This window comes from Tateyamaria sp. syn59 (assembly GCF_007995245.1).
Taxonomy (GTDB): Bacteria; Pseudomonadota; Alphaproteobacteria; order Rhodobacterales; family Rhodobacteraceae; genus Tateyamaria.
Window position 1 is genome coordinate 154,927 of sequence record NZ_VCBA01000003.1, and the last position, 56,563, is coordinate 211,489.

The window sequence follows — 56,563 nt, forward strand, 5'->3', positions numbered from 1 at the left end:
GCCGACCTTGCCGATCTGGAAACGGGGGATGCGCAGAACCTGGTCGGGGTCTTCGATCCGTTCGAGGTCGTAGTCGCTGACCGGGCCGACATAGCCCAGCACGTGCGCGTAGTCCGACCCAAGTGGGTAGACGCGGCTTAGCCCCACCTCTGGCGTCACGCCGGGCAATGCGGGGGCGTTTACCGACACCCGGCTCAGGTCGTCCCAGCTGACCTCGTCCGCGACAGTGATCGGCAGGAACGGGGCGGAGCGGCGCATCTCGGCCATCGCGCGCGTGACCTCGTCCGGATCAAGGGTCACAAGCTGGCTGAGCGCTTCAACCGCGGCCTCGACATCGCCTGCATCTTCCCTAACGATCACGATGCGGTAGCTGGGCACGTTGCGGGCAAGCGCCACGCCGTTGCGGTCGAAAATCTCGCCCCGCGCGGGCGGGATCAGGCGGATATTGATCCTGTTTTCCTCGGCCAGCAGGCGGAACTGGTCGGCCTGATCGACCTGCAGGAACTGCATGCGTGCCCCAAGCGCGCCGACAAAAGCCAGTTGAACTCCGCCCAGGATCGCGGCGCGGCGGGTGAGCAGGCGGTGGTTCGCCTCAATGTCGATGCGGGGCCGTTTCATGAGCGCACTCCCTTACCGTCGATATCGCCCGGTGTCGATTTGCGCACGCCCATCAGCGCGTGGGTGATGGCTACGACGAGTGGATAGGTGATCGCAGTGACAAGGATCTGGATTAGGGCAGGCCCAAACGGCGGCACGTCAATCAACAGCACGGCAAGGATGATGCGATAGGCGAGGCCGATCCCCACGATCCACAGCGCCGCCGACATCATCTCGGCAGCGAGGCTGGCGTCACGCAGGGACCGCGACCGCCCCTTCATCTGCTCGCAGGCGATCAGCGCCAGCAGGGCCCAAAGGCCGGGGGGGCGTTGCAGCAGCAGATCCGCCATCAGAAACAGTCCGGCCAGAAGGGCGGCAGGCACGTAATCGGGGCGGCGCACGGACCAGGCGAGCGCGAACAGCAGCAGGAAATCGGGCCAGATCAGCCCGCCGGTCGCCGTTTGCAGCGGCAGCAGGTGCACAAACAGGATCATCAGGACCAGCGCAGAAAAGGCGATGCGCATGGTCCAGAGGCGTGTGGCGGGGGCGACGTCGCTCATTCCGAGGCCTCCGTCCCTAGCAGAAGGGCCGCACCGCCGGGCGCAAGGATGGTGCTGTCGTCGGTCACGGGTTCGGTGCCGTAGTGACGCAGCACGCGCAGGAATTCGAGCCGTTCGTAGTCCGCCGCCAACCGCACCCTGAGCCGTCCGCCGGGGTCGGCAGCGACCTGGCCAATAAGCAGCCCCGCGGGGAACACGCCGCCATCGCCGGAACTGATCACCCGGTCACCAGGGCGCACGAGGTCGGGGTTTTCCAGAAAGTCGATGGGCGGGGCCGCCGAGTTGTCGCCCGCCACGATCGCGCGCTGGCCCGACGGCTGGATGATCGCAGGCACGCGGCTGGAGGCGTCGGTGACCATGATCACCCGCGCCGTGTTCTGGGCCACGCCCGAAATACGGCCCACGAGGCCGATGCCGTCCATGGTGGCCCACCCTTCGACAATGCCGTCGCGCGCGCCGACATTCAGGAGGACCGACTGGCGGAAGGGCGAGCCGCTGTCGGCCAGCACCACGCCGGTGATGTAGGTCAGGCGCGGGTCGAGCCGGACGTTGTTGAGATCGAGGAGCCGCGCGTTTTCCTGTTCAAGCTGAAGCGCCGCTTCTTTCCACGCCTGCATCTGGCGCAGCTCACGCCGCAGCTCGGTGTTCTGTTCGGCGATGCGGCGGTAGCTCTGGAAATCGCGGAAAAGGTTGATGGTGCCCGTGACGGGCGCCATGGCCCAGTCCATGTTGGGCACGATGCGGTCGGTCACCTGCGCCCTGAATCGTTCGACGCGGGGGCTGTCGATGCGCCAGAGCAGGAAGGTGCCCGCCAGCGCCAGCAGCAGCACAGCCAGAACGAGCCGCCGCAGCGGGCCACCGTAATCTACCTGTCCGCGGTCCCTTGCCAAGGCGATGTCACCTCAAGTTTTGGTCCGTTTAATGGATGGTCCGACATTTGCCAAAGGCTGGCAAGCGGCCAATTTTTTGTCCCCGCGGGGACACATCACTTTTGCTCAATCTTATCAGAGACTTAAGTTTGAGCAAAAGTTAACATGCGTTAACTGTCGTAATCGATGGCGTGACGCAGTTGTTTTTCGTATTCCAGCGCCTTGCCGGTGCCAAGGGCCACACAGTTCAAGCTTTCGTCAGCGATGGACACGGCAAGGCCCGTCTGTTCGCGCAGCGCCAGATCCAGATCACCCAGCAGAGCGCCGCCGCCCGTGAGCATCACGCCACGGTCCACGATGTCTGCCGCCAGATCGGGCGGTGTGGTCTCAAGCGCGGTCATCACCGCTTCGCAGATTTGCTGGACGGGTTCGGCCAGCGCTTCGGCGATTTGCGCTTGCGTCACCTCAATCTCTTTCGGCACGCCGTTCAGCAGGTCGCGGCCGCGGATCTGCATCGACGTCCCGCGCCCATCGTCGGGCATCCGCGCTGTGCCGATGGATGTCTTGATCCGTTCGGCGGTGGTTTCGCCGACGAGCAGGTTTTGCTGGCGGCGCAGATAGCTGATGATCGCCTCGTCCATGCGGTCGCCCCCGACGCGGACAGATCGGGCGTAGACGATGTCGCCCAGTGACAGAACCGCCACTTCGGTCGTCCCGCCGCCGATGTCCACGACCATGTTGCCGGTTGGGTCGGTGATGGGCATGCCGGCGCCAATGGCGGCGGCAATGGGTTCGGCAATCAGGCCTGCGCGGCGTGCGCCTGCGGACAGCACCGACTGGCGGATCGCGCGTTTTTCAACGGGGGTCGCGCCGTGAGGGACGCAGACGATGATCTTGGGCTTGGAAAAGGTCGAGCGTTTGTGGACCTTGCGGATGAAGTGTTTGATCATCTCTTCGGCGGTGTCGAAGTCGGCAATGACGCCCTCGCGCATGGGGCGGATGGCCTCAATTGAGCCGGGGGTGCGGCCGAGCATCAGCTTGGCATCCTCGCCCACGGCCAGCACCTTCTTGACCCCGTCCTTAACGTGGTAGGCCACGACCGACGGTTCCGACAGGATCACGCCGCGCCCTTTGACGTACACAAGCGTATTGGCGGTGCCGAGGTCGATCGCCATGTCTGACGAAAACAGCCCACCCAGATTTCCGAACACTGACATCCGCTGCCCACCCCGAACACGTATTGGCACCCCGACTCGGGGGTGCATGGAATCCGTGGTCTTATAGGGATCGGACGTGCCGGGTTAAAGGCCGGATTCATTCAGGATCAGGCGCCATTGCGCCGATCAGGCGGCGTGGACGTGGGGTGACGACACGTGCTTTGCCTGACGCTATTTCGCGTCCTTGCGCCCGCGTGTCGTCAAGTTGGCGAGGAAATAGGTGTTGAACATGTTCAGCGTGTTGATGAACACTTCGACCGAATAGCCAAAAACGAAGCTGAGCAGGTAAATCAGCGGTCGGTTCAACTCCACGCCTGCCGTCAGGATGTTGGAGGGGACCAGAAGCATGGACAGCGTCATGGCGGCCAGACCGGCAAAGATCGTGCGCATGAACGAATAGAAAAACCCAAGCGCCGCGACGCTCGGGTTCAGCACGCGCCACATGCAATAAACGACTGAACCAAGCATACCGTAGAAGATCGGCAGGGCCCAAAGGTGGATGGTGTTGAGCCCGTCGCGCAGATCCTTGATCCGCACGTTCACCGCATCAAGCGTGTCCTGATAGAAGCTGACCGCGCTGCGGTTGGCGGTTCTCATCGTGTCGAACTGGGCCGATTTGACCATCATGAAGCGTTGATCAAATACGCTTGCCGCCTTTTCGGCGTCCACAAGGACATCGTCGTCACCTTCGCCGCCTGACAGGGCGGGCTGAGGTGAAAGTTGTGCCTCAACCGCGTTTTCGGTAACTGCGGGGCAGACAAACACCGCGCTGACCACCGTCCGCATAAAGGCCCGGTCAGCGGTTTTCTCGCAGACCCAGCGGTTTACGTATTCGCCCGGCGCACGGTAGGCGCGTGCCTCTTCCCACAGCACATGCATCCGCGACACCAGTTCCGCCTCGCGAGAGTAGTGCTGTTGCAGGGTTGAGATGCCTTCGAGATACATCAACTGTGGTTCGAGGTTGTTGCTGTCATTGTCGGCGACGACGGTGTCGAAATAGATCTTCATCTCGATCAGGCGCGCGATTTCAGAAGCGTGGTCGAAGGCCAGAAACTCCTGCGCTTCGGCCACCGCGACGGTGGCCCGGTTCGCCCAGTACGTGAAGTTGAACACCGCGGCGACCAGCAACAGCCCGGCAAAGCACAAAAGCAGGCTGCTCATGATCGGGGTGCCACGTTCTACGGGGGATTGTCCGACCAGCACCTCGCCAATGGTGTAGGTGTCGATGCGCAGGCACAGCTCGTCATAGGCCTGCTCAAAGGCGTTGCGTAGGGCCAGAACGTCTTTGTCGCTGATGGTGGCGTATTCGTCTGTGCGGTCAAACGGCCGCAGCGCCTGTGCCAGTGGCGCACTGTTGGCGCCCTGCACGTGCATCAGGTAGTCGCGCAGGTTTGACGCCTTGAACACAAGTGTCGAAAGTCTTTGGTCCTGGTCCATAATGTGGCCCTTTCCATGACAAATTGCGGGCCCGACCCGCGCGTGAAGCCCGCTATTGAATGAAGCCTGTCAGTGTTCCGGTTTGGGTGCGGCACTCGCACCGCGCCCCTGAGGGCGCCGGAGTCAGGGGCCAGCACCAGCCTCCGGGTACCACGCACGATCCCGTCGGGGCATTTTGGGCTTCGGACAGGGTGGCGATGCTCGCAAATGTGCAAGCGGTGAGAACAACAGCGGTTACGGTACGGATGCGCATAATGGGCATTACGAAACCTCAATAAATTTGGCTATAATCCCTCAACCTTGGGTTACGAACCCGGTTGAGTCAATAAAATTTGAATCAAATTGCAATGGGTTAGGCCAATGCGCACGGCGTTTTTCCACAGGCGCTACGCTGCAGCGAGACGCTGTTGCGACTTTGGTTCGATTGGTGTGCCTTTGTATATTTCGCGTGGTGTGTCGGGTGGGCGAAGGGGCCCACCCTGTCGGGTCAGCTGACGTCTTTGTAGCTGACCTCGCGCCTGTCGGTACCCGCCTTTTCGCGTCGCACAAGCAGGCGATTGAGGGCGTGGACATATGCCTTGGCGCTGGCGACGACAGTGTCCGTATCGGCGGATTGGCCGGTGACGATGCGGCCTGCTTCCTCCATACGTACCGATACGGTGGCTTGTGCATCCGTGCCTTCGGTCACGGCGTGGACCTGGTAAAGTTGCAGGCGGGCCTCGTGCGGGAAAAGCGCCTTGACTGCGTTGAAGGTGGCATCGACTGGGCCGTCACCCGTTTGGGTGGTCATATGCCGTTCGCCGTCGATTTCCATCACCAGATCAGCCACTTGCGGGCCTTCCGTGCCGCAGCGGACGGCGAGCTTTTCGATTTTCAGCCGTTCGTCTTCGGGGTCGGACGAGGTGCGCATGAGCGCGATCAGGTCGTCGTCGAAGATCTCTTTTTTGCGGTCGGCCAGTGCCTTGAACCGGACAAAGACGTCCTTGAGTTGGTTGTCGCCCACTTCGAACCCCAACTGTTCGAGCTTGTCGCGCAGGGCGGCGCGGCCCGAATGCTTGCCCATGACGAGGTTTGTTTCCGACAGGCCCACGTCTTCGGGGCGCATGATCTCGAACGTTTCGGCGTTTTTCAGCATGCCGTCCTGATGGATGCCGGATTCGTGGGCGAAGGCGTTTTTGCCGACGATGGCCTTGTTGAATTGGACAGGGAAGCCGGAGACAGCGGCCACGCGGCGCGAGATGTTCATGATCTTGGTCGAATCGATGCCGGTCTGGAATGGCATGATGTCGTTGCGGACCTTCAGCGCCATCACGACCTCTTCCAGTGCCGTGTTGCCCGCGCGTTCGCCGAGGCCGTTGATCGTGCATTCAATCTGGCGCGCGCCTGCTTCGACGGCCGCGAGGGAGTTGGCCGTCGCCATGCCAAGGTCGTTATGGCAGTGGGTGGCGAAGGTGATGTCCCCTGCGCCGGGCACGTTTTCGATCAGTTTGCGGATCAGGTCGGCGCTTTCGCGCGGCGCGGTGTAGCCGACCGTGTCGGGGATGTTGATCGTCGTGGCGCCCGCTTTGATGGCGATTTCAACCACGCGGTAGAGGTAATCGAGTTCCGTGCGCGTGGCGTCCATGGGCGACCATTGCACGTTGTCGCAAAGGTTGCGGGCGTGGCTGACCGTCTGTTCGATCCGCTCGGCCATTTCGTCCTGGGTCAGGTTCGGGATTGCGCGGTGCAGGGGCGAGGTGCCGATGAAGGTGTGGATGCGGGGGCGTTTGGCGTGTTTGACCGCCTCCCAGCAGCGGTCGATGTCGGGGATTTGCGCGCGGGCGAGGCCGCAGATCACCGCGTTTTGGGTCTGTTTCGCGATTTCGGAGACGGCGTTGAAGTCGCCCTCGGACGCGATGGGAAAGCCCGCCTCGATGATGTCGACGCCCATGTCGTCGAGCAGGTTCGCGATCTCCAGCTTTTCGGCGTGGGTCATGGTGGCGCCGGGGGATTGTTCGCCGTCGCGGAGGGTCGTGTCGAAGATGACAACTTTGTCTTGGGTCATTTGGTGTCTCTTTTTCTGTCCTAAAGCCTTGGCGCGAAAGGCATCCTCTGAGCGGTCGCGCCGTTGGGCACGCTCAGAGGCGAATTAGGAGCAGGAGGCCACGCAGGGGCGCGCCGGTGCGGCGTGCAGTCGGGATATGCGTGGCGTGTGTCATAGGCATAGTTATACGCGCTGCGTTTGAAATGGGAAGTGGGGAATTCCTGAGGCGGATCGGCCCTCCGGGGGCGGTTTATTTGGCGAAATGAAGTTGATGGATCGGGTTTGACTGCTAGCTCCTGCGTCCATGGAGAAGGTTTTGATACTTGGTGCGTCTGGCGGGATTGGATCCGCGTTGGTTGCTTTCTTTGAAGCGCGGGGGGCTGAGGTTGATCGGCTGTCGCGGTCTGTCGATGGGTTTGATGTGACGGATGTTGCATCGGTTGAGAGGCATTTGGCGGGGCGTGGGCCTTATGACCGGGTCGTTGTGGCGACGGGGGCGTTGGAGATTGATGGGGCGGCGCCGGAGAAGACTTTGAAGGGGTTGGACCCGGGCGCGATGCTGGATCAATTTGCGTTGAATGCTGTCGGGCCTGCTTTGGTTTTGTCCCACGCGCATCGGTTGCTGGATCGGGAGGCGCCGGGGGTGTTTGCCGTGCTCTCGGCGCGTGTTGGGTCGATTGGGGACAACCGGATTGGCGGGTGGGTGTCCTACCGCGCTGCGAAGGCTGCGGTGAACCAGGTGGTGCGGACAGCGTCGATTGAATTGGCGCGGACGCATAAGCGGGCTGCTGTGGTGGCGTTGCATCCGGGGACTGTGGCGACGGCGTTTACCCAGAAGTATCTGGGGCGGCATCCGTCGGTGCCACCGGCGCAGGCGGCGGCGGAGTTGATTGCTGTGATGGACGGGTTGGGGCCGGACGAGACCGGCAAGTTCTTTGACTATTCAGGGGCGGAGGTGCCGTGGTGAGCCGGTTGATTTTGGTTTTAGGGGATCAATTGTCGGACAGCGTGGCGGCTTTGCGGGAGGCTGACAAGTCGCGCGATGTCGTTGTGATGGCCGAGGTGGCCGAAGAGGGGTCTTATGTGCCCCACCACCCCAAGAAGATTGCGCTGATCTTGGCGGCTATGCGCAGGTTTGCGGCGCGGCTGCGCGATGAGGGGTGGACCGTCGATTATTCCGAGTTGGATGATACGGAGAATAGTCAGTCGATTGTTGCTGAGTTGCTGCGCCGGGCGGAGCAGCGGGGAGCGTCGGAGGTGATCGCGACGCGGCCCGGGGAGTATCGGTTGATTGCGGCCCTTGAGGACTGCCCGCTGACGGTCACGCTGTTGGAGGATGACCGGTTCATCGCGTCTCACAAGGAGTTCGAGGACTGGGCCGAGGGGCGCAAGGCGTTGCGGATGGAGTATTTCTATCGCGATATGCGCCGCAAGACGGGCCTTATGATGGAGGGCGATCAGCCTGCGGGCGACAAGTGGAACTATGACCACGACAACCGCAAGCCTGCGCCGGATGATGTGGATTTCGGCGGGCCGATGCAGTTCACGCCGGATGAGACGGTCGAGGCGGTGCTCGATCTGGTGGAGCGGCGGTTTGGCAATCACTTTGGCGAGTTGCGCCCGTTCTGGTTTGCCACCGATCAGGAACAGGCGCGGCGGGCGCTCAGCCATTTCGTAAAGCACGCACTGCCGAAGTTCGGCGACTTTCAGGATGCGATGCTGGCGGAAAACCGGTTTCTCTATCACGCGGTGGTTGGCCTCTATATCAACATCGGCCTCTTGAACCCGCTGGAGGTCTGTCAGGCGGTGGAGCAGGCGTGGAAGGATGGCGACGCCCCCATCAACGCGGCCGAGGGGTTCATCCGCCAGATCATCGGTTGGCGGGAATATGTGCGGGGCATCTATTTCCTGCATGGGCCCGACTATCCGCGCCGCAATGCGTTGAACCACCAGCGGAAACTGCCGGAGTTCTACTGGGGTGGTGAGACGCGGATGCGCTGTATCTCGAAAGCCGTCGAGCAGACGGAGGCCGAAGCCTATGCCCACCACATCCAGCGGCTGATGGTGACGGGGAATTTTGCGCTGCTCGCGGGCCTGGACCCGGCAGAGGTATCGGAATGGTATCTGGCTGTCTATGCCGATGCGTTTGAATGGGTGGAGGCCCCGAATGTCGTAGGCATGTCGCTGTTCGCCGATGGGGGCGTGATTGCGTCCAAGCCCTATGTGTCGTCCGGCGCTTACATCAATCGCATGTCGGATTACTGCAAAGGGTGCCACTACAAGGTGAGCGTCAAGACGGGCGAGGGGGCGTGCCCGTTCAACCTGCTCTACTGGCACTTCCTGGACCGGCATCGAGACCGGTTTTCGAACAACGCGCGGATGGGCAACATGTACCGGACTTGGGACCGGATGGATGAGGATCGGCGCGAGACTGTGCTGAAAGAGGCCGAGGCTTTCTTGGAGCGGATGTCGGCTGGTGAGCTGGTGTAAGCTCTATGCCGGTTTCTGCCATACGGAGATATGGCTGCGGCTGGTTCGGGTGAACGGTGATCTGGACCAATCGGACCACCGATGTTCAAGCGTGAGCCCGGCAATCCGTGCCATCAGGTCCATTTCGGCAGGCCACGCATAGCGGAACTGGACCGTTAGCGTGTCGGTGCCCGTCTTTGTCATCCAGACGTGGCGCGAGCTGTATGTTTGCTGCGCAACGTCGAACACATCCATGCCGAAGTGGTCGTCATCGGCCGCAAAGGCGCGTTTGCATTCGCCGAACGGAAGGTCCTGCAGCGGTGGGATCAGGGTTTCGACCACGAAGCGCCCGCCGGGTTGCAGATGGGCGGCTGCGTTTTCAAAGCAGGCCACCTGCGCGTCCTGTGTTGTCAGATTGTCGATGGTGTTGAAGACCAGTGCCACGAGGGCAAAGGGGCCGGGGACCTGCGCGTTCGTCATGTCGCCGATGACCACGGGGATGTTCGCGCCGCCGAGTTTGGCACGCATGTGGTCTACCATGGCTGCCGACAGTTCGATCCCTGAGACCGGGATGCCGCGCGCTGCCAATGGCAGGGCGATCCTGCCGGTGCCGATTGCGAATTCCAGGATCGCTCCGCCTTCTGCGAGGGCGGCCAATGTGTCCACTGTGGCGTTCAGGGCGTCTGGTGACGTCGCGCCGTGTCGTTCATCGTAGGTGCTGGCGACATGTGTGTCGAAGGCGCCGTCTTTGTCCGCCATAGGGCTGTCCGTTCAGTCTGTGTCTTTGGCGATGCAGGCGTCGAAGCTGTCGATATCGCGGTCGGTGCTGATCTTGTCTGAGCACGCGGTGACCTTTTGCACGCAAGCCACATCGAGTTTGGGAAACTGGCAGGTTGTCATCGCGGCCAACAGCGCTTGGGCGGCGGCGTCTTCCCATTCCTGGCCTGCCGCGGCCCCTTCGATAGTGATGCCAAGCGCGTGGGCGATGGGCGTGCCTGCGCCGTCCATCGACCACGTCGTGCTGTGGGTAGAGCCGTCGGAGAGGGTAAAGGTGGCCGTGAGCGCGGGTGCCTCGATCAGGTCGTGCAACGTGCCAAAGGCGGGGGCGGTGCCCTCCCCATGCCAGAGCCGGTCGCGCAGGGTGCGCCCCTGGGTCGCGCCATATTCGACGATGCGGCCCGGTTCGGAGCGGGCTTCTATGGATTTGGCGTCGAACCCTTGGGGGGTGAGGGTGGCTACGGGGCCTTCGTCTGCGAAGTCGGGGCCGTCTTCCGGTAGCGTGAACAGGGCATAGACCCGGCCCACGGGGTTTCTGTAGAGGTGCAGTTGCGTGCCGTCTTCGGCCTCGGTTACGGCGGCGCGGGTGTCAAAGCCGTTGAATGGGTCGGAGAAGCCGTCGACTGTGCGCCATTCGGCGTGGGCGGTGCTGCCTATGAGGCAGAGTGCTGCCCCGACAGCCTTAGCTGTCTTCATTTAGCGTCCCGCCGTCCCATTCGCCGGTGGCTTCTTCGCCCGTGGCGTAGCGCATTGTGCCGGTGCCCTGGCGTTTGCCGTTCTGGAACGTGCCTTCGTAGATGTCGCCGCTGGCATATGTGGCGATACCCTGGCCGTTGATCTCGCCGTTTTGCCATTCGCCGTCATAGGTGAAGCCGGAGGTCATCACGATCTTGCCGGTGCCGTGGCGCTGACCGTCGTTGAATTCGCCTGTGTAGACGGTGCCATCGGGATAGGTGGCCACGCCCTGGCCCTGCCGCTTGCCATCGACCCACTCGCCCTCGTAGCGATAGCCATCGGCATAAGTCATGATACCGGTGCCGTGGTTGCGTGCGTTGCGGAAGCTGCCCTCGTAGGTGATACCGTTGGGGTAGGTGATCTTGCCCTCGCCCTCGATCACGCCGGCGATCCACTCGCCTTCGTAGACAGAACCGTCGGTATAGGTGATCTTGCCCGTGCCTTGGGGCAGGTCGTCGACGAATTCGCCCTCGTAGACGGACCCGTCAGGGTAGGTGACGCGGCCCTGACCCTCAATCTGGCCCTCGGCCCATTGGCCGATGTAACGGTAGCCGTCATTCCCGATGAAAGTGCCCTGGCCGTGGCGGCGGTCGTCGGTGAACTGGCCGTCATAGACATCGCCGTTGGCGTAGGTCACGCGGCCTTTGCCCTCGCGCTTGCCCGAGACGAGATCGCCTTCGTAGACGTCGCCATTGGGTTGGGTCAGCGTGCCGGTGCCGTCGATCTGGCCACCTGCCCATAGGCCCACATAGACCAGCCCGTCGGGTGTGGTCAGCTTGCCCTCGCCTTGGCGTTTGCCGGCCTCGATTTGTCCGTCATAGACAGAGCCATCGGGATAGGTGATGACACCCATCCCCTGTTTGATGCCGTCGATCCAGTCGCCGCGGTATTCGTATCCGCCGGGTGATTGCATGGTGCCCTTGCCGTGATGCTTGGCGTTGCGAAACTGCCCTTCGTAGCGGACGCCGTTGGCGTAGATCGCGACGCCCTCGCCCACGATGGCGCCTGCCTGCCATTCGCCCTCATAAGTGCCGCCATCGGCGAAGGTGATCTTTCCAAAGCCCTCTGGTTTGCCCTTGGAAAAGGTGCCTTCATAGACCGAGCCGTTGGGAAAGCGCGCGGTGCCTTCGCCCTTTATCTCGCCATCCACCCATTCACCGGAATACTCGTAGCCATTGGGCAGCCGGTAGGTGCCTTGCCCGTGCTGCAGGCCACCACGGAACGTGCCCTCGTACACACCGCCATCGTCGTATTGCTTGGTCAGCACGGCCCCCGATTGGGCCAGCGCTGCACCCGGCAACAGGCATAGACAGAAGATCAGACCGCGCAGGGACATGGCTCACCTCTCAGATTCGTTGGCCCGCCCTTGTGCCTGGCAGGCGCCGAAAGGTTAAGTCAGGGGGCGGCGGGGGGCAATGGGGTTGGCGCGGACGTGATCCAAAGGCCGCTGTCGCGACGACATTGTCTGAGGGGCTCTGCCCCCGCCCGTGCCGGGCTCCCCCGTCGTATTTTCAGTCAGAATAAGGCCAGAAGAAGGGGTGGGTCGTCGCGTTGTCGCGGGTGGGTTTCCCCTGCCGTGCTTTCTGCTACATCACGCGGGACTTTGAAGGAGCCCGCGCATGGCTGACACATTCCGCATCACTCTGGGCCAGTTGAACCCTGTCGTGGGCGACATTCCCGGCAATGCCGCCAAGGCCAAAGCCACCTGGGAGGCCGGGCGCGACGCGGGCGCCGATCTGGTGGCGCTGCCGGAGATGTTCATCACCGGCTACAATGCGCAGGATCTAGTGATAAAGCCCGCCTTTCACACCGCTGCGATGAAGGCGGTGGAGGCACTGGCAGAAGAGTGTTCTGATGGTCCAACGCTGGCCATTGGCTGTCCGTGGACCGAAGGTACGGAGTTGTTCAACGCCTATCTTATCTGTCGGGGCGGCAAGATTGTGAGCCGGTTGCTGAAGCACAATCTGCCGAATGAGACCGTCTTTGACGAGGTGCGCATCTTTGATGCGGGGCCTTTGGGTGGCCCCTATTCCGTGGGCAACACGCGTGTTGGCAGCCCGATTTGCGAGGATGCCTGGCACCCGGAGGTGTCAGAGACCTTGCAGGAGACGGGGGCGGAGTTTCTGCTGGTGCCCAACGGTTCGCCTTACTATCGCGGCAAGTTCGAGACGCGGTTGAACCATATGGTTGCCCGTGTGGTCGAAACGGGCCTGCCGCTGATCTACCTGAACATGGTGGGCGGGCAGGACGATCAGGTCTTTGACGGGGGCAGCTTTGCCTTGAACCCCGGCGGGGCCTTGGCGCTGCAATTGCCTGTTTTTGATGAGATCGTGTCCCATGTTGATCTGGCGCGCGGGCCGGAGGGCTGGCGTGTGGTTGAGGGGGAGAAGGCGCATCACCCCGACGAATGGGAGCAGGATTACCGTGTGATGGTCACGTCCTTGCGCGACTATTGCGGCAAGACGGGGTTCAAGAAAGTGCTGCTTGGCATGTCCGGTGGCGTCGATTCCGCGCTGGTTGCCACCATTGCTGCTGATGCGCTGGGCCCAGACAATGTGCGCTGCGTGATGCTGCCGTCGGAATACACCTCTCCGCATTCGCTGGAGGATGCCGCGGCTTGTGCGACCGCGCTTGGCTGCCACTACGATTATGTGCCCATTGCCGAGACGCGGGCGGCGGTGACGTCGACCCTTGCCCCCTTGTTCGCGGGGACAAACGAGGGGCTGACCGAAGAGAACATCCAGAGCCGGATTCGGGGCCTTTTGCTGATGGCGCTGTCCAACAAGTTTGGCGAGATGCTGCTGACGACCGGCAACAAGTCCGAGGTCGCTGTGGGTTACGCTACGATCTATGGCGACATGGCGGGCGGCTACAACCCGATCAAGGATCTCTACAAGACGCGCGTGTTCGAGACCTGCCGCTGGCGCAACGCCAATCACCGCGACTGGATGATGGGCAATGCCGGTGAGGTGATCCCGGATCGGATCATCACCAAGCCGCCGAGTGCCGAGCTGCGCGAGGATCAGAAGGACAGCGACAGCCTACCGGATTATCCCGATCTGGATGCGCTGCTGGATATTCTGGTGGATCAGGACGGGTCAATTGCCGATTGCGTGGCTGCCGGTTTCGAGGCGGATGTGGCACGCAAAGTGGAACGGTTGATTTACCTGAGTGAATACAAGCGATTCCAGTCTGCGCCCGGGGCTCGCTTGTCCCCGCGCGCGTTCTGGCTGGACCGGCGTTATCCCATCGTGAACCGCTGGCGCGATCCAAGCTGACGGGGGCGGGGTGACCCCCGCCCGCTGTGTTACAGCATCAACTGATAGCTGTGCGCCTCGTACCGATAGCCGCCCTCGCCATTTCCGACGACATAACCGATGCCGGGCCACGGCATGTGATAGCCGATGAACGCGGTCCGATCCGTCGCCATCATGTCCAGAAGGCGCTTGCGCGTCGCGGCGGCGGCCTCTTTGTCCATGTCGAACCGCACTTCCCAGTCGGGGTGGGCGAGCGACCAGACATAGTGGTTGGCGAAGTCGGCCCCGATGATCAACTGCGTGCCACCATCCTCGACCATGTAGACCATGTGGCCGGGTGTATGGCCAAACGCTGCCATGGCCGTTATGCCGGAGGCGGGCGATCCGCCATCGTCGAGCATGGTGAACTGCTCGGCCAGCGGCGCAACCTTGGCGTCGAAGTTTTCGTTGCCGGTGCCTGACCAGGCGCCGAACTCGGCAGAGCCGGTGACATAGGAGGCGTTGGCGAAGGTCGGTGTGCCGTCATCGCCCGACAGCCCGCCGATATGGTCGCCGTGCATGTGGGTGATGATCACCTTGTCCACCTGATCGGCGGTGTAGCCTGCCGCCTCGATCGCGGCGACGGTGCCTGCGCCCGAGAGGCCAGTGTCGAACAGCACCAGTTCCGTGCCGTTGTTGACCAGCGTGGGGGTAAAGAAGAACTGCGCGGCGTCCGTGGACAGGCCGGCCTCTGCCGAGACGCTGTTGAACGTGTCGGCGTCGACGTTGAGGCCGAAGATTGTCTGTGGCGCTTCGACCGCGCGCGTGCCTGCGAGCAGTGTCGTGACCTCAAACGTGCCGACCTTGACCCGGCGGTAGGGGGCCTGGGACACGCCCAGCATGGGGGCGGCGGCCCGGGTCTGGGTCGCCGTTGCTGCGGCCAGCGGGAGGGCGGCTGCGCCCATGAGCGCTGTGCGCCGGTTGAGTTTGGGGGATGTGGACATGGCTGTTATCCTTCCTGTCAGTCACGCCTTACATAGCGCGCGTGCGACACAGTCACGTGAACTTGTGCAAACACAGGTGTTCATTTTTGCGAGAGCAGTGCGGGCGGGCTTGGGAAACTGGACAAGGCACGGCCCCTGTGACAAGGCAGGCGGAAGTTTTGGAGAGGCTCATGACCACCACCCGTTTTGCCCCATCGCCCACCGGTTACCTGCATATCGGCAACCTGCGCACGGCGCTGATGAACTACCTGATCGCGCGCAAGGCGGGCGGGACGTTCATCCTGCGCATCGACGACACCGACCCGGAGCGGTCGAAGGAAGAATATGTCGACGCCATCAAGCAGGACATGGAGTGGTTGGGCCTGCAGTGGGACCGGGTCGAGCGCCAGTCGGAGCGGCTGGATCGCTATGCGGCAGCCGCTGACAAGCTGCGCGAGATTGGCCGGTTCTACGAGGCGTTCGAGACACCGACCGAGCTGGATCTGAAGCGCAAGAAGCAGCTGAACATGGGCAAGCCGCCGGTATATGACCGGGCGGCGTTGAATTTGAGCGATGATGAGAAAGCGGCGCTGCGCGCCGAGCGCGGGCAGGGTGTGTGGCGGTTCAAGCTGGACCACGAACGCATTGAGTGGACCGACGGGATTATCGGCGATGTGAGCATCGACGCGGCCAGCGTGTCCGACCCGGTGCTGATCCGGGGTGATGGTCAGGTGCTTTACACGTTGGCATCCGTCGTGGACGACACCGAGATGGGTGTGACGGATGTGGTGCGCGGGTCGGATCACGTGACCAACACCGCAACCCAAATCCAGATCATCGAGGCGCTGGGCGGGTCCGTGCCGCGCTTTGCGCATCACTCGCTCTTGACCGGCCCGCAGGGTGAGGCGCTGTCGAAGCGTCTGGGCACGCTGGCCCTGCGCGATCTGCGTGCGGGTGGCGTGGAACCGATGGCGGTGCTGAGCCTCCTCGCCCGGTTGGGCTCCTCGGACCCTGTGGAGTTGCGGATGGATATGGAGGCGCTGATCGAGGGGTTCGATGTGGGCCGTTTTGGCACCACGCCGACCAAGTTCGATGTGGCGGATATTGATCCGCTGACCAGTCGGTACCTGCAAGCGCTGCCGGTCGAAGCGGTGGCCGCCGATCTGGACGCGGCTGGCGTGCCCGAGGGCCAGCGCGATGCGTTTTGGTCCGTGATCCGCGAGAACATCGACACCCGCGCCGACATTGCGACCTGGTGGGCGCTGTGTCGGGACGGGGCCGAGCCGGTGATCGAGGACGAGGACAAGGACTTCGTGACCGAGGCCATGGCGATGTTGCCGGAAGGGCCGTTTGATGCCGACACCTGGGGCGCCTGGACAGGGGCCGTGAAGGCCGCGACCGGTCGTAAGGGCCGTGGGCTCTTCATGCCCTTGCGTCTGGCGCTGACCGGGCAACGGCATGGGCCCGATATGGGGTCGCTCATGCCGCTTTTGCAGGTTGTGAAGGCGCGCGCATGATCCTGGCGGAGGGCGCTTTTGGACAGCGGCCCTCCCCTTACGGCGGCAAAGCCGCCTACCGGGCAATGGGACGGGATTTTTTGAATACAGGGAAGGGGTGGACCCGTGGCTGAGGGGCAAGCGAAGTTCCTCTCCGGGTCGCTTTTGCGTCATGTCACGGTGATGTCTTTGACCTCGACCGTCGGGTTGATGGCGGTGTTTCTGGTCGATTTCATCGACATGGTGTTCATCTCTATGTTGGGCAAGGCGGAGTTGGCGGCTGCCGTAGGCTATGCCGGGGCGATCCTGTTTTTCACGACGTCCTTTTCCATCGGGATGGCGATTGCCGTGGGCGCCTTGGTCGCGCGTGATCTGGGTGCGGGAGATACCGAGCGCGCGCGGTTGCGCAGTTCGCATGGGCTGGCCTACGGCGTTGGCTTTGGGGTGCTGTTTTCGGCCTTTGTCTGGTTGAACATCCCGACCTTCGTGCGCTGGATCGGGGCCGAGGGGGAGACGGCGGCGCTGGCCGAGGGGTATCTGGCCATCATCATCCCGTCGTTGCCCTTTCTGGTCGTTGGCATGATGGGCAGCGGTATTCTGCGCGCCCATGGCGATGCGCGCCGCGCCATGATGGCAACGATCTGGGGCGGAGGCGTGAATGCCGTTCTCGATCCCATCCTGATCTTTGGTCTGGGGCTTGATTTGACCGGTGCGGCGCTGGCTTCGGTCGCTGCGCGGGTGGCGATTGCGACAACGGCCATTCTGCCGATTCTGCGCCATCATGGCGGCCTGCCGCGTCCTGAGGTGGTTGGAATGCTGCGCGATTTTGGTCCGCTAGTGACCATCGGTTTTCCCGCCATCCTCACGCAGTTCGCAACGCCCGTGGGGCAGGCCATCGTCACACGGTCCATGGCGCAATACGGGTTGGAGGCTGTGGCGGGCATGGCCATCGTGGGCCGTTTGATGCCGGTGGCCTTTGCCGTGATTTTTGCCCTGTCCGGTGCGGTTGGGCCGATCCTGGGTCAGAACTTTGGCGCGGGGCGCCATGACCGGGTGCGGGCGGGGTTTGATGCGGCGCTGATCTTTGCGGGGTCGGTGATCTTTGTCATTGCGGGGGCGCTGTTTGTCTTGCGCGGGCCGATTGCGGATCTGTTCGATGCGAGCGGCGTGACCCGCGATCTGGTGTTCCTGTTCTGCGGGCCGCTGGCGCTTTTGTTCTTTTTCAACGGGGTGCTGTTTGTCGCCAATGCGGCGTTCAACAATCTGGGGCACCCGTTTTATTCGACGTGGATGAACTGGGGGCGGAACACCGTCGCCATGATCCCGCTGGTGTGGGTTGGCGGGCAGCTTTTTGGCGCGGAGGGCGTTTTGATCGGGCAGGCGCTGTCGGCTGTGGTCTTTGGCGCGTTCGCTTGGCTCTTGGCCCGGCGCGTCATCGCGGCTGAGGGTGGGGAGGTTGCCCGCGACAGCTTTGCCCGCGAAGGACGGCTGTTGTCCCTACTGAACCTCCGCAAGTAGGCGGTCGGTGAGTGCCTGTTCCTGGGCCGTCAGCGTCTGGGCGCGGGGGTAGAGCGGGGCGCCGCGGTCGTCATGGACTGTCGTGTCCCAGCCATCCGTCGTGGCAAAGAAGTGTTCGGCCCCGGCTTGGCCAAACTCACGCATGAACCCCTGCACCACAACGTCGAGATAGCTGAGCAGGATATGGTGATTGCCACCCGGACGCTGCGCATCTGGCGGCACCTGGTAGACGGCGATATCGATGGCATCGGCCCTGTGTGCCACGGCCTGTGTGGCATCGATCCGGTTGTACCCCGTCTCGCGCAGGTCAAGTGCGGCCCAGTCTGCGCGCGGCACCGTGGCGATCAGACCGTCGATGCGGTGGCCCGGCGCCTCGTGCACCGACAGGAACACCACGTCGCGCCGTTCGGTGCGCACCCAGACCCGGCGCCAGCCGTTCAGCGTGGCGCGCTGGGCGTTCGGGTAGTCATGCGTAGCCCGGTTGACGAGGCTGCCGTAGCCAAAGAACCAGGGCGTCATGTGTCCGACATCAGGTCCGCGAAATGCTTGGCCAGCGTGTCCCAGACCTCGGGCGATGCGGCGGACAGCAGGTAGCCCTCGGTTGTCGCGGCGGTGTAGTCTGACCCGTCCAGCATTGCGGCCTTGCCGCCGGCCTGCTGGCAGATCAGGACACCGGCAGCATGGTCCCAGCTGTTAAGCGTGGCGGATAGAACGAAATCTACCGCACCGGTCGCCAAAAGCCGATATTCGTGCGCTGAACAGCGCAGGCTGCCGATAAAGGCCAGCGCGCCCACCTTGGTCCACATCAGCGCTTGATCCGCCGGCGTCATCAGCCGGATATGCGCGTAGCCTGCAAGCTCGCCCAGCGGTTTCGTGCCCGCTGTATGGATGAGCCGAATACGCCCGGTTTGCGTCAGCCACTGCGCAGGAGACGTGTTGTCGGCCATGATCAGGTCGTTACCGACCGGGTCATAGATCAGCCCGAAGACCGGTACGCCAAACCGGCAGACCGAGACCATCGTGCCGAAGAGCGGCATGTTTTTGGCGAAGTTCCATGTGCCGTCGACCGGGTCGATGATGAAGGCAAGCTCGGCCTCGCCCACACCGTCGAGCAGTTTGGGGTTGGATGACACTGCCTCTTCCCCGATGACCAGTGCATGAGGGAAGGCCATTTGCAGACCGCGGGTGATCATGGCTTCGGCTGCCGTGTCCGCTTGGGTCACCAGATCCGTTTCGTCGCGCTTGGTGTCGATCTCGCCTGCGTCGAGGCGGCGAAAGCGGGGCATGATCTCGGCCCGGGCGGCGCGGCGGATCAGGTTGACGATCTGGGTCTTTTGCGCCGTGGTCAGTGGGGCGGTGACAGGCATGGGCAATTGGTCGGTCATAAAATAGTCCTTGATTCCATGGATCGCCGATGGTGTGCCATGGCTTGCCGCACTGCCGCAACGTACCTTATTCGCGTCCTCGCAGCACCTGCGCGGGCCGTGCCGCCAGCGGACCCCAGGCAAAGGCGAGGCCCGCCAGCAGCGTGGCCGTTACCCCACCAATGACGATGGCGAGGGCGGAGGGCCAGATGACGGTGAAGTCGGTGTCCATGATGTAGTAACTCACCGCCCAGCCGCCTGCGATCCCTGCGGCGAGCGCCACCGCACCTGCGCCGAGGCCAAGGAGGGCGGCGCGGGTGGCGAAGCTGATCAGGATGCGCTGGCGTGTGGCGCCGAGGGTTTTCAGCACGGCCGCTTCGTATGTGCGCGCTTGGGTGCCTGCGGCCGCCGCGCCGATCAGAACGAGGAAGCCCGTGAGCAATGTGGCGCCTGCGCCGTAGGATGTCGCGGCGGCGAGGCCGGACAGCACCTCGCTCACCCGGTCGATGGCGTCGCGGACTCGGATGGCCGTCACGTTGGGATAGGCGTTGGCGATGTCGCGCAGGATCTGGGTTTCCGCTCCGTCTTCGGCGTAGACGGTCGAGATGAATGTATGCGGCGCGCCTTGGAGGGCTGCGGGGTTCATCGACAGGATGAAACCGATGCCTGCGGTGGAGAAATCCACCTCGCGGAACGAGGTGATTGTGCCGATGATGTCGCGGCCCAGGATGTTGATGGTCATGCTGTCGCCCAGGGACAGGCCCATCTCTTCGGCCTCTTCGGCGGCAAAGCTGATTTGGGGGGCGCCCGTGTAGTCCTCTGGCCACCATTTACCGGCGGTGATGCGCGTGTTTTCGGTGGGCGTGTCGGAATAGGTGATACCCCTGTCGCCTTGCAGCACCCAATGGTCGCCCGCCACGTCCGCGGCGCGCTGCCCGTTGATCCGGGTGATGATGCCGCGCAGCATCGGTGCGCTGTCGATGCGGCTGACGGCGGGGTCACTCTCCAACCGCTCGGTATAGCCCGCCATCTGGTCGCGCTGGATGTCGACAAAGAAATAGCTGGGCGCAATCTCAGGCAGATTGCCGGTAATCGCGTTGCGCAGGTTGCCGTCGATTTGGCCCACGGCGGCAAGGACCGACAGGCCAAGGCCCAGCGACAGCACCACCGAAGCCGCCCCCTCGCGTGTGCCGGAAATGGCGCCAAGCGCCCACCGCAGCGCGGGCCGCCCCTTGGCCCGTGGGGCGGTGCGTTTCGACAGCCAGCGGATCAGGACGGCAGCGAGGGCCAGGAGGCCGAGGGCAAAGGCGATCCCGCCGGAGGTCCAGAGCGTCAGCCACCATGTGCCGGAGAACAGGCCTGCGAGGCCGATCAGCGCGGTCAATCCCACACCGATCCAGAACAGGTAGCCGATTCGCGGCAGCAGCCGCGCCTTGTCGAGCGCATCGCGAAACAGGGTCGCTGCCCGCACATCCTCGGCCCGCGCCAGCGGCCACAGGGTAAAGACAAAGGCCGTAAGCAGGCCATAGATCGCTGCCTCGATCAGCGGGGCGGGGAAGATCGTGAAGCTGGCAGGGATCGGCAAGCGTGCCTCGATCACAGGGGCAAGCACCAACGGCACAAAAGCCCCCAGCACCAGCCCGATCGCGATACCCAGCAGGGACAACACGCCGATCTGAATAAAGTAGGTCTGAAAGATCGTCCGCCGCTCAGCCCCAAGCGTGCGTAACGTGGCAATCACCGATGTCTTGCCGGACAGATACGCCCGCACCGCCGCCGACACGCCGACACCCCCTACGGCGAGGCCAGACAAGCCTACCAGAACCAAAAACGCGCCCAGCCGGTCCACGAATTCGGACACCCCCGGCGTACCGTTGCGCGCGTCAGTCCAGCGCATACCCGTCGCCTCGAACTGATCCCGCGCCTGATCCTCAAGCGCTGCAAGGTCGGTGCCATCCGGCAAATCCAGCCGGTACTGCGAATTGAACAACGTGCCGGGGGCGAGCAGCTGCGCGTTCTCCAGCGCCGTGCGCAGCACGATGGTGCGTGGCCCCAACCCAAAGCCACCGGCAGCACTATCCGGTTCGCGGGCAAGCGTCGCCATCAGCACAAAATCCTGCGTGCCCAGGCGGAACGTGTCGCCGGTGCTCAGCCCGAGCCGGTCGATCAATGCGCGTTCCATCACTGCACCGGGCAGATCATCCTGCCCCGCCAACGCCTCTGGCAGTGGCATCGCTGGATCCAATTCCACAGCGCCAATCAACGGATAGGCCCCATCAACAGCCTTGATCTGGGTCAGCCCGCGCTCGGTCTCTCCGCCCCGGTTGACCACGGCCATGGAGCGGAAATCAGCAATCTCCGACACCTCGGTCGCGATGCCCTCCATCCAGGCGCGCTCCTCCTCGGTGGCAAAGCGGTAGGTGAAATCCAGCTCCGCATCACCGCCCAGCAGGGCCGCGCCTTCGCGCTCCAGTCCCGCCTCGATGGCAGAGCGCACGGACCCGACAGCCGCAATCGCGGCCACACCCAGCGCCAGACAGGCGAGAAAAATACGGAAACCCTGCAGGCCCCCGCGCAATTCGCGCCGGGCAAAGCGGGCAGAAGTTGCAAGGCTCATTCGGCGGCGGCCCGCGCGGGCGCTTCGATCTGGCCATCCGCCAGACGGATCACCCGGTCGCAGCGCGCGGCCAGATCAGGCGCATGGGTGACCAGCACCAGCGTGGCCCCGTGCCGGTCGCGCAGGGCAAAGAGCAGGTCCATGATCGCCTGCCCGTTTGCGCCGTCGAGGTTACCCGTGGGCTCATCGGCCAGCAGGATTTCGGGCCGGGTGACCAGCGCACGGGCCAGTGCCACGCGCTGTTGTTCGCCCCCGGACATCTGGCTGGGGTAGTGCCCGCTGCGGTGGGCGAGGCCGACTGCGTCCAGTTCTGCCTCCGCCCGGTCAAACGCATCGCGCACGCCGGCCAGTTCCAGCGGTGTCGCGACATTTTCCAGCGCGGTCATTGTCGGGATCAGGTGAAAGCTCTGGAACACCACGCCCATATGCCCGCGCCGAAAGCGGGCAAGCGCGTCTTCGTTCATTGCTGTCAGGTCTTGGCCGAGTGCGGTTACGGTGCCGCCCGTGGCCCGCTCCAGCCCGCCCATGATCATAAGAAGGGATGACTTGCCGGACCCCGAAGGCCCCACCAGCCCGACCGTTTCGCCCTTGGCCACGTCCAGCGTGATCCCATGCAGGATATCGACCCGCCCGGCATTGCCATCGAGGCTGAGCGCTGCATTTTTGAGGGAGAGGACTGGATCGGACATCGCAAGCGGCCTTTATTGTCGTGTACGCCGTCATATGGAGATCGGATCAGCATGGGCAAGGTAACAGGTGCAATTGTCATAAGTCTGTGTGCTGGTGCCGCTGTGGCAGAGCCGGTGACGATTGCGGCATTGGGTGACAGTCTGACCCAGGGCTATGGGCTGCCCGTTGAGCAGGGGTTCGTGCCGCAGCTTGAGGCGTGGTTGGCGGAGGCCGGGCACGATGTCAGCGTCATCAACGCGGGTGTGTCGGGCGATACGACCCAAGGGGGGCTCAGCCGGGTCGCGTGGACCCTCACGCCCGAGGTCGACGCGATGATCGTGACGCTGGGCGGCAATGACCTGCTCCGCGGCATCGCGCCAGAGGTGAGTCGGGCCAATCTCGAAGGCATCGTGCAAGCCGCCACGGAGGCCGGGGTGGAGGTGCTGGTCGTCGGCATGCAGGCGCCGGGTAACTACGGCCCGGATTACAAGCAGGCGTTCGATGCGATGTACCCGGAGATAGCCGAGGAATACGGCACGCTCTTCCTCGACAGCTTCTTTGCGGGGCTGGGTGGGCCGGATACGGATCCTGCAGATGTGCGCAGTTTCATGCAGCCCGACGGCATTCACCCCAACGCGACCGGTGTTGCGCGGATCGTCGAGGGGGTTGGCCCGAGCGTCGAGGCGCTGATCGCACGGGTCGAGTAGAATGCCGGGGCGGTTCTTTTTCACCGACCCGGTGTCGGACCTGACGGCCGCCCTCGGTGTGCCCGCGGGCGCAGTCGACAATGAACCCGCCCGCCACAACATCTCTCCAAGCCAGGAGATCATCGTCTTTGATGGTGCCCTGACCCGGATGCGCTGGGGCATTGTCCCCGTGGGTCGCGTCAACGCCCGCGGTCGGCCCGTTATGCAGAACATCATCAACGCGCGGTCCGAGACGCTGTTCGAAAAGCAGGCGTTCCAGGGCGTTGGCCGGGCGGTCATCCCGGTCAATGGCTGGTACGAGTGGACCGGAGAAAAACGCAAGAAAACCGCATGGCGGATTGTGCCGAAGGACGGCGGCTTTCTTTATTTCGCGGCGGTCACCGATGTCTGGACGGCGCCGGGCGGATTGCAGGTGCCTCAAGTGGCGGCGGTCACCTGTGAGCCAAATGCGGACGTGGCGCCCATACATCACAGGATGGGCGTTTTGCTCGAACGCGCCGATCTGCAGACGTGGATGAGCGACGACATCGACGCGGTGAAAGCCTTGATGCAGCCCTGGCCTGTGGGCCTTTTGAAGATTGAAGAGGCCACCGGTGTAGACTGGACCGGGCCGTGATCCAAAGGCCGCGTGCCGCGACGACATTCTTTATTGGGGCGCTGCCCCAAACCCCGCCGTATTTGGAAAGAGAAGAAACCAGGGTGGTGCGACGCCTGTAGAGAGCCGCGGGTCCTTTCTTCCCTGTTTTAAAAAATCCCCGCCGGAGGCTCCGAAGGTTGTAAAAAAGAAAAGGCGGCGCACCGAAAAGCGCACCGCCCTGAAACTGGTGTTTCGCGAAAGGCTTACGCCAGTGCGATGTTCACCGCGCTTTCGCGTCCGTCACGGCCGGCTTCCAGGTCGAATGTGACCTTCTGGTTGTCGGCGAGGCCCGTGAGGCCCGAACGTTCGACGGCCGAGATGTGAACGAATACGTCCTTGCCGCCCGATTCCGGGGCGATGAAGCCGTAGCCTTTGGTGGTGTTGAACCATTTGACGGTGCCGTTGGCCATCGTCGTTTCTCCTTTGAATGTTGCCCGCAACATGCGGCAACCTTGGCGTTGTCATGAGATCGAGTGACTGAGCCGGAAGGAGCAGTGGGTCGATAGATGATGTAGCACGGCGAGATATGGCACCGTTTTCATGTTTTTCAAGGCCTTCCGGCCTCGCACGGCCGCACCGGCAAACTGCCGCTTCTTTGTGCAGGAGGGGGGAAACGACGGGGTCAGGTCTTTTTTACCAGTTGATAAAATTTTCGACCTGTGAGAGCGTTTCATACGATCAAATCTTGCAAATGGGGTAGCCATGAAGCCATCTCCTTTCTCACCGGGTCTTGCGGCGGGCCGCCTTGACGACGGTGCCTATGCCGACAATTTTTCGGACTTGCATCCGGCTATGGATGCGCATGAAGCGCTGGTAGCCGCGGATCGCTGTTATTTCTGTCATGACGCGCCCTGCATCACGGCGTGCCCGACAGACATCGACATCCCGCTTTTCATCCGACAGATCGCGACCGGCACGCCGGATGCGGCGGCCAAGACCATACTGAGCCAAAATATCATGGGCGGCATGTGCGCGCGGGTCTGTCCGACAGAGACGTTGTGTGAAGAGGCCTGTGTGCGCGAGTTGGCCGAGGGCAAGCCGGTCAAGATCGGGCAGCTTCAGCGCTATGCCACGGATCATTTGCAAGAACAGGGCATCCATCCTTTCAGGCGCGCTGAGGCCACGGGGAAGACGGTGGCCGTGGTGGGCGCGGGGCCTGCTGGTCTGTCCTGCGCGCACCGCTTGGCGATGCTGGGTCACGACGTGACCGTCTATGACGCTCTGCCCAAGCCGGGGGGGCTGAACGAATACGGGATCGCGGCCTACAAGACACCCGAAGGGTTTGCGCAGGCCGAAGTGGACTGGCTGCTCAAGATCGGTGGTATCACCCTCGAGCATGGCGAGGCGCTGGGGCGCGATGTAACGCTGGAGCAGTTGAAGGGTGACTTTGATGCCGTGTTCCTTGGCATGGGGCTGGGCGGTGTGAACGCGCTGGCTGTCGAGGGTGGCGACAAGGATGGTGTTCTCAACGCCGTCGACTTCATCGCTGATCTGCGGCAGGCGTCTGACATGGGTGCGTTGCCGGTCGGTCGCGATGTGGTTGTCATCGGTGGTGGTATGACGGCGGTGGATGCGGCCGTTCAGTCCAAGTTGTTGGGTGCTCTGAACGTAACCCTGGCCTATCGCCGAGGGCGGGACCGTATGAATGCGAGTGTGTTCGAACAGGATCTTGCCGCGTCCAAGGGCGTGCGGATCATGACCCATGTCGTGCCGCGCGCGGTGCATGGCAACGGGGCCGTGCGCGAGATAGAGTTTGAATACGTGAACGACGATATGACTGGCACGGGCGAGATGGTGCGTATCCCTGCAGATCAGGTACTGCGCGCCATTGGTCAGACGCTGGAAGGCGATGCGTTGCCTAATCTGGAGGGTGGCAAGATCGCGGTGAGCGGTGCCGGGCGCACGTCGATAAACGGTGTCTGGGCGGGGGGCGATTGTGCCGCTGGTGGTGACGACTTGACCGTGACGGCCGTGGCTGAGGGCCGCGATGCGGCGATGGATATTCACGCGAGCCTGACGGCCTGAGCGGAGGGAGAGAACGATGGCAAACCTGCAAAGTGATTTCGTCGGGATTAAATCCCCTAACCCCTTCTGGCTGGCCTCGGCCCCGCCCACGGACAAGGAATACAATGTCCGCCGCGCCTTTGAGGCGGGGTGGGGCGGTGTTGTCTGGAAGACGCTGGGATCCGAAGGGCCGCCCGTCGTCAACGTGAACGGGCCGCGCTATGGCGCGATCTACGGCGCGGACCGGCGGCTTTTGGGTCTGAACAACATCGAACTGATCACCGACCGTGATCTCTATACCAATCTGGAAGAGATCAAGCGCGTCAAAGCCGACTATCCCGACCGGGCCATGATCGTGTCGATCATGGTGCCCTGTGAGGAGGAGGCGTGGAAAGCCATCCTGCCGCTCGTTGAGGATACAGGCGCCGATGGCATCGAGCTGAACTTTGGCTGCCCGCACGGGATGAGCGAGCGGGGCATGGGGTCTGCCGTGGGGCAGGTGCCCGAATACATCGAAATGGTGACGCGCTGGTGCAAGCAGTACTATTCGAAGCCGGTCATCGTGAAGTTGACACCGAACATCACCGATATTCGCAAGCCTGCGGCTGCAGCGAAGGCAGGTGGCGCGGATGCCGTGAGCCTGATCAACACGATCAACTCGATCACGTCGGTCAACCTCGACACGATGTCGCCGGAGCCGTCGATTGACGGGAAGGGGTCGCACGGGGGCTATTGCGGGCCTGCGGTCAAGCCCATCGCGATGTCGATGGTGTCGGAGATTGCACGCAACCCCGAAACGCATGGCCTGCCCATTTCGGGCATTGGCGGCATCACCACATGGCGCGATGCGGCGGAGTTCATCACCTTGGGCTGCGGCAACGTGCAGGTGTGTACTGCTGCGATGACCTACGGCTTCAAGGTCGTGCAGGAGATGATCAGTGGTCTGTCGGACTGGATGGACGAAAAGGGCCACGCCAGCATCGACGACTTCAAAGGGGCCGCGGTGCCCAATGTGACCGACTGGCAGTACCTAAACCTGAACTACGTGGCGAAGGCCAAGATCAACCAGGATCTGTGTATCTCGTGCGGACGGTGTTTTGCAGCCTGCGAGGACACCTCGCACCAGGCGATTTCGATGTCGGACGACCGCGTGTTCGAGGTGATCGACGAGGAATGCGTGGCCTGTAACCTGTGCGTCAACGTGTGCCCGGTCGAAAACTGCATCACGATGGAGCCGATGGCGGTGGGTGACACAGACCCACGCACGGGCAAGGTCGTCGAGCCGGATTATGCGAATTGGACGACCCACCCGAACAACCCGGCGGCCACTGCCGCCGAGTAACAGGTTCGCGTCAGCGCACTAGACGGGCGTTCCATCCTCTTTCGCGGAGGCTGCAGTCTCGTCCGTCTCTGCCGCCGGGGCGGTTAGGGGGGCGGTTTCAACAGGCGTGTTCACCGCTTCGATCAGCAACTCAAGCCGCTGTTGTTCTTGCGCGGCTTCGGCAAAGCGGCGGGCGTCTGCCTCGATCTGCTCAGGGGTTTCCGCGATGGCGGCTTCGACGATGGTCTGCGTGGGTGTTGCGTTGCCGCTTTCACCCAACGTGTTGACCCGCGCCGCTTCGGCCTGCGGCTCGGGCGGTGGTGCGGCTGCGGTCGCTGTGGATTGATCCGTACCGGTCGCAGGGGCCGGTGCCGTAGTGTCCTGTGTCTGCGCGGCATTGCCCGAGGTTGCGGACCCGCTGTCCTGGCTTTCATTTGCCGCGGCGCTTGTCTGGTCGGTACTGTCCCCGGTCTGTTGTTGGTTCGATGGCTGCTGTACCGTTTGCGGACTGCCTCCTCCGCCGCCGAAAATTGATAAGATACTCATATTCCACTCATAGGCTTGCGCCCTCACCCGGCTCCGTTGTGCTGCGAGCGGTGTGAATGGAAGGTTAATGAAGGACGGAGATCGGTAATGAAGGTTACCGAACCGTTAACGATTGGCGGGTGTAAGCAGGTTGGTGAAAAGGTCGCGCAGGTAGGCGTCGGCGCCAGGCGCCGGTTTGTCCGTGCTCATCAGAACGCCGATCTGGACAGCGAAGTCGGCGTAGTGCTGGGTGGTTGACCAGATCGAAAAGACCAGGTGGCGCGGATCGACGGGCGCCAGCTTGCCCGCATCCACCCAGGCCTGGATCACGGCACATTTCTCATCAAAGAGCGGTTTCAGGTCCGCCTCGAGATGGGGCAGCATGCGTGGCGCGCCCTGAATGATCTCGCCTGCGAAGAGGCGGCTTTCGCGCGGCAGTTCGCGGGCCATGTCAAGCTTGCGCTGGACATAGGCCAATAATTCTTGGAGCGGGTCGCCGCTGGCATCCATTTCAATCAGGGGGTCTAGCCATGTCTCCATCAACTGGTTCAGCAGGGTGACGTGGATCTCTTCCTTGCCGGAGAAGTAGTAGAGGATGTTGGGTTTGGAGAGGCCCGCCGCCTCGGCGATCTGGTCGAGGGTGGCGCCGCGGTAGCCGTGGGCGGAAAACACGTCGAGTGCGGCATCCAGGATCAGGCTGCGGTTGCGCAGCTGGATGCGGCTGGGTTTCTTTTCGGCGCCGTCGGGCATTGGCATGTCCTTTGTGATGTGCTGCAAGTCTAGGCAGATGCGTGGCGCTTGGGCAATTCTGTTCAAAGCAGTTCTTGACAGAAAAGCGTACGCTGGCAATCGTAGCTTTACCAATTGGTCAAAAAGTTCAGGGCCATCGGCAGAAGGGGACATCACATGGCGGCACCGGGCGAGAACCTGCGGATCAACGGTGAGCGGCTGTGGGACAGCCTGATGGAGATGGCCAAGATCGGCCCCGGTGTGGCCGGTGGGAACAACAGGCAGACATTAACCGACGAGGATGCCGAGGGGCGTGCCTTGTTTCAGGCGTGGTGCGAGGCGGCAGGCTGTTCCATGGGGCTCGACCAGATGGGCAACATGTTTGCGATGCGGCCCGGTGCCGATCCCGATGCGCTGCCGGTCTATGTGGGCTCGCATCTGGATACGCAGCCGACTGGCGGGAAGTATGACGGCGTATTGGGCGTGCTTGGGGGGTTGGAGATCATCCGCACCCTGAACGATCTGGATGTGAAGACGAAACATCCCATCGTGGTGACAAATTTCACCAATGAAGAGGGGACACGCTATGCCCCTGCGATGCTGTCTTCGGGGGTGTTTGCAGGCATTCACACGCAGGACTGGGCCTATGACCGGGTCGATGCCGAGGGCAAGACGTTTGGAGATGAGCTGGAGCGCATTGGGTGGCGTGGCGAGGAAGAGGTGGGCGCGCGGAAGATGCACGCCTTTTTTGAGCTGCACATCGAACAGGGGCCCATCCTTGAGGCCGAGGGCAAGGATATTGGCGTTGTCACGCACGGGCAGGGTCTGTCGTGGACGCAGGTGACGATTGAGGGGAAAGACAGTCACACCGGATCGACCCCCATGCCGATGCGCAAGAATGCCGGGTTGGGCATGGCGCGGGTGCTGGAAAAAGTGGACGAGATTGCGTGGTTTCATGCGCCCCATGCCGTGGGCGCGGCGGGGCATATCGACGTCTATCCGAACTCGCGCAACGTGATCCCGGGGAAGGTGGTGTTTACCGTCGATTTCCGATCACCGGACCTGAGAGTGATCGAGGACATGGAGGCGCGGCTGCGCGCTGAAGGTCAGAAGATCGCGGACGAGATGGGGCTGCGCATTTCATTCGAGAAGGTCGGTGGGTTTGACCCGGTGGCCTTTGACGAGGGCTGTGTTACCGCGGTGCGGTCTGCTGCGGAGCGGTTGGGGTATTCGCATCAGAACATCATCTCCGGCGCGGGGCATGATGCCTGCTGGATCAACCAGGTGGCGCCGACGGCGATGGTGATGTGTCCCTGTGTCGATGGGCTGAGCCACAATGAAGCGGAAGAAATCTCGAAAGAGTGGGCCGCAGCGGGCACGGATGTGCTGATGCACGCGGTTGTCGAGACGGCGGAGATCGTCGGGTGAGCGTGTCGTTTTCCGACACGGAAAACGGACCGGAATTTTTGCAAAATTCCGGCGCGGGGTGGTGGCGTGATTGATCCTGATCTGAGCCTTGCCGATCGCATCGCCGATCTGGTGGCCGCCGAAGCGCTGGATGCGCCGCGCGGGACCGCGGCCGAGCGGAACCTTGTGCAAGCCTTTGAGGATGCGCTTGTTCAGCCGTTTGAATGCACGGTGAACTTCAGCGGCGGCATCACGCAGCGCTGCTGGACCGTGACCCGCAGCGATGGTGCCTACCGCGTGGTATATTTGCCGCGCGCGGGTTACTTTTCGCTGTGTGTGGAGAGTGATTTCGGGCCCTTGGATATTGGGGTGCATGGGCCGGCGCTGGGGTGTTTTGCGAGCGTGTGACTGGGGCTTTGCCCCAGACCCCGTCGTATTTTTCGTCAGAAGAAACAGCTGACAGAGGAGAGATGACATGACCAAGGTGATCAAAGGTGGGATGGTGTGTACGGCAGACCGGACCTGGAAGGCCGATGTGCTGGTCGAGGGCGAGGCCATCAAGCAGATTGGCGAAGATCTGGTGGGTGACGAGTATATCGACGCCGAGGGCGCCTATGTCATTCCCGGTGGCATCGACCCGCACACGCATCTGGAGATGCCGTTTATGGGCACGACCGCCGCCGAGACGTTTGAGTCCGGCACATGGGCGGCTGCCGTCGGCGGGACTACGATGGTTGTGGATTTCTGTCTGCCGGGGGCCGACGGGTCGATCAAGAACGCGATCAACGAATGGCACCGCAAATCCGCGCCGCAGATCTGTTCGGATGTCGGCTATCACATGGCGATCACGGGCTGGAACGAGAATGTCTTTAACGAGATGAAGGACGCCGTCGATATGGGCGTCAATTCCTTCAAGCATTTCATGGCCTATAAGGGTGCTTTGATGGTTGAGGATGACGAGATGTTCGCGTCCTTCCAGCGCTGTGCCGAGCTGGGTGCCTTGCCGATGGTCCATGCAGAGAATGGCGACGTGGTGGCGGCCCTGCAGGAGAAGTACTTCAATCAGGGGATCACGGGGCCAGAGGGCCACGCCTATTCCCGCCCGCCGGAGGTTGAAGGCGAGGCGGCCAACCGTGCCATCATGATTGCGGATGCCGCCAATGTGCCGCTCTACATCGTGCATGTGTCCTGCGAGCAGGCGCATGAGGCGATCCGGCGCGCGCGGCAGAAGGGCATGCGCGTCTATGGCGAGCCGCTGATCCAGTTCCTGACGCTGGATGAGAGCGAGTATTTCAACAAGGATTGGGACCATGCCGCGCGGCGGGTGATGTCGCCACCCTTCCGGTCGAAGGATCATCAGGACTCGCTTTGGGCAGGCCTGCAGGCTGGGTCGCTGCAGGTGGTGGCGACGGACCATGCGGCCTTTAATACCGAGCAGAAGCGGGCAGGGCGTGACGATTTCCGCATCATTCCCAACGGCTCGAACGGGTTGGAGGAGCGGTTGGCCGTGCTCTGGACCGAAGGGGTGGAGACAGGGCGTCTGACGCCGAACGAATTTGTGGCCTGTACCTCGACCAATGTGGCCAAGATCCTGAACATCTATCCGAAGAAGGGGGCACTGGTCGAGGGGGCCGATGCGGATATCGTGGTGTGGGATCCGAAGATCACCAAGACGATTTCGCCTGCCAATCACCACTCGGTGCTGGATTACAACGTCTTCGAAGGGTTCGAAGTCAAGGCGCAGTCGCGGTATACGCTGAGCCGGGGCGAGGTGATCTGGGCCTGGGGCCAGAATTCGCAGCCGCAGCCCGGTCGGGGCAAGTTCGTGCCGCGCCCGGCCTTCCCGTCGGCGTCGGTGGCGCTGTCGAAGTGGAAAGCGCTGACGGCGCCGAAGATGATCGAGCGCGATCCGTTGAATATTCCGGCGGGGATTTGATGGGCGCGGACTGGACCACCCATTTTGCGGATGCGCGGGGGCGGCTCAAACCCTGGCGCGGCTCGATCGAAGCGGCCATTGCGCGCACGCATAAGCGGGTGAGAGACCGCGTGGCTGTAGAACAGTTGGACATCGTGGTGCAGGACAGCCCGCGGGTCATCCGCGAGCTCGGGCATGTGGGTTTTGCTCCGAATGGGTGGATGGTCTACCTGTCCTTCGATCCCGAGGCAGATGCCTTCGAGAGCAATCTGGATACGCCTTTGGAGCGGACCCTGGCGCATGAGATCAACCATATTCTGCGTTGGCGTGGGCCGGGATACGGTGCGACATTGGGCGAAGCCTTGATCAGTGAGGGACTGGCCGGTGTCTTTGTGCGCGACCTCTACGCATCTCCGCCGGAGCCCTGGGAATGCGCGTTGGGTGATACCGCGGCTCTGGCCGATCAGGTTATCGCGGAGTGGGACCAGGCGTATGACCATGGGGAGTGGTTCTTTGGCACCGGGCAACATCCGGTTTGGGCGGGTTACACCATCGGTTACCGGATCGTGGCTTATCATGCGGACAACGCGATGGATGATATTGTTGCGCTGACCACGCGTCCCGCATCGGATTTCAAGACATTGGCAAGACTGGCCCTGCAGTGACGACACAGAACGTAGTTCAAGCCAAATCGCTAGATTTGACGTTTCAAACCAATGACGGTCCTGTCCATGCGCTAAAGGGTGTTTCACTGGATATCGCCAAGGGCGACTTCGTGTCCTTCATCGGGCCCTCGGGCTGTGGCAAGACGACCTTTCTGCGTTGCATGGCGGATCTGGAGCAGCCCACTGGCGGCGCCATCACCGTGAACGGAACCACGCCAGAGGAGGCCCGGAAGTCTCGCGCTTATGGTTACGTGTTTCAGGCGGCGGGGCTTTATCCCTGGCGGACGATTGGACGCAATATCTCGCTGCCATTGGAGATCATGGGGTATTCCAAAGCGGAGCAGGCCGACCGAGTGGCGCGGACGCTGGAACTGGTGGAGCTCTCGGGCTTTGAAAAGAAATTCCCCTGGCAACTCTCCGGCGGCATGCAGCAGCGCGCGTCGATTGCACGCGCGCTGGCTTTTGATGCGGACATCCTGCTGATGGACGAGCCCTTTGGTGCGCTCGACGAGATTGTGCGCGATCACCTGAACGAGCAGTTGTTGCAGCTTTGGGCGCGGACAGAGAAAACCATCGCTTTTGTCACCCACTCGATCCCCGAGGCGGTGTATCTGTCGACCAAGATCGTTGTGATGTCGCCGCGCCCCGGACGGATCACGGATGTGATCGAGAGCACGCTGCCGCGGGAGCGACCTTTGGATATTCGGGAAAGCCCCGAGTTCCTGCAGATTGCGCACCGGGTGCGGGACGGGTTGCGGGCGGGGCATGCCTATGACTGAGGTTCGGCATTTGGCGGATCGGCCCTCCGGGGGCGGTTTTTCTGGCGAAATGAAGCAGGGGCGTTTGTAGTGAAGTCGGTGTTCCCTGTTCTGACTGTTTTGGCCGTGATTGTCGGGATCTGGTACCTGGCCGTGGCCCCCATGAACGTGCGCGTGGCGCTGGATCAGGCGGAGCGGGCGGGGGCGGCTGTTGTGCCGGAAGGGTCTGTGCCGCGCCGCGACGTGTCGGTATGGCGGCTGATGCTGGACAATTCGGAGCATGTGGGGCTGGGCTACGCCCTGGAACGGCCTCGGTTGCCGACGCCTGCGCAGGTGGGGCAGGAGTTGTGGAAAACCACGGGCGAGATGGTGGCCAAGGGCCGGCCCTGGTCGAAGCGGGGGCTGATTTACCACAGTTGGATCACTTTGCAATCGACGCTGTGGGGGTTTGCTCTGGGCACGCTTCTGGGCATCGTAGGAGCGGTGGCCATTGTCTACTCCCGGACCGCGCAGTTGAGCCTTATGCCCTGGGCCATCATTAGTCAGACCATTCCCATTGTGGCGCTGGCGCCGATGATCATTGTCCTGTCTTCTCAGGTCGGGATCGAGGGGCGGGGGGTACCGAAGGCGGTGATTTCGGCGTATTTGTGTTTCTTCCCGGTGCTCGTGGGCATGGTGAAGGGGCTGCGGGCGCCGGACACGTCGCAGCTTGATCTGCTCAGGACCTATAACGCCAGCGGGTTGCAGAGTTTCCTGCGCCTGCGTCTGCCAGCCTCGGTGCCCTATCTGTTCACTTCGCTGAAGGTCGGGATTGCGGCCGCACTTGTGGGGACAATCGTGGGCGAGTTGCCAACGGGGGCTATTTCCGGCCTCGGCGCGCGTATTCTGATCGGGGACCAGTTCGGCACGCCTCTGGCAATCTGGTCGGCGCTGTTTGCTGCGGCGGTGCTGGCGGGGGCGCTGGTGACATTGCTTGACGTGATCCAGCGCGTGACACTGAAGCGCATGGGGATGGCAACATGATGTGGCTGGTCCTTGCGCTTGTGGCCTGGCTGGGCGGGTGGGCTTCGAACGCTTGGCTCGCGCGCCGGGGCGAGATCCGCGCGGTGCGCATTGCCGTGCCCGTGATCTTTGGCCTGACGCTGCTGGTGATCTGGGAAGGGCTGGTGCGTGGCTTCGGCGTCTCACCCGTGATCCTGCCCGCGCCCTCGACGGTGGCGCAGACCTTTGCCGCATCCACTGACATTTTGTGGATCGACTTCCAACAAACCGTGCTCAAGGGTGCGCTGCGGGGCTTTGCCATCGGAGCCATCGCCGCCTTTGTTGCCGCAATCGCCATCGACCGGTCGGCGTTCCTGACACGCGGCCTGCTGCCCATCGGCAATTTCGTCGCCGCCCTGCCCATCGTCGGCATCGCGCCCATCATGGTGAACTGGTTCGGCTTTGACTGGCAGTCGAAGGCGGCTGTGGTTGTGGTGATGGTGTTCTTCCCCATCCTCGTGAACACTGTGCAGGGCTTGAACGAAGCCAGCGCCATGCAGCGCGACCTGATGCGGACCTATGCGGCGGGCTACTGGCAGACGCTCATCCGCCTGCGCCTGCCCGCTGCCATGCCGTTCATCTTCAACGGACTGAAAATCGCCACCACGCTGGCGCTCATCGGGGCCATCGTTGCCGAATATTTCGGCTCCCCCACGCGCGGCATGGGATTTCGCATCTCGACCGGCGTCGGCAGCTTGAGCATCGACCTCGTCTGGGCTGAAATCGCCGTCGCAGCTTTGGCAGGCACGGCGCTTTATGGCATCGTGGCCTGGATCGAAAAGAGGGTGACCTTCTGGCACCCGTCACAACGCGGATAACAAAACCAACCTCGGAGGGTATCATGAAAATCAAAGCAACTCTGGCAGCGCTGTCGCTGACCGCCACGGGTGCATGGGCGGCGGATGACGTCACCTTGCAGCTGAAATGGGTCACGCAGGCGCAGTTCGCGGGCTACTACGTGGCGCTGGAAAAAGGGTTCTACGATGAAGAAGACCTGAACGTCACCATCAAGCCCGGTGGCCCCGACATCGCGCCCACGCAAGTGCTGGCCGGCGGCGGTGCCGACGTCACGGTGGAGTGGATGCCAGCTGCCCTCGCAGCCCGCGAAAAGGGCCTGCCCATGGTCAACATCGCGCAGCCGTTCAAGTCCTCGGGCATGATGCTGACCTGCCGTAAGGATGCCGGGGTCGAGACCACCGCTGACTTCCCCGGCAAGACGCTCGGCGTTTGGTTCTTTGGCAACGAATTCCCGTTCCTGTCGTGGATGAGCCAGCTTGAGATCCCCACCGACGGCTCTGACAACGGCGTCGAGGTGCTGAAGCAGGGCTTTAACGTCGATCCGATCCTGAACGGGCAGGCGGCCTGCGTGTCCACCATGACCTACAACGAATACTGGCAGGTCATTGATGCAGGGCTCACGCCCGAAGAACTGACCGTCTTCAAATACGAAGACAACGGCGTCGCGACGCTCGAAGACGGGCTTTACGTGCTCGAGGAAAACCTCACCGACCCGGCCTTCGAGGACAAGATGGTCCGCTTCGTCCGCGCCTCCATGAAAGGCTGGAAATATGCCGAGGAGAACCCGGACGAGGCCGCAATGATCGTACTGGAGTATGACGAGACCGGCGCCCAGACCGAAAAACACCAGAAGCGGATGATGGGTGAGGTGGCCAAGCTGACCGCCGGGTCCAACGGCGCGCTGGAGCCTGCCGACTACGAACGTACGGTTGAATCGCTGCTGGCGGGCGGGTCGGATCCGGTGATCACCGCCGCGCCCGAGGGCGCATGGACGCACCAGATCACGGACAAGGCGCTGAACTAAAAGCGGTTTTCATCGCATCGGCAAAGGCCAGCCTGCGGGCTGGCCTTTTTTGTTGGCAAAACTGGACGTGCGCGGGTTTTGACCCATGTAGTTGCCGAGCAAGGGAGTGCGCACCACATGACACGTATGGAAAATTTGCAACCGAACCTCGATGAGCAACAGCGCATGGACGCGCGGTACCAGGCTGCGATGGCCTCGATCAACCGCGAGAAGGTGGCGCGAGAGAAGAGCGGCTATGTCGTGATGTCGGCGGCTATGAATTACGGCGAAGGATCGATTGGGGATGGGCTTTTTGGCAAGATCAGCCATGCGGCGAAGCTGTTTATGATCGCGTTTGCGTTTGGCCTGCCGGTGGTGCTGGTTTGGGCTTATTTGTTGTAGAGACGCGATGTGGTGAGCCAGTCCGTCCGCGGCTCACTTCATTTTTTTGAACTCGAATTCTTTCATGAACTTGCCTAAATCAATGGAGCCCCAACACTTCTGTTTTAGGTGCCATCCGTGCGGAGGGAACGCAGCGTGAATTACCTTCTTACCTTTGTTTTGGAGAATTTCGGCAGCTGGAACAAAGTCTTGGTCTGAGGTCACCAAAACAGCCACATCGTAGGCATCCTCCCAAGCTAAGCTCACCAAGTCTGTAGCAAGCCTCGTATCAACACCCTTTTCTTCTGTCCCTCGCATGTCAGACGAACAAGATGCGCATTTTTCAACGCTAGTGTGGCACTTTGGGCAAGAAGGATAGCCTTTTTTCTTTGTCCTAGGTTTGAACTGAGCGTTTACTCCGGGGAAAGTATCAAGAACGCTAGTTGCCCAGTTCTTCAGGCGGTTCTCTGTGTTTGCATTGTATGAGCCGTACACATTCATGCCCGCGTAGACCACCAGCGCACTGGGATCAATTAGTGCGCCAGCCTCACGTGTGAGTATCTTGGGGAATCGTTTCCAATCCGTCGAAAACTTTTGTTGTTTTTCCTGCGCGCTAAGCGTGTAGTTCCAAAAGTCCGCAAACACGTGAACTCGATATTCTGTGCGGTCCATCTTTGACTCCACTATCTGTAGCGCTGAGATCGTAGCGGTAACACCTTGGCAACTTATTGCCTACATAATTCCTTGACCTCGGCACATTTTGTGTCCACATACAAATCAACAGAGCCCCTCGAACTGCGCCGGATACACGGGTTATCGTTAGTTCGGGTAATCATTAAGAGCACCTTCGGGTGCTCTTTTCTGTTTCAGTGAGATTGAACTGGTCGCTATGCAATACGCTAGCTTGCATATTTTTGAGAGGTGTTACTCGTAGCTCGCCGTCGACTGTCTTACATGTAAGCTATACCCAACGGAGTGCCGCTACGCGCATTTGCTACGCAAAAACTCTTTCGCGCACGCCTTGAACCCAAAAGCCTGCACAAGAAATTCGTTCAGCGAACGAATTTCTTGTGCTTGAGCCTTTTGGGTTCAAGGGCATCCGGCCCCAGTCTACGCTTCTTGTCTTCCTCGTAGTCCTCGAAATTCCCCTCGAACCACTCCACATGCGCGTCGCCTTCGAACGCAAGGATATGCGTGCAGATCCGGTCGAGGAAGAACCGGTCGTGCGAGATCACGACCGCGCAGCCGGCGAAATCCACCAAAGCGTCTTCCAGCGCCCGCAGCGTCTCCACGTCCAGATCGTTGGTCGGCTCGTCGAGCAGCAGCACGTTGCCGCCCTCTTTCAACAGCCGCGCCATGTGGACGCGGTTGCGCTCACCGCCTGATAGCAGCGACACCTTCTTTTGCTGGTCGCCGCCCTTGAAGTTGAAGGACGAGCAATAGGCGCGGGAGTTCACCTGCGCGTCGCCCAGCTCGATCACCTCGGCCCCGCCGCTGATCGCTTCCCACACCGTGTCCCCATCGGCCAGATCGTCGCGCGACTGGTCGACATAGGACAGTTGCACCGTGTCACCGAGTTCGATGGTCCCGGCATCGGGCGTTTCCTGCCCGGTCAGCATTTTGAACAGCGTCGACTTGCCCGCGCCGTTGGGGCCGATGACGCCGACAATCGCGCCGGGCGGCAGGGAGAAGTCGAGCCCCTCGACCAGCAACTTGTCCCCCATTGCCTTCGTCAGCCCGGCCACGTCGATCACCTTGGACCCGAGCCGCTGCCCGTTCGGAATGACGATCTGTGCGCGCGTCAGCTTCTCGCGCTCGGATTGCTCGGCCATCTCGTTATAGGCGTTGATCCGGGCCTTGGACTTGGCCTGCCGCGCCTTCGCGCCCTGCCGCATCCATTCCAGTTCGCGCTCCAGCGTCTTCTGGCGGCTCTTGTCCTCGCGCGCTTCCTGCTCCAGCCGCTTGGCCTTCTGCTCCAGCCAGGCGGAGTAGTTGCCCTCGTAGGGAATGCCACGACCACGGTCGAGTTCCAGAATCCACCCGGTGATGTCATCGAGGAAGTACCGGTCGTGAGTCACGATCAGGATCGTGCCCTTGTAGTCAATCAAGTGCTGTTGCAACCAAGCGATGGTCTCGGCATCGAGGTGGTTGGTCGGCTCATCGAGCAGCAGCATGTCAGGCGCTTCCAAGAGCAGCTTGCACAGCGCAACGCGGCGCGCCTCACCTCCTGACAAAGTCGTCACATCCGCATCATCGGGCGGGCAGCGCAGCGCCTCCATGCTGACATCAATCTGCGAATCCAGATCCCACAGGTTCTCTGCATCAATTTGGTCCTGAAGCGCAGCCATCTCATCCGCCGTCTCGTCGGAATAGTTCATGGCCAGCTCGTTGTAGCGGTCCAGAATACCCTTCTTCTCCGCCACACCGAGCATCACGTTCTCGCGCACGCTCAGCGCGGGGTCCAACTGCGGCTCCTGCGGCAGATAGCCGACCTTCGCACCCTCAGCCGCCCAGGCCTCCCCGGTGAAATCCTTGTCCATCCCCGCCATGATCTTCATCAGCGTGGACTTACCGGCACCGTTCACGCCCACAACGCCGATCTTCACGCCGGGCAAGAAATTCAGGTGGATGTTCTCAAAGCACTTCTTGCCGCCGGGATAGGTCTTGGACACACCCGACATGTGATAGACATATTGATAGGCCGCCATGGCATTCTCCCGGATCAGATTACGCCGTTTCGTCTAGCGCTCGGCGGGGCAAAGGGCAATGCACCGCCCGCCCGCGATATGTCATTTGGTGAAGTGGCCCGAAACGTGCTAGCGGAAGGCAGCGAAACTGATGGAAGTGCCCGACATGCGGCGGTTTATCCTGTTTGCGGCCTGCTTCATCCTTGGCGGTTGTGCGGTCGGTATCAACCTTGCACCGCCCCCGAACCTCTACCGCACTGGTGAGAATTATCCCGACGACCTTGTGCCCGAAGTCTGGCGCACGGCGGAGCCCAAGATCTTCTACATGACCGACCGCGCCCCCAACGGGCAGAGCTATGGCGCAAGCCGGTCGGATTCGATGGCGTTTGGGGCGGCGACGGTCAAATTTGGGCGCGATCTGGGCTGGGAAGAGCTGCTGGAGCGCACGCGCGCGGATTCCGACCAACGGGTGTCGAGCCTGTGGGTCCCCGAATTCGAAGAGGTCGTGCGGTTCGAGACAACGCCGCTGCCCTATGCCCGCGATGTCGGGCGTCTCACGCATCTGCAGGATGCGCTGGATATCTACAACGCGCAGGCCGCCCGCTTTCAGGAGGTGATCGCCAATGAGATCCGGCAAACCGGCAACCGCAGTCTTCTGATCTATGTCCACGGCTTTAACAGCGAATTCGAGGACAGCCTGACGACACTGGCCAACATGTGGCACTTTGCCGGGCGCGAATCCGTCCCGATTTCGTTCACCTGGCCTGCGGGCAACGGGTTTGGCCCGCTGGGCTATTTCCGCGACCGGGACGCGGGTGTGTTTTCGGTCCACCACACCAAGGAATTTCTGCGCATGCTGGCCGCCATGCCCGAGGTCGACAGCATCGACATCATCGCGCATTCGCGGGGCACAGATGTGGTCACAACCGCCCTGCGGGAGCTGATGATCGAGGCGCGCGGCGCGGGTATCCACCCCAAGCTGATGCTGAAGACCGGCACGCTGATCATGGCGGCCCCGGATCTGGATGTCGGCATCGTCCGGCAGCGGCTGCAGGCCGAGAGGTTTTCGGAATCCTTCGAGCAGATCAACCTCTACATCAATCCCCGCGACGCCGCGCTGCGGGTGTCGGCGCTGCTCACACGCTCCACACGCCTTGGTGCCCTGCGGAACGAGGATTTCGAGGATGGCGAACTTGAGCTCTTGCGCAAGGAGGGACTTGTCCATTTCATCCGGGTCGAGGATGTGCGCGGGGGCTTTGGCCACGCCTATTTCCGGGACAATCCGGCCGTGCTGTCGGACGTGGTGCTGGCCCTGCGCACGCGCGCCTTTCCGGGTGGCACCTTGCGCCCGCTGGATCAGGACGAGAGCGGGGTGTGGGTCTTGCACCCGAACTACCCGCTTGAGCGGTTGCCGGACCTGATCAGTGTCGAAGCCCGCACCGCCCGCCGCGAAGAGAGATGAGCGAGCTGCACGCAATGATGGCGCGCTGGGCGCAACCCGGTCGCGTGGACTGGATCGGCGCGCGACCCGCGCGTATGGCGGACATCCGGGTTTTGGAGCAGGCCGACATCACCGAAAGCGGGGTGGATGGCGACCGGGGCCGCGCTGGCAAGCGCGCCGTCACGCTGATGCAGGCCGAACATGTGCCGGTCATCGCGGCATGCCTCGGCCGCGACACCCTCGATCCCTCGATCTTCCGGCGCAACATCCTGGTGCAGGGGCTGAACCTGAACGGTCTCAAAGGGCGCGAGGTACAGGTGGGCACGGCCATTGTGCGCATCACCACCATCTGCGCGCCGTGCAGCCTGATGGAGCGGCTTTTGGGCCACGGAGGATACGCCGCTATGCGCGGCCACGGCGGCTGGTGCGCAGAGGTGCTGACCCCCGGCAGCACCGCACTTGGCGATCAGGTGCGACCGATTGATTGACAACACGCGCGCTTTGGCGTCCGTTCACGCGGTTTCAACCCTTTGGACCATCACGTGACCCACGCCCCATTTCCAATGGCCAGACCGGGCCAGATCATAGGCCTTTTGGGCGGGTCGTTTGATCCGGCTCATGACGGGCATGCGCATATCACATGCGAGGCGATGAAACGGTTTGGTTTGACCCGCGTTTGGTGGCTGGTGTCGCCGGGCAACCCGCTCAAGGCCAAGGGGCCTGCGCCGTTGGCGCGCCGCATGGTGCGGGCGCGGCAGGTCATGCAGCACCCGCGCGTCACCGTGACGGACATCGAGGCGCGGCTTGGCACCCGCTACACCGCCCAGACCATCGCAGCCCTGCAGGCCCGGTATCCGGGTGTGCGTTTCGTCTGGCTGATGGGCGCCGACAATCTGGCCCAGTTCCACCGCTGGCAGGATTGGACGTGGATCATGGAAAACGCGCCCGTGGGAGTGCTGGCCCGCCCCGGCGACCGCATTTCGGCCCGGATGAGCCCCGCAGCCAGGCTTTATCGTCACCACCGGATTTCGGCGCGCGCCAGCCAGCTTTTGGGTCGCTCGGATGCACCGGCCTGGTGTTTTGTGAATGTCGCGATGACAGCGCAATCGTCGAGTGCGATCCGGGCGCGGGGCGGTTGGGCCACGTCTTCGGATTTGTGATCCAAACCTGCTTGTTTGACGGGCAAAGCTGCGCTTACATGCCGGCATGTTGCCGAGATTTTCGAGACGTCATTTTTTAGCTGCCCTGGCCTCTACAACGGCCACAACCGCTCTTGCCGCCCCACCAACCGCGTCGCTGCGCCCCAACGCGCGCGGCGGCGATCATTTCAAGAAGGCCGTTGCCGATCCGCAGGCCATTATCGCCGAGGCACGGCTGGGCGGTCGCGTCTGCTATGCTGTCGCCGACGCCCGGACGGGCGCCAAGCTCGAAGGCGAGAACGCGAAGATCGGCACGCCACCCGCATCTGTGGCCAAGGCAATCACGGCGCTTTATGCCCTGTCCGTTTTGGGTGCGACGCACCGGTTCACGACACGTGTTGTGGCGACGGGCGGCGTGTCGGGCGGGGTTGTGCAGGGTGATCTGGTTCTGGTGGGCGGCGGTGACCCAACACTTGATACCAATGCGCTCGCGTCCCTTGCCGCAGCGCTGAAAGGCCAGGGCATTCGCGAGGTGCGCGGAGATTTCAAGGTCGCGGACGGCATGTTTCCGCAGGTGCCCACCATCGACAAGGGCCAGCCCGATCACGTGGGCTACAGCCCCGCACTGTCGGGCATCGCGCTGAACTTCAACCGGGTGCATTTCGAATGGAGACGGCAGGGGTCGCAATATGCCGTGTCGATGGACGCGCGGTCGGACCGCTACCGCCCGGATGTGGCCATGGCGCGCATGGCTGTGACCGAACGACGCGCGCCGGTCTACACCTATGCGGATGGCGGGCGCACCGACAATTGGACGGTGGCGCGCGGCGCGCTGGGCAATGGCGGTGCCCGCTGGTTGCCGGTGCGAAAGCCTGCGCTTTACGCCGGGGACGTGTTCCAGACACTGGCGCGGTCGCAGGGCATCGTTCTGAAGAACCCGCAGGTCGTGACGCGCGCACCACAGGGCACCACGCTGGCCTCACATCAAAGCGGTGATCTGCGCACGATCTTGCGCGATATGCTGCGCTTTTCCACCAACATCACGGCCGAGATGGTGGGCATGGCCGCGACTGTGAAACGCAGCGGAAAACCTGCCAGCCTGCGCGCCTCCGCGACCGAGATGAACCGCTGGTCCAAGACGGCTCTCGGCACGTCGAGCATGCGGTTGGTTGATCATTCGGGCCTTGGGGATGCCAGCAAGATGACGGCCGACGATATGGTGCTGGCGTTGGTGCGCGCCCGCCAGAACAACGTGCTGCGCCCGATCCTGAAACCCATACCCATGCTCGACGCGCAACGCCGCGCGATCAGCAACCATCCCATTGACGTGCACGCCAAGACCGGCACTCTGAACTTTGTCTCGGGGCTGGCAGGATACATGACAGCGCGGGATGGCACCGAGATGGCCTTTGCCATTTTCGCGGCAGACGAGGCAACGCGCGCGGGCATCAGTCGCGCCAACCGCGAACGCCCGCAAGGCGCTCGCAGTTGGAACCGGCGCGCCAAGATCATGCAGCAAAAGCTGATTGAACGCTGGGGCGCTGTCTACGGCAGCTAGGCGGACGACACGTCCGCCTTACGATTGGTGCGCATCTCGGAAGTAGTCGTAAGGCGGATCCTGATCCGCCCCTCCGACTATGCTGCGTTCTTCATCCGACCCGCATCAATGATGTCAGCCGTCGCCTGTGCAGTCGCTGCTGACAGGGTCCAGCCCAGATGCCCGTGCCCGGTGTTGTAGTAGACCCCCGGCGTCTTTCCCGGCCCCACCTTCGGCATCATCGACGGCAGCATGGGGCGCAGCCCCGCCCACGGCACGCAGTGCTCGGTCGACACATCCGGAAAGAACATCTCGCACCACTCCCGCAGGGGGCGGATGCGGTCGTTGCGGATGTCGAGGTTGTAGCCGTTGAACTCTGCCGTCCCGGCGATGCGGAACCGCTTGCGGCCCAGGCGCGAGGTCACGATCTTGGCCTCATCATCGAGCAGGCTGACCCAGGGGGCTGCCGCCTGGCTCTCCACGTCATCGAGGTTCACGGTGATCGAGTATCCTTTGACTGGATAGATGTTCACCCGGTCGCCCAGCTCGGCCGCGATGGCGCGGCTGCCGACCCCGGCGCAGACCACGATGCCGTCGAACCCTTCGGTCTGAACCGCACCGGCGTCGTCCCACGTCAGACGGACGCCTGCGCCACTATGGGTCACCTCGGTCACCTTGCTCTTGTAGTGAAACGAAACGCCCATTTTCTCGCACGCATCGCTGAGCGCGCGGGTGTAACGGTGGATGTCGCCTGTAAAGTCACTCTCTGTATAAAACCCGCCCAGCGTCTCGGCCTGTAGCGCGGGTTCCAGCCGTTGCACTTCGGCCGCTGACACCTCGCGCCGTTCCAACCCCGCCTTCTCCAGCAGGTCATTCACCCGTCGCGCATGATCGAACTCGGATGGCTTGCGGTAGACGTGCAGGATGCCCCGCTGCTCCATGTCGAAATCGGCCCCCACCTCGCGCGCGAACTCCAAAAGGTGTTCTCGCGCCGCGATGGCCAGCCGTGCGGTTTCCACCGTGTTGCGCTCGTAATCGGGGATGTTGCCCATGAACTCGGCCATCCAGCTCAGCTTGTGCCAGCTTGGCGTCGGGTTCACGAGCAGCGGGGCGTCGGATTTCATCATCCATTTCAACCCTTTGAAGATCGTGCCCCAGCGCGTCCACACCTCGGCATTCGAGGCCGACAACTGCCCGCCATTGGCAAAGGACGTCTCCATCGCGGCATAGCGGTTGCGGTCAAAGACACTGACGGCGTAGCCCCGGCGGGCCAGCGCATAGGCTGTGGTGATCCCGGTTATTCCGGCGCCGATCACGGCAATATGGGTCATTTGGGGGTCCTCCCAGGCTCACGGCGATGGCACGGATGCAGGCACGGCACCGCGCCGACCCACATCCCCATCTGTCGCGAGACCTGAGAGCTTGACGGCAAGCACCTTGTCAGGTGCCGGGCGGGCCGCTTTCTCCTTCGGTGGGCCGGATGCCATGAGGTCCGACCACTCTCCAGATCGTCACATTTACCGTCCTGACATGCGTCAGGTTGGGCGCGACCGGCACGGTTCTGGTGCCTGAGAGTTTCCGGGGCGTTGCTCCTTCGGCGGCGGGGCTGTCCCGCGCTCTCCCATGTCGGCCTCTGCGACTGGGTTTCGTATAGGAAACTTGATTGAGTCGTGCAAAGGGTTTTGCGCTCACATGCCCTGACATCGACGCGACGGCGCGTATGCGCCCAAATTGCAGGCGTCAGGCCCCGGCCAACGCCAGCGGTTCGGTCTTGCCGCTGACCTCAAGATCCCAGACCGCGTGCCAGTCGGTGCCCGTCCGCGAGATGACCAGCGTATTGCGCTCGGCCACATAGCGCCCGGCTTGACCGGGCAGGCGACGGATGGTGATGGGCGCCCCCTCCAACGGGTCCTCCCCCAGGGCGGCGAGTGAGCCCAGCACCTTGGCCCAGGCCAGGGGTGGCGGTCGGTGCGCCACGCCTGAGGCAATCAGCTGGTGCAGCGTGCAATGATCACCCAGCGGCATGGTCGCGCGGGCGGCCAGATGGATTTCTCCGGACACGGCGGTGATCCGCGCGCCCGTGTCGGTCGCGATGTCGGTCAGGAGCTGCAGCATCCGCCGCCATTCCTTGCGATGGGCGCGGCTTTGCCACTGGTCGCGCAAATCGTCCTCGTATTCCTGCATCTTGGGCGTGACGACCATGGCCGCCTCAAGGACGGACAGACGTGGCCCCAGCAGCGGCACAGACGATACGAACAGGATGTGAGCGGTGGGTGGCAAGGCGGCAAAGGCGTCCATCATCGACCAGCCTACATCGCCCATCACCTGCCGTCGCGTCCGCTCGCCGCGCAGGTCGGGGGCAACGATCCGCAGGTCAGGCAGATCGACCCACCAGCCAAGGCTCAGGCCCGTCTTGTCATAAAACCGGCCTGGCATGTCATCGAGGGTACAGCCATGCTGGAAGATCAGCGTGACCTCGCGCGCGACCTCGTAGAGCGTTTGGCCCACGGGCGAATAGGTGCGTGAGCGGGGGAGAGAGCCCCAGCCATCGCAGATATCATGGTCGTCCCACTGGCACAGCGCCGGGACACTTGCCGCCAGTTCCATAAAGGCCGGGCAGCTTTCGAAGAACGCTATGTAGCGTTCGAAAAATCCCCGCCGCAGATGCGCGCGCAGGTCGCGCAGATGGGCACGCTCGGGGTCTTTCGGAACCGAGTCCGGCCAGTCCTCACTCAGCGGATGGCCCAGTGTCACTTCATCTGCATAGATCTGGTCGCCACCATGCAGGATCAGGTGGAACGGGTTAGCCCGATGATCGTCCCGCAGGCGCGCCCACATGGCGTTGCGCTCGTCCGGGTCGCGATCCAGATCGCCGTTTTCTTCGCCGTTGCATGAGGCAAAGGCGATGTTCAGATCACCGTCATACCCGGTGCGGATTGTGTGGCTTTGGCCCAGGGCTTCATAAGTGATTGGCTCTGACACTGGGCCGTCAAACCTTGCGCGCAGCACGCGCCCGTCTGCGTCCGCGGCAATTTCGGTGAAAGGGTAATGCCCATCTACGCACACCAGCGGCTCGGGCGTGTCGGTGCCGCGCACAAAGACAAGCGCGCTCAGATGCAGCTGTCCGTCGTGTGCGTCGTCCAGAAAAAGGATTGGACCCAGCAAAGCGTCGCCTTCGTCCAGGGTGGCCGCGTCCGTGCTGATTGTGTCGTCGGTCATTGGGTTCAGGATCCCGAGATGCGCACGTTGCGCGTTGCTGTCGAAATCCTGAACATGATACGCGGGCGCGGCTTTGCAAGGGCGCCTAGCCGCGTCCGAAGGTTCGCGCGATCAGGTCGCGTGCTGGATGATGTTGCCCTGCAGGTCGTAGACGGCATAGGCCATGTTCATGCCCGGCATGTTGACCCAACCATCGCTGCCGGGAATAACATTGAACGTGACCTGCCGGTTGCCACCCGATCTGCGATGGGTGAACCAGGGGGCGTTGTCCTTCACACCGCCATTGAATTGAAATGGGGTCGACGCGCCGTTGGCGCAGACGGCAAAGCGGAAATACTGCAGCCAGGCGACATAGAAACGCTCGTCGCCGTTCTGGTCGCTGAACTCCATTTCAATGTCGACCTCATCCGTCGTGTTAAGGATATTCTTCATCTCGTAGGCCGTCTCGACCTCGACGGACACGGCCTTCTTGATGGTGCCCTTGATTGTCCCGGTGATCGTCAGCGATGTCTCCTCGGTGGTCGAGACGGTTTGTGTCTTGCCGTAGGTGAATTTGGTCGCGGCGCTGGTCGTCCACCACACAGGCTGCAGATAGGTCTGTACCACCGATTGCAGGTTGTCCGGCAGCCCGGCCTCGTTGTCGTAGATGTTGCCGTAGACGTTGTTCAGGCCCTGCGCCAGCGTGGCATCGCCATAGTTCGTGCGCATGATGAAATTGTCATATACCGTCGCGTCGCGGGAATACTCGACCGCGTTTGACGCATAGTCCACGCTCTTGGCGTTGTCGAAGGTGGTTGGGGGTGTGAGTGGTGTGCCAGTATAGGTCATGGTCCCTGATCGTACCTCTTTTGGTGTCATGTTGTGGGGCAGATGTTTTTATGTATTTCTGCCCTACGACACCGTATGCACACGCAAGACGTGTAGCAACTGAAAGTTGCATTCTGGTCCGATTTTGAGATTTTACAGTGAAATGCTGGCCCTCACGCACGTTGGCGCGCCATAGTTGAGAGCCGTCTACACAGCAACGCACGCAACATACGTATGCGTACGCTCGCAATTGGAGCCGATCAGAACGCGTTAAAGCGTCAAATGCCGCGCTCGCGCGCCGCGCTCGATGGCTGCGGCGTGCAGCCGGTCGATGTTCAGCTCATACCGGATTTCTTCCAGCAGCCGCAGCTCGGCTTCCTCGAGCGTCCCGTCCGCAGCCGCGACGTCGCAGGCCAGCGCATAGGCCGTCTCGAACAGCCGGTCCGGTAGTGCTTCGCGGACCAGCCCAAAGAGGGCGTCGAGCCCGTCTTCCTGTTCGAAGAGGTCAAACACCATCTGCGCCATCCTGTTCAGCCGGTCGAGATCGTAGCCCGCAAAGACGGGCAGGTTGTTCACGGCCGAGTTGATCTTGACCAGCTCGGCGGTGCGGATGTCTTCGTCCGACGCGGATACGGCGATCATCATCGCGACCAGCGCGTCCTGTGCGGTCATGGAAAGGGTCGTGTCGGCCATTGTCCGGTATCCTTATTCGGTGCTTGTCCCCCTCAATATTGACGGCAAAGGCGGCCCGCAATAGGTACCGCCGGGATTGTCCCTGCGAGGACATGTCACAAGGCCGTGCATCGGGCACGTCCCACCACATGGGATCAAAAGCATGTCGAGTTTCCGTGACGCCGCGATGAGCAGCAAGGCCTGGCCCTTTGAGGAAGCGCGCCGCCTGCTCAAACGCTATGAAAAGGCGCCGCCGGAGAAGGGATACGTGCTGTTCGAGACGGGCTATGGTCCCTCGGGTCTTCCCCATATCGGCACCTTTGGCGAAGTGGCCCGCACCACGATGGTGCGCCGCGCGTTCGAGGCGATTTCAGATATCCCGACGAAGCTGATCTGTTTTTCCGACGACCTTGATGGGATGCGTAAGGTGCCGGGCAACGTCCCGAACCCAGAGCGGTTGCAGGAATACCTGCAAATGCCGCTGACATCCGTGCCCGATCCGTTCGAGACACATGAGAGTTTCGGTCATCATAACAATGCGATGCTGCGCCGCTTCCTCGATACTTTCGGGTTCGGCTACGAATTCTATTCGGCGCGCGAGTTCTACCGGTCGGGCCAGTTTGACGAGATCCTGCTGCGCTGTGCGGAGAAGTACGACGATCTGATGAAGATCATGCTGAAGTCGCTGCGAGAGGAACGCCAGCAGACCTACTCGATCTTCCTGCCCATTCATCCCGAGACTGGCCGGGTTCTTTACGTGCCGATGAAGCACGTCGATGCGGCAAATGGCACCGTCACCTTCGACGATCCGGATGGCAGCGAGATGACGCTGCCCGTCACGGGCGGCAATGTGAAGCTGCAGTGGAAACCTGACTTTGGTGCGCGCTGGGCGGCGCTTGGCGTGGACTTTGAGATGTATGGCAAGGAACACGCCACCAACGAAAAGATCTATGACGCGATCTGCCGGACGCTTGGGGCGCAGCCGCCGAACCACTTCAGTTACGAGCTGTTCTTGGATGATCAGGGGCAAAAGATTTCGAAGTCATCGGGCAACGGCGTCAGCATCGACGAGTGGCTGACCTATGCCAGCACGGAGTCGCTGTCCTATTTCATGTACCAAAAGCCCAAGACGGCGAAGCGGATGTTCTTTGACGTCATCCCCAAGGCGGTGGACGAGTACCACCAGCAACTGCGCGCCTATCCGGGGCAGGACGACAAGGGCAAGGCGACAAACCCGGTCTGGCATATTCACTCCGGCGATGTGCCGGAGAGCGATATGGTCGTGCCCTTTGCCATGCTTCTGAACCTCGCCTCGGTCAGTCAGGCGGAGGACAAGGACAAGCTGTGGGGGTTCATCCGTCGGTACGCGCCGGAGACCGGGCCCGAGACGCATCCGGGCATGGACAAGGCCGTGGGGCACGCGGTGCGGTACTACAATGATTTCGTGAAACCGGCGAAGGTGTATCGCCTTCCTACGGACGCCGAGCGTGAGGCGCTGGAGGTTCTGAAGGGCGAGCTTCAGACCTATGACGGGCCGGTCGAAGACGAGGCTTTGCAATCCGTGGTTTATGCCGTCGGGCGTGAGCGGTTTGATCCGCTGCGGGGGTGGTTTACCGCGCTTTACGAGGTGCTGCTGGGCGCGAGCCAAGGGCCGCGGTTTGGTGGGTTCATTGCGCTTTATGGCGTGGCGGAGACCATTGCGTTGATCGAGGCGGCTTTGGCGGGCGAGTTGGTGCCGGAAGGTGCGCAGTGAATGCGCACCCTACGGGGTTTTCTCTGTTCGATTGAGCGATTGATGCGGCGGCAGCGGGTTTTGTCCCCGCGGGGACAGCCTGTTCGCGCGGGTGACCGGGTTTTTACCCTTCTGTGAAAGCCATTCGCGTCCAAGGGTTTGGCGAACGGACGCTGTGATAGCGGAAAATTAACCACCGAAAACGCATGCTGCTGCCCGAGAACGGGCGACATTTCATTTGCCCGTTTTGTTGTTTGGAAAACATGTGCTGTCCTTCGGTGCTGGCGCTTGGATGGCGGGTCTGTAAAACAGTCGGACGACTGACTGACGACAGGTAATGCCCATGATCCGCCAGATCTCTCCCTCTGCCATTTACATGGGTTTGCTGGCAGCCTTTGTCGGCTATTCCGCGTCTTTTGCCATCGTGTTGGCCGGGTTGACGTCGATGGGCGCGACGGAGGCGCAGGCGGCCACGGGATTGTTTTTTGCTACGCTGGGGATGGGGTGGGGGAGCATTTGGCTCGCCGCAAGCACCCGTATGCCCGCCGCGGTGGCGTGGTCGACGCCGGGGGCCGCCTTCCTTGCCGCGACGGCGGCTTTGCCGGGCGGGTTTGCGGAAGCTGTGGGCGCCATGATCGGCTGTGCCGTGCTGATCCTTTTGACTGGCCTTGTGCCAGCGCTCGGCCGCGTCGTGGCCGCCATCCCCAAGCCGATTGCGAATGCGCTGCTGGCGGGTGTCCTGTTTAACCTGTGCCTTGCCCCGGCGCTGGCGCTGGGTTCGATCCCGCTCCTGGTGTTGCCGGTGATGGTGGCTTGGCTGGGTGGTCTGATGTGGAACCGGCTGGCGGCGATGCCCTTGGCGGTGCTGGCCTTTGGCGTGGTCATGGCACTGGGCGTCGACATGTCGGGCAGTGGGGTTGATCCCGAGATGCCGTGGTTGCCGGACTTTGCACCGGTTACGCCCGTCTTTACCCTGTCTTCGATGGTTTCGATCGCCTTGCCGCTGTTTCTGGTGACGATGGCGGGGCAGAACATTCCGGGCTTCGCTGTGCTGGAATTGAATGGCTACGCGGTGGAGCGCCGCCCGCTGATCCGCAAAACCGGGATTGTGAGCCTGGTGATTTCCGCATTTGGCGCGGTGCCGGTGAACATGTCGGCCATCACGGCGGCGATGATGGCGGGCGAAGATGCGGGGCGCGACCCGGCCAACCGCTACTGGGCGGCGATCACGTCGGGTGTCGCCTATCTGCTGCTGGCGTTGGCGGCGGCGGTGGTTGCGACGCTGGCCAGTCTGGCGCCTGTCGCGTTGATCACGGCCGTGGCTGGTTTGGCGCTGATCCCGGCCTTTGTTGCGTCGGCATCGGCCGCGTTTGGCGAACAGAGCCAGCTTGAGGCGCCGGCGCTGACGTTTCTGATTGTGGCAAGCGGGATGGAACTGTTTGCTGTCAGCGGCGCGTTCTGGGGCGTGGTGGTGGGCAGCGCGATATGGGCTGCCAAGGCGCTGGCTCGGTAGCGCCGTCTTCTATGCGAATCGGGCCCGGTGGCGGTGGTAGGCCGATCCGAGATTGTTTACTGAGCGCGGACAGTCTGCACAGCGCGCCACTATTGATGCCGTCTACTTGTGCGCGCGCGTTTTTTGGGCACCTGTTCGATGGGATGGGTTCTGGACCGTATTTCAGTCCTCATTTGAGATTTAGGGTGTGACCGGAATGCGCATTTTTTAAGAAATTTGGGGCGTCCGTCCCGTTGTGGTCGTCTTGGGATGTCGGTGTATTCTTGCCGAAAGGTGAAGAATGATCCGCGGCTTCTTGTAAGGGTTGTACATGGACCCGCCCGTCGGGCGATACTCCGCCACACGTTTCATCAACCTGATCATTTTTCGCAGGTGCGGCAGAGGATTTTACAATGCCTGTGTTTTTGGAAATTGAAGAAGACGATGTAACCGATCCCAGCTTTTGGGCGGCGCTTGTGGTTGACGCGGACAGCACCATCGACGTGTCCGACCTGGATGACGATATCAACGTCACCCTGACCGCCAATTCGATCATCTTTGAAAACACCGACACCGGCGTGGTGACGACCTATGAAGACGGCGATCTGGCCGGAGGGTCGTTTAGCGCGTTCGTCGAGTTTGTCGGAAACGACGGAAACAGCAATGTCAGCGGCGCGACCGGTCTGAATGCGGATGGCTATGAAGGCGGCGATGGCGACGACATTTTTGTCGACGATGGTAATTTGGGTGGTCGGTTGGATGGGGGTGACGGCGACGACACGCTGGTTGGTGGCGTCGGCAGCAACAATATTGATGGCGGCGACGGCGAAGACGTGCTGTTCGCCGGGGCTGGTGGCAACAACCTGAGCGGTGGTGACGGCAACGACACCCTGTTTGCCCAGGATGGCGCTGGTCTCCTGGATGGCGGCGAAGGCGATGACGACATCTTTGCTGGTTTGAACACCAATTTCGTGCAGGGCGGCGATGGCACTGACGGGCTGACGTTGCCGGCCGGGTCAACTTTTACCCCGTTCTTTCCCGGATCGACCGGGGGCACGGCGGTGCTGCCCAACGGGACCAGCTTTACCTATCTGAACATCGAAAACGTCGTTGTGACGTGTTTTACCGCCGGGACGCTGATCAGGACACCGACGGGCGATGTGCCCATTGAGCGTTTGGAGGTGGGAGATCAGGTCAGCACCCTGGACCGGGGGCCGCAGCCCGTGCGGTGGATGGGTGTCACTGTCGTCGACGGGCGCGGTGCGTATGCCCCCATTCGCTTTGCGCCCGGCAGCATCGGCAACGTGCGCCCGCTGTTTCTGTCGCCGCAGCACCGGGTGTTGCTGTCAGGGTGGAAGTGCGAGTTGCTGTACGGATCGCCGGAGGTTCTGTGCGCCGCCAAGCAGTTGTGCGACGGGGACCGCATTGCGCATGCGCCGCGTGATCGTGTCACTTATTTCCACATGATGTTTGAGCGTCACGAGATTGTATGGGCCGACGGCGCGCGGCTGGAGAGCTTTTTCGTGGGCGATCACATCGCCGCAGCAGACATGGGACCTTACGCGGAACTCTTGGAATTATTTCCCGAGCTTGCCGCCAAAGGAGAGGCCGCGATGCAGATGGCGCGGCCCTGTCTGAAATCCTTTGAGGCGCAGGCGCTGATCTAGCGACATTTGCCCACGCGCGCTGGTGGCCTACCTGTTCGGCAACCAGGGGAGATGTCGGATGTACAAATGGATCATGGGGGCCGTTCTGGCCGTGGGTCTGTCAGGTGCTGCATGGGCGCAAGGCAGCGAGATTGAAGACGTCATTTCAAGCCAGATTGAAGCTTTCAAGGTGGATGATTTTGCCGAAGCCTTCACCTACGCCGCGCCTTCCATTCAGGGGATGTTCCGTACGCCGGAGAACTTTGGCCGGATGGTGACGCAGGGCTATCCGATGGTATGGCGCCCGGCGGATGTCACCTATCTGGACTTGCGCGACGAGGCCGGCCGCTACGTGCAGGTTGTGCGGATCGAGGACACCCAGGGTACCGTGCATTTTCTGGGCTATTCGATGATCCAGACCGCTGAGGGCTGGAAAATCAGCGGTGTGCAGGTGCTTGAGGCGCCGGGCGTGAGCGCCTAGGTCTCGCGCGCGATCTGGAGGGCTTTTTGAAGCTGGGGATCGCGGCCCGTTTGCAGATCACGGACCGTCAATTCGATATGGGTATCGGGCATGAGGTCGCCTGCGCCGATCATGTGCGCGACGATTTCGGGCTCTGTCGTGCTGTCCGGGTGCCCCGTCTTCCAGTCGTGCCACGCAGTGGAATAGCGCAGTTTGGTGCCTGATACGGGGAGGTCGATGGTGTCTCCCTCGGCGTAGAAATCCGTGGTGTCCCCCATCTCTTCGCCCACGATGTGCAACCTGTCGCCGAGCCGGTGGCGAAGGAGGGCGACGTGGACGATGGCGGCGGAGAAGGTGAACTTGTTGATCAGGGCGACGCAGACGGGGCCGTGCCAGTCGGTCGAGAGTGCGTCGAGCAGGGGGAGCGTTTTGAGGAAGTCGCCACCGGGGTTGCCGCGCAGGTCAAGGATGATGGGCGCGTCCGGGGTGCTGCGGATGCGTGCGGTGGCTTGGTCGATCTGCGCTTCGAGCGGCGGTGATTGGTCTGGACCGAAGTTTGACAGGCCTATCACGTGCGCTGGTGTCGTGCGGGGTTGGAACGCGCCGGTTTCGTAAATGGGGTAGAGAGGGGCGGCGTCTGTCAGCGTATCGGGACCGAAATGCGCGTTGGTTGTATTCCCGCTCGCATCGGTGAGGACATAGGTGACAGTGCCTGCATTGCCCACGCCGATCTCTGCGAGGGCGGCGGGCCAGACCAGCGTGATGGGGCCGATGACCCGTTGACGCTGTGCCGTTCCGGCGAGGTAGGGGCGGAGGCGGTCAAGCACCGCGTTAACCGGGTGGCCGTTGATCGCCGAGAGCCGGTAGAGTGTGCCGTCGTGCAGGGCACCGAATTCGGAGCCGACAGAGACGATGCGCAGGGGGAAGATGCGGATCGCGGGGTTGGGGATGATGCGGGTGTGGCCGTTACCTGCAAGCGCGAGGCAACGCATGGCTTGCAGGATGAAGCTGTCCGGTTCGGTTTGATCCTGAAGCGCATTGAGGGCACCCCTGAGTTCGGATGTGTCGACGCGGCCAAAAGATGGGTCGCGGGCCAGGCAGATGTCCCTGATGATTTCAATATCAGCCCGAGCGTCCATGCGTGCAACTTGCCATGCTATTCGGCGGCCTGCACCCCCGGTTTTGGTTCAGTGTCGTGATCTTCGTGCAAGGGCTGCAGGCCGGTGATCAGTCGCGCGCCCTTGGAGAAGGTGAGGTAGGACCAGAACCAGTTCATGGCGACAAAGACCGGATTGCGCACGCCGATCAGGAAGTAGATGTGGGCGATGCCCCAAAGCCACCATGCGACAAAGCCCGACAGGTGGAAGCGGCCAAAGTCGATGACGGCGGCGTGCCGTCCGATGGTCGCGAGGTTGCCCGCGTGGCGGTAGCGGAAGGGGGCATCGTGCGTTTTGCCTGCCGTGAGAGCGGCGATGCGTTTGCCCACATATTTACCGCCTTGTTTGGCCGCCGGTGCGATGCCGGGCACGTCAAGTCCGTCTTGCCAGGCCACCTGCGCCGCGTCGCCGATGACGTAAATGTTCGGGCTGCCGGGCACGCTCAGATCCGGGTTTACCGGCACGCGGCCCGTGCGGTCGGTCGTAGCATCGAGCCAGCGGCCCACATTCTTGACCGCCACGCCCGCGCCCCAGACCTTGGTGGCGGAGGGGATGAACGTATCGGGCAGGTGCACGCCCTCTTCGGTGATGTCCTGCACACGGGTGTTAACCATGACTTCCACGCCGAGTTTTTCCAGCGATGTCTGTGCCTTGGCCGAGAGCGCTTCGGGGAACGCGCGGAGCAAGCGGTCGCTGGCTTCGATCAAGATGACGCGGGCGTCGCGCGAGTTGATGCGGTGGAAGTCGGCGGCGAGCGCGTGATTGGCAAGTTCGGCAATGGCCCCGGCCATCTCGACCCCGGTGGGGCCACCGCCGACCACGACGAAGGTCAGTTGGCGGCGTTGTTCGGCGTCGGAGTTCGAAATCTCCGCCCTCTCAAACGCCATGAGAACCTGTTTGCGGATCTCGGTGGCGTCGATGATGCGTTTGAGGCCGGGGGCGTGTTTTTCCCAGTCGTCACGGCCAAAGTAGGAGTGGTGCGCGCCTGAGGCGACGATCAGGTGGTCGTAGGGAAACGTGCCTTCTTCGGTGATGACCTGCTGGGTGTCCTTGTCTACGTCTCGCACTTCGGTCAGCGCGACAGAGACGTTTTTCTGGTGCGAGAAGATACCGCGGATGGGCCACGCTACGTCTGCCGGGGACAGATCTGCGGTTGCGACCTGGTAGAGCAGGGGTTGGAACAGGTGGTAGTTGCGGCGGTCGATGATCTTGATATCGACGGGCGCGTTTTTCAGCGCGCGGGCGGCGGCAAGGCCCCCGAAACCTGCGCCGATGATGACGACCTTGGGGCGGGATGATTTGGCCTTGGGCATGGAGCAACCTCGCTGCGTTTGCAAAAGGGCGTGCTGCGTTTGCACATACCACAGGTCGGTGCGCCCCCGCGCGTATTCCATATCCAGACCACAGGACGTGAACACCTGTAACAATCGGGACCGGCGTTGCGTGCTGCACCGGCCCGCCGCACGGTGCTGTCGGTCGCCGTTAACCCTTCGTTGATACTTCCCTTGCCCGCGACGACCGGCCCCCTGGGCGCGTTCGGTTTCACTGCGTGACACGGCCAGATTTGGCCCCTGCCAAAAGGGATGAATGGATGAACAAGGCAATTACTGATGGCGTCCTGCTAATGCCGCCCGCCTTTGCGGAAGGTTTGAATGTCTGGTCGAGCGGCGACGGCACGCCGGGGACAGCGACCTATCAAAACGCGGCCAACGCGGCTTTTGTCCCCGCGGATCAGGATTTCGGCGGTTGCCTTGAGTTGCAGAAGACATCCAACACCACGCGCGTCCGCTACATGGGACAGACGCCGCTGTTGCCGGGCTGCTATTTGCGGGTGACCGCGCGCATCAAGGCGGTCGCTGGCAGCCTGCCGTCGGTGCGCATTGCGGGTTATCCGGCGCGGGCCAGTGGCGAGCCCCTGGCTGGTGTTGACACGGCTGGGGACAGCGTGGCCCTGACCACCTACGGCGAGGTTGTTGAGGTGTCGGCCATCATCGGTGCAGGCAACCGGTCTGGCGTGGACCTCGTCTGGGGGTCACGTGCCGTCTATGGTCACTTTGGCATCGACCTGACCGGGCCGAACGGGGGCATCGTCCGCATTGACGACATCATCATCGAA

52 protein-coding genes and 2 riboswitches (2 of these 54 running past the window's edge) are annotated in these 56,563 nt (G+C 62.4%); of the genes, 27 read left to right on the plus strand and 25 right to left on the minus strand.

Annotated elements, in window-relative coordinates:
* The 6 genes from mrdA to FD715_RS06850 form a co-directional block, all read right to left on the minus strand.
* A protein-coding gene (gene mrdA, locus FD715_RS06825; RefSeq protein WP_147107156.1) for a penicillin-binding protein 2 crosses the window boundary here: on the minus strand, positions 1-618 show its start. The gene continues 1,326 nt to the left of window position 1, outside the view; the window shows 618 of its 1,944 coding nt (coding positions 1-618); its start codon is at positions 616-618; the stop codon falls past the left edge of the window.
* Positions 615-1,157, minus strand: coding sequence for a rod shape-determining protein MreD (locus FD715_RS06830; protein WP_147107159.1), 543 nt, complete (start codon positions 1,155-1,157; stop codon positions 615-617). Before FD715_RS06830 ends, mrdA begins: the two co-directional genes overlap by 4 nt.
* A complete protein-coding gene (mreC, locus tag FD715_RS06835; protein WP_147107162.1) occupies positions 1,154-2,047 on the minus strand; it encodes a rod shape-determining protein MreC in 894 nt (297 codons plus the stop codon). The genes FD715_RS06830 and mreC overlap by 4 nt, the downstream gene beginning before the upstream one ends.
* A gap of 149 nt (positions 2,048-2,196) precedes the next feature.
* Positions 2,197-3,243 carry a rod shape-determining protein gene (locus tag FD715_RS06840; RefSeq protein WP_076629964.1) on the minus strand — a complete coding sequence of 349 codons (1,047 nt, stop codon included), beginning with the start codon at positions 3,241-3,243 and terminating at the stop codon, positions 2,197-2,199.
* A gap of 171 nt (positions 3,244-3,414) precedes the next feature.
* On the minus strand, positions 3,415-4,680 hold the full coding sequence (locus FD715_RS06845; protein WP_147107165.1) for a hypothetical protein: 1,266 nt from the start codon (positions 4,678-4,680) through the stop codon (positions 3,415-3,417).
* 487 nt (positions 4,681-5,167) lie between these two features.
* A complete protein-coding gene (locus FD715_RS06850) occupies positions 5,168-6,724 on the minus strand; it encodes a 2-isopropylmalate synthase (RefSeq protein ID WP_147107168.1) in 1,557 nt (518 codons plus the stop codon).
* Positions 6,725-7,007: 283 nt separating this feature from the next.
* Here FD715_RS06850 and FD715_RS06855 point away from each other — a divergent pair, with 283 nt between their 5' ends.
* Positions 7,008-7,670 (plus strand): SDR family NAD(P)-dependent oxidoreductase, encoded by a 663-nt coding sequence (locus tag FD715_RS06855; RefSeq protein ID WP_147107171.1) that lies wholly within the window; start codon positions 7,008-7,010, stop codon positions 7,668-7,670.
* On the plus strand, positions 7,667-9,193 hold the full coding sequence (locus FD715_RS06860) for a cryptochrome/photolyase family protein (protein ID WP_189799430.1): 1,527 nt from the start codon (positions 7,667-7,669) through the stop codon (positions 9,191-9,193). The genes FD715_RS06855 and FD715_RS06860 overlap by 4 nt, the downstream gene beginning before the upstream one ends.
* A gap of 3 nt (positions 9,194-9,196) precedes the next feature.
* Here the strand turns inward: FD715_RS06860 and FD715_RS06865 are convergent, their stop codons facing one another.
* Genes FD715_RS06865 through FD715_RS06875 form a run of 3 tightly spaced genes read right to left on the minus strand, consistent with a single transcriptional unit; the run spans position 9,197 to position 12,020 of the window.
* Positions 9,197-9,931, minus strand: a complete 735-nt coding sequence (locus FD715_RS06865; RefSeq protein ID WP_147107177.1) for a class I SAM-dependent methyltransferase — start codon at positions 9,929-9,931, stop codon at positions 9,197-9,199.
* A gap of 12 nt (positions 9,932-9,943) precedes the next feature.
* On the minus strand, positions 9,944-10,645 hold the full coding sequence (locus tag FD715_RS06870; RefSeq protein WP_147107180.1) for a hypothetical protein: 702 nt from the start codon (positions 10,643-10,645) through the stop codon (positions 9,944-9,946).
* Positions 10,632-12,020, minus strand: coding sequence for an MORN repeat-containing protein (locus FD715_RS06875; protein ID WP_147107183.1), 1,389 nt, complete (start codon positions 12,018-12,020; stop codon positions 10,632-10,634). The genes FD715_RS06870 and FD715_RS06875 overlap by 14 nt, the downstream gene beginning before the upstream one ends.
* Positions 12,021-12,303: 283 nt before the next feature.
* Here FD715_RS06875 and FD715_RS06880 point away from each other — a divergent pair, with 283 nt between their 5' ends.
* On the plus strand, positions 12,304-13,962 hold the full coding sequence (locus tag FD715_RS06880; protein WP_147107185.1) for an NAD+ synthase: 1,659 nt from the start codon (positions 12,304-12,306) through the stop codon (positions 13,960-13,962).
* 29 nt (positions 13,963-13,991) lie between these two features.
* Here FD715_RS06880 and FD715_RS06885 read toward each other — a convergent pair whose 3' ends face one another.
* Positions 13,992-14,924: an MBL fold metallo-hydrolase gene (locus FD715_RS06885; protein WP_147107189.1), complete on the minus strand. Its 933-nt coding sequence runs from the start codon at positions 14,922-14,924 to the stop codon at positions 13,992-13,994.
* 170 nt (positions 14,925-15,094) lie between these two features.
* On the opposite strand from FD715_RS06885, the gene gltX reads away from it, so the two are divergent.
* Positions 15,095-16,420 (plus strand): glutamate--tRNA ligase, encoded by a 1,326-nt coding sequence (gene gltX, locus FD715_RS06890; protein WP_147107192.1) that lies wholly within the window; start codon positions 15,095-15,097, stop codon positions 16,418-16,420.
* Positions 16,421-16,525: 105 nt separating this feature from the next.
* Positions 16,526-17,917 carry an MATE family efflux transporter gene (locus FD715_RS06895; protein ID WP_147107196.1) on the plus strand — a complete coding sequence of 464 codons (1,392 nt, stop codon included), beginning with the start codon at positions 16,526-16,528 and terminating at the stop codon, positions 17,915-17,917.
* On the opposite strand, the gene FD715_RS06900 is transcribed toward FD715_RS06895, so the two are convergent.
* From FD715_RS06900 to FD715_RS06915, 4 genes are all read right to left on the minus strand, one after another.
* A complete protein-coding gene (locus FD715_RS06900; RefSeq protein WP_147107198.1) occupies positions 17,897-18,436 on the minus strand; it encodes a gamma-glutamylcyclotransferase family protein in 540 nt (179 codons plus the stop codon). The genes FD715_RS06895 and FD715_RS06900 overlap by 21 nt on opposite strands.
* Complete coding sequence (locus tag FD715_RS06905; RefSeq protein WP_147107201.1) at positions 18,433-19,302, minus strand: inositol monophosphatase; 870 nt, start codon at positions 19,300-19,302, stop codon at positions 18,433-18,435. The genes FD715_RS06900 and FD715_RS06905 overlap by 4 nt, the downstream gene beginning before the upstream one ends.
* 67 nt (positions 19,303-19,369) lie before the next feature.
* The gene (locus FD715_RS06910) at positions 19,370-21,898 is read right to left on the minus strand and encodes an ABC transporter permease (RefSeq protein ID WP_147107206.1); all 2,529 of its coding nucleotides are present in this window, start codon (positions 21,896-21,898) and stop codon (positions 19,370-19,372) included.
* A complete protein-coding gene (locus FD715_RS06915) occupies positions 21,895-22,587 on the minus strand; it encodes an ABC transporter ATP-binding protein (RefSeq protein WP_147107209.1) in 693 nt (230 codons plus the stop codon). The genes FD715_RS06910 and FD715_RS06915 overlap by 4 nt, the downstream gene beginning before the upstream one ends.
* A 51-nt stretch (positions 22,588-22,638) precedes the next feature.
* Between FD715_RS06915 and FD715_RS06920 the strand changes: the two genes are divergently transcribed.
* Both FD715_RS06920 and FD715_RS06925 read left to right on the plus strand, forming a co-directional pair.
* On the plus strand, positions 22,639-23,274 hold the full coding sequence (locus FD715_RS06920; protein WP_147107212.1) for an arylesterase: 636 nt from the start codon (positions 22,639-22,641) through the stop codon (positions 23,272-23,274).
* A gap of 1 nt (position 23,275) precedes the next feature.
* The gene (locus FD715_RS06925) at positions 23,276-23,890 is read left to right on the plus strand and encodes an SOS response-associated peptidase (RefSeq protein WP_147107215.1); all 615 of its coding nucleotides are present in this window, start codon (positions 23,276-23,278) and stop codon (positions 23,888-23,890) included.
* A 224-nt stretch (positions 23,891-24,114) separates the two neighbouring features.
* On the opposite strand, the gene FD715_RS06930 is transcribed toward FD715_RS06925, so the two are convergent.
* A complete protein-coding gene (locus FD715_RS06930) occupies positions 24,115-24,321 on the minus strand; it encodes a cold-shock protein (RefSeq protein ID WP_039685727.1) in 207 nt (68 codons plus the stop codon).
* 292 nt (positions 24,322-24,613) lie between these two features.
* Here FD715_RS06930 and FD715_RS06935 point away from each other — a divergent pair, with 292 nt between their 5' ends.
* Together FD715_RS06935 and preA are read left to right on the plus strand one after the other, a co-directional pair.
* Complete coding sequence (locus tag FD715_RS06935) at positions 24,614-25,936, plus strand: NAD(P)-dependent oxidoreductase (RefSeq protein WP_147107218.1); 1,323 nt, start codon at positions 24,614-24,616, stop codon at positions 25,934-25,936.
* Between the two features lie 16 nt (positions 25,937-25,952).
* Complete coding sequence (gene preA / locus FD715_RS06940; protein ID WP_147107221.1) at positions 25,953-27,257, plus strand: NAD-dependent dihydropyrimidine dehydrogenase subunit PreA; 1,305 nt, start codon at positions 25,953-25,955, stop codon at positions 27,255-27,257.
* Between the two features lie 18 nt (positions 27,258-27,275).
* On the opposite strand, the gene FD715_RS06945 is transcribed toward preA, so the two are convergent.
* The gene (locus FD715_RS06945) at positions 27,276-27,782 is read right to left on the minus strand and encodes a hypothetical protein (RefSeq protein WP_147107224.1); all 507 of its coding nucleotides are present in this window, start codon (positions 27,780-27,782) and stop codon (positions 27,276-27,278) included.
* 105 nt (positions 27,783-27,887) lie between these two features.
* Positions 27,888-28,517 (minus strand): TetR family transcriptional regulator C-terminal domain-containing protein, encoded by a 630-nt coding sequence (locus tag FD715_RS06950; protein ID WP_147107227.1) that lies wholly within the window; start codon positions 28,515-28,517, stop codon positions 27,888-27,890.
* A 150-nt stretch (positions 28,518-28,667) separates the two neighbouring features.
* On the opposite strand from FD715_RS06950, the gene FD715_RS06955 reads away from it, so the two are divergent.
* From FD715_RS06955 to FD715_RS06995, 9 genes are all read left to right on the plus strand, one after another.
* Positions 28,668-29,918: a Zn-dependent hydrolase gene (locus FD715_RS06955; protein WP_147107230.1), complete on the plus strand. Its 1,251-nt coding sequence runs from the start codon at positions 28,668-28,670 to the stop codon at positions 29,916-29,918.
* A gap of 66 nt (positions 29,919-29,984) precedes the next feature.
* A complete protein-coding gene (locus FD715_RS06960) occupies positions 29,985-30,305 on the plus strand; it encodes a hypothetical protein (RefSeq protein WP_147107233.1) in 321 nt (106 codons plus the stop codon).
* A gap of 67 nt (positions 30,306-30,372) precedes the next feature.
* A complete protein-coding gene (gene hydA / locus FD715_RS06965; RefSeq protein ID WP_147107236.1) occupies positions 30,373-31,833 on the plus strand; it encodes a dihydropyrimidinase in 1,461 nt (486 codons plus the stop codon).
* Entirely contained in the window at positions 31,833-32,477 is a 645-nt protein-coding gene (locus FD715_RS06970) for a DUF2268 domain-containing putative Zn-dependent protease (RefSeq protein ID WP_147107239.1), read from the plus strand. Before hydA ends, FD715_RS06970 begins: the two co-directional genes overlap by 1 nt.
* Positions 32,474-33,256, plus strand: coding sequence for an ABC transporter ATP-binding protein (locus FD715_RS06975; RefSeq protein WP_147107242.1), 783 nt, complete (start codon positions 32,474-32,476; stop codon positions 33,254-33,256). The genes FD715_RS06970 and FD715_RS06975 overlap by 4 nt, the downstream gene beginning before the upstream one ends.
* 69 nt (positions 33,257-33,325) lie before the next feature.
* Positions 33,326-34,258, plus strand: coding sequence for an ABC transporter permease (locus FD715_RS06980; RefSeq protein ID WP_147107245.1), 933 nt, complete (start codon positions 33,326-33,328; stop codon positions 34,256-34,258).
* Positions 34,255-35,094 carry an ABC transporter permease gene (locus tag FD715_RS06985; protein WP_147107248.1) on the plus strand — a complete coding sequence of 280 codons (840 nt, stop codon included), beginning with the start codon at positions 34,255-34,257 and terminating at the stop codon, positions 35,092-35,094. The genes FD715_RS06980 and FD715_RS06985 overlap by 4 nt, the downstream gene beginning before the upstream one ends.
* Positions 35,095-35,117: 23 nt before the next feature.
* Complete coding sequence (locus FD715_RS06990) at positions 35,118-36,098, plus strand: ABC transporter substrate-binding protein (RefSeq protein ID WP_147107250.1); 981 nt, start codon at positions 35,118-35,120, stop codon at positions 36,096-36,098.
* A 78-nt stretch (positions 36,099-36,176) separates the two neighbouring features.
* Entirely contained in the window at positions 36,177-36,479 is a 303-nt protein-coding gene (locus tag FD715_RS06995) for a hypothetical protein (protein ID WP_223274760.1), read from the plus strand.
* 33 nt (positions 36,480-36,512) lie between these two features.
* On the opposite strand, the gene FD715_RS07000 is transcribed toward FD715_RS06995, so the two are convergent.
* Together FD715_RS07000 and ettA are read right to left on the minus strand one after the other, a co-directional pair.
* Positions 36,513-37,130 (minus strand): NYN domain-containing protein, encoded by a 618-nt coding sequence (locus FD715_RS07000; RefSeq protein WP_147107256.1) that lies wholly within the window; start codon positions 37,128-37,130, stop codon positions 36,513-36,515.
* A 380-nt stretch (positions 37,131-37,510) separates the two neighbouring features.
* Positions 37,511-39,166, minus strand: a complete 1,656-nt coding sequence (ettA, locus tag FD715_RS07005) for an energy-dependent translational throttle protein EttA (RefSeq protein WP_147107259.1) — start codon at positions 39,164-39,166, stop codon at positions 37,511-37,513.
* Positions 39,167-39,296: 130 nt separating this feature from the next.
* Between ettA and FD715_RS07010 the strand changes: the two genes are divergently transcribed.
* The 4 genes from FD715_RS07010 (at position 39,297) to dacB (ending at position 43,283) form a co-directional block, all read left to right on the plus strand.
* The gene (locus FD715_RS07010; protein WP_147107262.1) at positions 39,297-40,607 is read left to right on the plus strand and encodes an alpha/beta hydrolase; all 1,311 of its coding nucleotides are present in this window, start codon (positions 39,297-39,299) and stop codon (positions 40,605-40,607) included.
* Entirely contained in the window at positions 40,604-41,074 is a 471-nt protein-coding gene (locus FD715_RS07015; protein ID WP_147107264.1) for an MOSC domain-containing protein, read from the plus strand. Before FD715_RS07010 ends, FD715_RS07015 begins: the two co-directional genes overlap by 4 nt.
* A gap of 75 nt (positions 41,075-41,149) precedes the next feature.
* Positions 41,150-41,746, plus strand: a complete 597-nt coding sequence (locus FD715_RS07020) for a nicotinate-nucleotide adenylyltransferase (RefSeq protein WP_147107267.1) — start codon at positions 41,150-41,152, stop codon at positions 41,744-41,746.
* Positions 41,747-41,792: 46 nt separating this feature from the next.
* Entirely contained in the window at positions 41,793-43,283 is a 1,491-nt protein-coding gene (gene dacB, locus FD715_RS07025) for a D-alanyl-D-alanine carboxypeptidase/D-alanyl-D-alanine-endopeptidase (protein ID WP_147107269.1), read from the plus strand.
* A 77-nt stretch (positions 43,284-43,360) separates the two neighbouring features.
* Here dacB and FD715_RS07030 read toward each other — a convergent pair whose 3' ends face one another.
* From FD715_RS07030 to FD715_RS07045, 4 genes are all read right to left on the minus strand, one after another.
* A complete protein-coding gene (locus FD715_RS07030; protein WP_147107272.1) occupies positions 43,361-44,593 on the minus strand; it encodes a D-amino acid dehydrogenase in 1,233 nt (410 codons plus the stop codon).
* Between the two features lie 61 nt (positions 44,594-44,654).
* Positions 44,655-44,779: riboswitch (glycine riboswitch) on the minus strand.
* Positions 44,780-44,808: 29 nt separating this feature from the next.
* Positions 44,809-44,896: riboswitch (glycine riboswitch) on the minus strand.
* Positions 44,897-45,002: 106 nt separating this feature from the next.
* Positions 45,003-46,481 (minus strand): alkaline phosphatase D family protein, encoded by a 1,479-nt coding sequence (locus FD715_RS07035; protein ID WP_147107275.1) that lies wholly within the window; start codon positions 46,479-46,481, stop codon positions 45,003-45,005.
* A gap of 111 nt (positions 46,482-46,592) precedes the next feature.
* On the minus strand, positions 46,593-47,309 hold the full coding sequence (locus FD715_RS07040; RefSeq protein ID WP_147107278.1) for a hypothetical protein: 717 nt from the start codon (positions 47,307-47,309) through the stop codon (positions 46,593-46,595).
* Between the two features lie 249 nt (positions 47,310-47,558).
* Positions 47,559-47,981 (minus strand): tellurite resistance TerB family protein, encoded by a 423-nt coding sequence (locus FD715_RS07045; RefSeq protein WP_147107281.1) that lies wholly within the window; start codon positions 47,979-47,981, stop codon positions 47,559-47,561.
* Between the two features lie 142 nt (positions 47,982-48,123).
* Here FD715_RS07045 and FD715_RS07050 point away from each other — a divergent pair, with 142 nt between their 5' ends.
* The 4 genes from FD715_RS07050 (at position 48,124) to FD715_RS07065 (ending at position 53,311) form a co-directional block, all read left to right on the plus strand.
* Positions 48,124-49,713: a lysine--tRNA ligase gene (locus FD715_RS07050; RefSeq protein WP_147107284.1), complete on the plus strand. Its 1,590-nt coding sequence runs from the start codon at positions 48,124-48,126 to the stop codon at positions 49,711-49,713.
* 316 nt (positions 49,714-50,029) lie between these two features.
* Positions 50,030-51,205, plus strand: a complete 1,176-nt coding sequence (locus FD715_RS07055; RefSeq protein ID WP_223274761.1) for a benzoate/H(+) symporter BenE family transporter — start codon at positions 50,030-50,032, stop codon at positions 51,203-51,205.
* Between the two features lie 392 nt (positions 51,206-51,597).
* The gene (locus FD715_RS07060) at positions 51,598-52,851 is read left to right on the plus strand and encodes a Hint domain-containing protein (RefSeq protein WP_147107287.1); all 1,254 of its coding nucleotides are present in this window, start codon (positions 51,598-51,600) and stop codon (positions 52,849-52,851) included.
* A 58-nt stretch (positions 52,852-52,909) separates the two neighbouring features.
* A complete protein-coding gene (locus tag FD715_RS07065; RefSeq protein WP_147107289.1) occupies positions 52,910-53,311 on the plus strand; it encodes a DUF4864 domain-containing protein in 402 nt (133 codons plus the stop codon).
* Here FD715_RS07065 and FD715_RS07070 read toward each other — a convergent pair.
* Together FD715_RS07070 and FD715_RS07075 are read right to left on the minus strand one after the other, a co-directional pair.
* Positions 53,308-54,429, minus strand: a complete 1,122-nt coding sequence (locus tag FD715_RS07070) for a peptidase S41 (protein WP_147107292.1) — start codon at positions 54,427-54,429, stop codon at positions 53,308-53,310. The two genes, FD715_RS07065 and FD715_RS07070, sit on opposite strands and share 4 nt — an antisense overlap.
* A gap of 17 nt (positions 54,430-54,446) precedes the next feature.
* Positions 54,447-55,760 carry an NAD(P)/FAD-dependent oxidoreductase gene (locus FD715_RS07075; RefSeq protein WP_147107295.1) on the minus strand — a complete coding sequence of 438 codons (1,314 nt, stop codon included), beginning with the start codon at positions 55,758-55,760 and terminating at the stop codon, positions 54,447-54,449.
* Between the two features lie 278 nt (positions 55,761-56,038).
* Between FD715_RS07075 and FD715_RS07080 the strand changes: the two genes are divergently transcribed.
* Positions 56,039-56,563, plus strand: the 5' portion of a protein-coding gene (locus tag FD715_RS07080; RefSeq protein WP_147107297.1) for a glycosyl hydrolase family 28-related protein. 1,761 nt of this gene lie beyond the right edge of the window; the window shows 525 of its 2,286 coding nt (coding positions 1-525); it begins with the start codon at positions 56,039-56,041; its stop codon lies off the right edge, out of view.

Bases quoted from the DNA above. Each gene is read 5' to 3' on its own strand.
- FD715_RS06830 (WP_147107159.1), bottom strand. From the start codon at position 1,157: ATGAGCGACGTCGCCCCCGCCACACGCCTCTGGACCATGCGCATCGCC.
- FD715_RS06840 (WP_076629964.1), bottom strand. From the start codon at position 3,243: ATGTCAGTGTTCGGAAATCTGGGTGGGCTGTTTTCGTCAGACATGGCG.
- FD715_RS06845 (WP_147107165.1), bottom strand. From the start codon at position 4,680: ATGGACCAGGACCAAAGACTTTCGACACTTGTGTTCAAGGCGTCAAAC.
- FD715_RS06850 (WP_147107168.1), bottom strand. From the start codon at position 6,724: ATGACCCAAGACAAAGTTGTCATCTTCGACACGACCCTCCGCGACGGC.
- FD715_RS06855 (WP_147107171.1), top strand. From the start codon at position 7,008: ATGGAGAAGGTTTTGATACTTGGTGCGTCTGGCGGGATTGGATCCGCG.
- FD715_RS06865 (WP_147107177.1), bottom strand. From the start codon at position 9,931: ATGGCGGACAAAGACGGCGCCTTCGACACACATGTCGCCAGCACCTAC.
- FD715_RS06870 (WP_147107180.1), bottom strand. From the start codon at position 10,645: ATGAAGACAGCTAAGGCTGTCGGGGCAGCACTCTGCCTCATAGGCAGC.
- FD715_RS06875 (WP_147107183.1), bottom strand. From the start codon at position 12,020: ATGTCCCTGCGCGGTCTGATCTTCTGTCTATGCCTGTTGCCGGGTGCA.
- FD715_RS06880 (WP_147107185.1), top strand. From the start codon at position 12,304: ATGGCTGACACATTCCGCATCACTCTGGGCCAGTTGAACCCTGTCGTG.
- FD715_RS06885 (WP_147107189.1), bottom strand. From the start codon at position 14,924: ATGTCCACATCCCCCAAACTCAACCGGCGCACAGCGCTCATGGGCGCA.
- gltX (WP_147107192.1), top strand. From the start codon at position 15,095: ATGACCACCACCCGTTTTGCCCCATCGCCCACCGGTTACCTGCATATC.
- FD715_RS06900 (WP_147107198.1), bottom strand. From the start codon at position 18,436: ATGACGCCCTGGTTCTTTGGCTACGGCAGCCTCGTCAACCGGGCTACG.
- FD715_RS06905 (WP_147107201.1), bottom strand. From the start codon at position 19,302: ATGACCGACCAATTGCCCATGCCTGTCACCGCCCCACTGACCACGGCG.
- FD715_RS06910 (WP_147107206.1), bottom strand. From the start codon at position 21,898: ATGAGCCTTGCAACTTCTGCCCGCTTTGCCCGGCGCGAATTGCGCGGG.
- FD715_RS06915 (WP_147107209.1), bottom strand. From the start codon at position 22,587: ATGTCCGATCCAGTCCTCTCCCTCAAAAATGCAGCGCTCAGCCTCGAT.
- FD715_RS06920 (WP_147107212.1), top strand. From the start codon at position 22,639: ATGGGCAAGGTAACAGGTGCAATTGTCATAAGTCTGTGTGCTGGTGCC.
- FD715_RS06925 (WP_147107215.1), top strand. From the start codon at position 23,276: ATGCCGGGGCGGTTCTTTTTCACCGACCCGGTGTCGGACCTGACGGCC.
- FD715_RS06930 (WP_039685727.1), bottom strand. From the start codon at position 24,321: ATGGCCAACGGCACCGTCAAATGGTTCAACACCACCAAAGGCTACGGC.
- FD715_RS06935 (WP_147107218.1), top strand. From the start codon at position 24,614: ATGAAGCCATCTCCTTTCTCACCGGGTCTTGCGGCGGGCCGCCTTGAC.
- preA (WP_147107221.1), top strand. From the start codon at position 25,953: ATGGCAAACCTGCAAAGTGATTTCGTCGGGATTAAATCCCCTAACCCC.
- FD715_RS06945 (WP_147107224.1), bottom strand. From the start codon at position 27,782: ATGAGTATCTTATCAATTTTCGGCGGCGGAGGAGGCAGTCCGCAAACG.
- FD715_RS06950 (WP_147107227.1), bottom strand. From the start codon at position 28,517: ATGCCAATGCCCGACGGCGCCGAAAAGAAACCCAGCCGCATCCAGCTG.
- FD715_RS06955 (WP_147107230.1), top strand. From the start codon at position 28,668: ATGGCGGCACCGGGCGAGAACCTGCGGATCAACGGTGAGCGGCTGTGG.
- hydA (WP_147107236.1), top strand. From the start codon at position 30,373: ATGACCAAGGTGATCAAAGGTGGGATGGTGTGTACGGCAGACCGGACC.
- FD715_RS06970 (WP_147107239.1), top strand. From the start codon at position 31,833: ATGGGCGCGGACTGGACCACCCATTTTGCGGATGCGCGGGGGCGGCTC.
- FD715_RS06985 (WP_147107248.1), top strand. From the start codon at position 34,255: ATGATGTGGCTGGTCCTTGCGCTTGTGGCCTGGCTGGGCGGGTGGGCT.
- FD715_RS06990 (WP_147107250.1), top strand. From the start codon at position 35,118: ATGAAAATCAAAGCAACTCTGGCAGCGCTGTCGCTGACCGCCACGGGT.
- FD715_RS07000 (WP_147107256.1), bottom strand. From the start codon at position 37,130: ATGGACCGCACAGAATATCGAGTTCACGTGTTTGCGGACTTTTGGAAC.
- ettA (WP_147107259.1), bottom strand. From the start codon at position 39,166: ATGGCGGCCTATCAATATGTCTATCACATGTCGGGTGTGTCCAAGACC.
- FD715_RS07010 (WP_147107262.1), top strand. From the start codon at position 39,297: ATGGAAGTGCCCGACATGCGGCGGTTTATCCTGTTTGCGGCCTGCTTC.
- FD715_RS07015 (WP_147107264.1), top strand. From the start codon at position 40,604: ATGAGCGAGCTGCACGCAATGATGGCGCGCTGGGCGCAACCCGGTCGC.
- FD715_RS07020 (WP_147107267.1), top strand. From the start codon at position 41,150: ATGGCCAGACCGGGCCAGATCATAGGCCTTTTGGGCGGGTCGTTTGAT.
- dacB (WP_147107269.1), top strand. From the start codon at position 41,793: ATGTTGCCGAGATTTTCGAGACGTCATTTTTTAGCTGCCCTGGCCTCT.
- FD715_RS07030 (WP_147107272.1), bottom strand. From the start codon at position 44,593: ATGACCCATATTGCCGTGATCGGCGCCGGAATAACCGGGATCACCACA.
- FD715_RS07035 (WP_147107275.1), bottom strand. From the start codon at position 46,481: ATGACCGACGACACAATCAGCACGGACGCGGCCACCCTGGACGAAGGC.
- FD715_RS07040 (WP_147107278.1), bottom strand. From the start codon at position 47,309: ATGACCTATACTGGCACACCACTCACACCCCCAACCACCTTCGACAAC.
- FD715_RS07045 (WP_147107281.1), bottom strand. From the start codon at position 47,981: ATGGCCGACACGACCCTTTCCATGACCGCACAGGACGCGCTGGTCGCG.
- FD715_RS07050 (WP_147107284.1), top strand. From the start codon at position 48,124: ATGTCGAGTTTCCGTGACGCCGCGATGAGCAGCAAGGCCTGGCCCTTT.
- FD715_RS07055 (WP_223274761.1), top strand. From the start codon at position 50,030: ATGCCCATGATCCGCCAGATCTCTCCCTCTGCCATTTACATGGGTTTG.
- FD715_RS07060 (WP_147107287.1), top strand. From the start codon at position 51,598: ATGCCTGTGTTTTTGGAAATTGAAGAAGACGATGTAACCGATCCCAGC.
- FD715_RS07065 (WP_147107289.1), top strand. From the start codon at position 52,910: ATGTACAAATGGATCATGGGGGCCGTTCTGGCCGTGGGTCTGTCAGGT.
- FD715_RS07070 (WP_147107292.1), bottom strand. From the start codon at position 54,429: ATGGACGCTCGGGCTGATATTGAAATCATCAGGGACATCTGCCTGGCC.
- FD715_RS07075 (WP_147107295.1), bottom strand. From the start codon at position 55,760: ATGCCCAAGGCCAAATCATCCCGCCCCAAGGTCGTCATCATCGGCGCA.